Genomic DNA, 45,438 nt, shown 5'->3' with positions numbered 1-45,438 from the left:
AGCGCAGATGACAGGCACTACACCCCAAGCACAACGGCCGCTCCAAGTTGCTTCGGGACGAAGAGGTCGTGGGTTCAAATCCCGCCACCCCGACACAGGTCAAAGGGCCAATCGCATGATCGCGATTGGCCCTTTGTCGTGCTCGGGGGGCCGAACAGGGGGCCAAACGAAGTTGATCAGGCCACCGCGCCGCCCTCGTCCTGCTCCTCCCGAGTCTCCTCGGCCTGCTCCAGGAGACGAGGGGGCAAACCCTGGAGCGTGGTTACGCCATGGGTACCGTGATGCGCTGACGCTCCGCTCACGTCCTTGCCTGGCCAGCCGCAGGGTGGGGAGGATGCCGCATGAACGGGGTCTTCTGGTTGGGGCTCATCCTCGGAGCCCTCCTTGGCGTTGCAGTGGACCTTTGGAAGCGTCCGCTTGACAGGCTGCTTGATCGAAGGTTGGAACATCGAACAGCGGCTCGTACCGAGGCGTTGGTGCGTCAACTTGCGAACGACCGTCCAGCGCTTCGTGACCACATCACCGAGGTCATCCTCCAGACGACGCTAGTCGGCGCCCTTGTCGCACTCTTGAACGGCGTTCTAGCCGCTGTGCTGTTCATGTACACCAGGGCTACCGGCGGGAAGAACACAGTCATCACCACTGTGCTTGCCAGCGCCACCCTGGTCATCGGTGTGATGAGTGCCGGGTACATCGTCCGGCTGGCAGGGGACGCGCTGACAGTCGCTCGCCGTGTCTCCGGAGCGCACCAGGTAGATGCGCCCCCTTCTCCACACGATGGTGAAGTCTAAAGAATCGCCTGATCCGCGGCGTCCTCTACGACAGCCATGCACACGTCCACGATCGCCAGCATCGTAGGGGGTTAGCAGGCAACTCCTGAGAGTAATTTCAACAGCGTCGAGTGCGAACAAGGAGCCGCCCTGCGACTGGTCGAACCGCGGCAGAGACAGTGCCGCACCTCGGTGCAAGACACGGGGCCATTCACGTGACCGCGAATGGCGCCTGTGCCGTCGATCAAGTTACGACGTCGTCGTCCTTGTCCTTCCCTTGCTGATCACCCTCGAAGATCTCATCCATCGCTTCGGCACCCCTCGTGATCACGGGCCGGAGCTGTTTGCGGTAGACCGCCTCTGTCGTCGCCTGGCTGCTGTGGCCGACCAGCAGCGCGATCGTCTCCAGGGGTATGCCATGGTCCCGGCCTGAGTGGACAGGTGTCACTGGCATCGCAGGATCGACCGTTGGGGCTTTTTTCACTAGTCGCGCCGCCCGACTGCAGGCGAATACAGATATGGCGCATGTCAAGGAATCCGTGGAGAGGGACGCTGACGCCGCACGACGCCAGCGTTTCGCCGCGTGGCAGATGCACAAGCGCTCCGTGTACAGCGACCTCCTGGGGGCTGCGCATCTCCCGATGGTGCTAGCCAAGACGCTCGCAGAAACTGGACCGGGATGGTTGCACAAGGCCTCGTGGTCGCGACTCCACCACTACGTGCGAGGCTTACCGAACTTCGAGATGCCCAGTTGCCGCTACCCGCAGACCAGTTCAACGACCTAACAAAAATGATGCAAGTGGATTTGGATACCGAGTCCTGAAAGTGAGTCTGCGGCCAGGCTGAGCGCTCTCCTTGCGGCATGGTGCTGTCGCGCGGGAAGGTGGCGGCTTCGGGCCTGTCGCACGGTGCTGGGTTCGACGGATGGTCGGCGTGGCGTGGTCGGATCGACTTAGCGAGGAATTGCTAATGACCACTGCCCCTCTCACGGTGAGGGCGGACATCGGCGGTGAGTGTCTAACTGAGTCAGGATCCGACGGACAACCGCGGACGAGCGCGGGCCCGAGCGGACCATCCGCGCAGGTGACCGGAACATCACCCCAAAGGCGCAGCGCTAGCTCAGGTACTTGGGGACGAAGGTCACAGGCCACAGCCTTGCCACATCACGCTGCCAGCCACTGTGCAAATCAACTCGTTACAACCCTGATTATGAATGCCTCGTGTGGGTAGCGAACAGAATCCACTTGAGTCAGCCACGGCATTTTGGTTCCACTCCTGCGCGCAAGGGAGCTCCAAACGCTGGCCTGGGTACCCCGCCCCATCGCCGCTTCGTCGTGCACACCTACCGCAAGCCGCACTCGCAAGCGCGGTCCATGCAAAAAGTGAGTGGCTATCTGCCAGACCACCGCGATGACTGAAAACGTCAGCCCCAGAACCGCAATCACGAATGTCGCTGTCCCCGTCCCCATGACCAGAGGGTAGAGCAGCGGGCTCGAAAGCACAGCAGTCACTGAGCCTTGATGGCCCGCGAGGCTCAGTAGCGACCTCCACGCCTGGCATCAACAACGCCGGACGCCACCACGCATGCATGGTCCTACATGCCCGACGCCCCGGCACGATGTCACAGCTGGGTGGGGCACTGACCGAACTCCTAAAGCGGTGCTCACAGAAGCGGCCTACGGCAGTGACGACAGCGCTGACGGCAACAACGGCGGACGGTAACGGCACTCGACAGCCAGCGCGGCACTGGCAAGGTCCCGGCAGGCTGCCCGGAGCCTGGATCGAACTCCTGAAGCGGGTCGCAGGTGCGACTACCTGATCGGAGCGTCAGCGCAGTGGGGGCTCATCCACCAGAGGTGGCGGATGAGCCCCCTCTGACAGCCCCAGGCGTGGCTGTGCCGGGGTGGCTGCACTTTCTGTCGCGGCGATCGTTTCGCGCAGTAGGTCGCGCGCCGTGGCCAGGTCGGCCGCACGACGCTCCAAGGCGTCCAACTGCTCCCGCAGGTGGTCGAGGACGCCAGGACAGGGACGCAGAGTGACGCCGTCGACAGCGCACGGCAGGATCTGGCGGATGACCCGTGTGGGAAGGCCGGCGGCGAGCAGTCCGCGTATCTGCCGAACGGTCTCCACGGTCTCGTCGCCGTATTCGCGGTAGCCGTTGGCGCGTCGGTCCGACCGGATGAGCTCGACGCGCTCGTAGTAACGCAGGAGGCGTTCACCGACTCCGGTACGGCGTGACAGCTCCCCGATCAGCACGCACTCCTCCTTCAGCTTGACCTTCCAACGATGTCAGGGCGCAACGCTGGAGCCGCCGGCCGCATTCCTGGCCGTCCGCTTTCGCATGGAGAGAGAAGATGATCATCGACGCGCACAGCCATGTCCACGATCCGGTCGAGGACCACATCGAGCTGTTGGACGACGCCGGGGTGGACCAGGCGGTGCTCTTCGGCACCCGGCCACACCCGGAACGTGCGACCGACCTCGAATCGCTGCGCCACGAGATGGCCGCACTGGACGAGGCGATCGGCGGCCGGGCCACTGGGATCGAGGGCTACCGGACCGCGTGGCAGGAACTGGACATGGCGCTCGACGCCTACCCGGATCGCTTCATCGGATTCAGGAGCGTGCCGCTCGACCTGGCGCCCCAGCGGATCGCTGAAATGGTCGACCGGGACGTGGTCGGTCGTGGCATGCGGGGAATCGGGGAACTGACGCCGCCACCTGGCCGGGCAGACCTGCTCGAGCCGGTGATGCGGGCGGCGGCAGACCACAGCGGGCTGCCCGTAGTCGTCCACGGATTCGCGCCCACCACGGCGGAAGACCTGCGAACCCTGGCCCGACTGGCGACTGCGCATCCGTCCGTACCTCTGGTGATCAGCCAACTAGGCGGCCTGAACTGGATGGACGCCATCCAGTTGGTCCGAGACACGCCCAGCATGTTCCTGGAGCTGTCCACGGCCAATGTGATCTTCGCTGTTCGTCTGGCCATCCGGGAGATACCGGACCGCACCCTGTTCGGCTCGGACGCCCCGTACGGCGACCCGGTACTCGCCCGCGCCACTGTCGAGCGCGTCACCCGCTCCGGTGAGGTACGCGACCGGGTATTGGGAGGAACAGCAGCCCGGCTTCTCAGGCTCACCTGACACACGCCGGCGGTCGGGTGCCGTACAGCACGGAGTACGGCAATCACCGCAACCCCAGCCGACCGGCGAAGGCCTTCGATGACCCCACGACCAGCGCCCTGGACCGCAATGGCCGTCCAGCCGATAGTTCGGGAGGAAGAGGTCGTGGGTTCAAATCCCGCCACCCCGACGCCGTAGTACCAGGTCAGGGGCCTGATCCACTTAGCGGATCGGGCCCCTGAGTGGTTTGTGGGGTGCTTTTGGGAGCCATCCGGGAGCCGGCTTCGGGAACCGGCCCCCAGGCTCCGTCTGCCGACGAGCGCCCAGGAGCGTGTGCGGTCAGAGCCAGTCCCAGTGCTTGAAAGCGAAGTACAGCGTCAGAGGGACGACGACGATGACGGCGCTGGAAACGATGAAACCCGACTGGTGTCCGAAGCCGGGGTAGGGAAGGTTCTGTCCGTAGAAGCCGGTGATCGCCGTGGGCACCGCGATGATCGCGGCCCAGCTCGTCACCTTCTTCATGATCAAGTTCATCCGGTTCGCCTGCACCGACAAGTTGGTCTCCATCACCGAGGCCACCAGGTCACGCAGCGACTCCGTCCACTCGCCGGCACGCAGCACGTGGTCGTACACATCTCGGTAGTACGGCAGCAAGGGGCCGTCGACGACCTCGAGGTCGGGGCGCATGAGGGCGTTGACGACCTCCCGCATGGGCAGGACCACGCGACGGAGCCGGACCAGTGATTTCCGCAGGGCGTAGGACTGGCGCTGAACGGTCTGGATCTGCCGGCCGCCTTCGGCGAAGAGCATGGCGTCCAGTTCCTCGATACGTTCGTCGAGTTGCCGTACCGCGGCGAAGTGCCCGTCGACGACATGGTCGAGCAGGCCGTGGAGCAGGAACGCGACCCCGTGTGTTGCCAGAGCCGGGGTACGGTCCCAGCGGGCGACCAGCTCGTCGAGGGCGAACGCGGCGTCCTTGCGGACCGTGATCAGCGCCTGCGGCGTGAGGATGACCGCGAGCTCGCTCATCGTCAGTCCCGCGCCGTCCGGGTCGACGGCGACCGCGTAGACACTGAGGAAGTGATGGGTGCGGTAGGTGTCGAGTTTCGCCCGCTGCCCCTCGTGCAGGGCGTCCTCGAGAGCAAGCTCGTGGAGGCCGAGTTCCTCGCCGACCGCCGTGAACTCGGCGCGGTCCGGGCGGTACAGGTCCAACCACACGGTCGTGGACGGGTCCGCCAGATGCTGGGAGATGTCCCGGACCGGGAAGTCCTCCTCGACCAGGGAACCGTCACGGTACAGCCGGGTACGGGCCATGCCGCGCACCCTAACGGCACCAGCGGAACACCGCCGGACGCCACCTCCGGACATCCACTCCGACGGGCGGCACCTCCTCGACCGACGTGAAGTGGGCGCCGCCCGACGGAGACAGCCTCACGGGCGCCGGACCTCCAGATGTCATTCCTCGGGGGTCACTCCTCGGGCTCGTGACGCCCCTCGCCGGTCCGGGGGTCCTCCGCGGGGACCGGGTGTGCCTGATGGGTGCCGGTGTCGATGAGGATCTGTGCGGCATGGGTGACGTTGCCGGCCCGGACGGCCCTGGCCATCGCGGCACGGGCGGCGTCGGGTGTCGCGTGCGGCGGGATCACGAGAAGGGAGAAGTGGTCCCGGTCGCCCCGAGTGATCAGGACCGTGTCATCACCGACCGGGAAGGAGTCGATATGCACGACCTGGTCGTCGATGACCAGGCGCGTGGGAAGTTCATCCCACGCGGTGGCGTCCAGACCGACGCGCGTGATGGGGCCGAGGTGCCCGGTCAGCACGTGGATGAGCTCGGGCAGCTCCGCGCCGATGTCGCGGGAGCGCGGCCACCACGCACCGTCGAGGTTGCCTTCCCGGGATTGTGTCGTCTCCAGCCGCAGAAGGACTGTCCCGGGTTTCGCGGCCCGGTGGATCGCGTCCGGCAGGAGGCCGGGAGCACGAGGGGTGTCGGATTCGGTCATGGTGTGTCCGCCTGTCTGCGGGATCCGGTGTCGCCACCGAACGCGGGACCTCGTCCTCTCACCGTAAATCGTGCCCCGCCGCACCGGCTGCACCCGCCGGCGGTTCCGGACTCGTTTCCTGTCGTGAAATGCCTGCTCACGCGCACGTTCCGGGGCCTCGGAACGGCGTAGAGTGAAAAGACCGGGAGTATTTCGCACACCGGCCGCCATGTCGGTGTCGTTCCCGGCGAGCAACAAGACCGGCCTCCAAGAGGAGGCCCGGGGATAGGTCCGCGTCATGACCGCGACCGTCGTACCTACGATCATCAAAGAGCGCCTGGCTTCGGCGCCGGCCCGGCTGTCCCTGGCCCCGGCCGGCTCGGCTCCAGGTCTCCTGGACGGTGCCTGGTGGCCCCGCTCCCGTGATCTCCTCCGCGAGATCCCCACTCTGACAGACGCGCTGGACGCGTGCTGGGGCCGGATCACCCACGTCACCGTGAACCCGACCCACTGGCCCGTCATCCCGCGCAAGGTCCCCGTCACGGGGCACACGGTGCATGTCGGCTGGTTCGCCGCCGAGCAGGATGCGAACAAGGTGATCCTCCTCTCCTACACGGTGGGCCGCCTGGACCTGCTGGTGATCCCTCCGGAGACGGACCCGGCCGCGGCCGCCCGGCTGATGGCAGCGGCAACCGTTCCGAGAGGTGTCCGCACCGCCAGCGGTCTGATGGCCGACGAGGCCATCAGCCACGACGCGACAGATGCTCAGGGCCGGGAAGAGGAATGGGAGACCGACGGCGGAGCCGCTTCGACAGCCGGAGCCGCGATCGGGATCTTCAGTTCCGCCCTGAAGAGGTGAGGACATGGAGACAGCCGTCACCGTCGCCGTGATCCTCTTCGTGATCATCGCGGGCATCTTCCTGATCCACCGGCTCAACGCGCAGCATGACGAAAGGATCGGCGCGTTCCACTACAGCGACGCCCTACCGGGAATCGGTCGGCGGCCCCGTAGGAGCCCACGTGCCACCGTGCCGAAGCGCCCTGCTGCCGACGCCACACGCCGTGAGCACCGAGAGGGGAGCCGCTGATGACGCAGACCTGCTTCCAGCCAGGGGCGGGTGTGGGGCGACGGCCGTCACACCCACCGGCACGTCGCCCCTGATGTGCGTCGTCCTGAATGAGCAAGGGGTCACCATGAAGTCACCGGAACTGCCGTCGGCCGGGCGCGCGGAGATCCGTATCGTCGCCGCGGACCCGGAGGCGGCTCGCCATGTCGCGGAGGTCCTCCGCCGGTGTTTCGCCGCCACCGAAGCGCGCAGCTACCCCGCAGCTGCCGACGGCGGAACACGCCTCCACCTCACCGTGGACACCACACGCATGGCGGAGCCGGTGCGCTCCTGGCTGTTGACCAGCCAGTCCTCCCGGAACGATCACACACAGCCGGACGAAATCTGAGGAGATGGGCCTCAGTGGGAGGGGAGGAGGACACCGCCTCGGACGTACGGGTTTCCGTCGGTGCCGGCACGAGAGGCGGGCGACCATGGCGACACTGCACGAGCGGGAGCACTACCGCGAGGCGATCATGAAGTCCCTGTACGAGGCCGTCGAAGGCAATCGCCTCCTCGGCCTCACCGGGGCGCAGCTGCGCGAGGACCTCGCCATGCCCGACGAGGACCTGGCCGCCGCCTGCACGTACCTGGCGGCCGAGGGACTGATCCAGGTCGACTGGGCGCGAGGAAACACACCCGCGATGGTCACACTGACGCACCAGGGGATCCGGTTCATGGAGACCCAGGAGAAGGGCAGTGACTGACCCGCCCCAGGGCGCCCTCTGGGCTCCGGCTGGTCATGTCACGGCCATGTCCTCCATATGACCGAAATGGGCTTTCAGGCATATCCTGGTGAGTGGGCCGGTGCACTCTCACGTGCAACGACCCGGAAGGGCGACCCCGGTGTGTATACGCCGGGGTCGTTGCGTGCCGCGAACGCCGTATCCCCCGCCGAGGACGGCGGCCACGACGACACCCAGGTGGCCGCCGCCTACTCGCCCGGCACCGGCCACGACGGCAACGACGCCGCGCTGGTCTGCCGAATGCCGGGAGCCTCCTCGGGCACCACACGGGCCGGCTCGTTACGAAGAGCACGAAGGTGTCCTCGGCTGCCGCACTCCCCACGATCAGGGCGGACGGCTAGGGCTCGTCCGGCGGATCATGGGCCGAGCCAGGGCCGGACCGAGGCGAGGGCCGGCCAGTGCCCTAATCGTGTTGACCGCCCCGGCAGGCAGTGCTGGAGTCGGCACGTGGACAGCATCCCCGCCAACCGGCGGCTCTGGAACCAGATCAGCAGCGCCTACCAGCACAAGCACGACCCGCAAATCGGCGCCTCACCCCGGCTGTGGGGCATGTACTCCATCCCCGACGCGCACCTGCACGCCCTGGGCGACGTCACCGGCAAGCGCGTCCTCGAACTCGGCTGCGGCGCCGGCCAGTGGTCCAGGGCGCTCGCCGCCGAGGGCGCCACCGTGGTCGGGCTCGACCTGTCCGAAGCCCAACTCGCCGCAGCGGCCCGCGCGATGGGAGCGGCCCGCTACCCGCTGGTGCAAGGCGCCGCCGAACAACTCCCCTTCGCCGCCGACAGCTTCGACCTGGTGTTCTGCGACTTCGGTGGGCTCAGCTGGGCGCCCCCGCACCTGGCCGTCCCGCAGGCCGCACGCGTCTTGGGCCGAGGCGGGCGCCTGGTGTTCAACGTCGCCAGCCCATGGTTCGAGGCTTGCTACGACGAAGCCGCCGGCCGCGTGACCACGACGCTGCAGCAGGACTACTTCGGGCTGAACGCCATCGCCGAAGACGACGGCGCGACCAGCTATCAGCTCACCTACGGCGACTGGGTCAGGGTCCTGCGCGGCGCGGGTCTCATCATCGACGACCTCATCGAGCCGCGGCCCGCACTCGGAACACCCAACGGCTACAACGAAACCGACCCGCCCGACTGGGCACACCGCTGGCCGGCGGAACTGCTCTGGGTAGCCCACAAACCGTAAGTACCGCCGCGCCGAGACGTGAAGGCATCCCCTCGCCGGGCACTACTAGGGCCTGCCCGGCTGATCACGGGCGGAGCCAGAGCCGGATCGAGGCGAGGGTGACGGTCCGTGGAAGTGGTAGGCGCGTTTGTCGAAACGTGTGGCCACGGCCGGAAGTTCTTCAACGCGTTGCTCGTCCGCTCCACTTCTTTCCTGCGTTTGTAGATCGTCTTGTCGAAGCCGGCGGGCCGTCCGCCCCTGCTGCCGCGTCTTTTGCGGTGGGCCCGCTGATCTCGGGGCTCGGGAATGGTGTGCTTGATCTGGCGACGTCGCAGGTAGCGGCGGTTGCGCCGGGAGGAATACGCCTTATCGCCGCCCAGGTGGTCGGGCCGGCTGCGCGGATGTCCGCCACCCGGGCGGTGGACACGGATGCGTTCCACAAGATCCGTCGGACGGGCCCTGGCCGTGCAGTTCCTCCACCAGTGATCCACTGCCGCGACGCGACCGCCCACCGGCCACCGGGCGCAAGCGGACGGCGGCGTCCAGGCCGGTGCCCGGAGCCGGGTGCAGGGTGATGTCGCCGCCGGAGGCACGGACGAGGTGGCGGACGATGGGCAGGCCGAGGCCGGTGCCGTCGTGGTGGGAGTCGGAGGCGCGCCAGAAACGGTCGAAGGCACGGGCGCGGTCGGCCTCGGTCATACCGGGGCCCTGGTCGATGATGCGGAGTTCGGCACCGGGCGCGCGGTGGAGCGTGATGGCCGTGCCGGGCGGGGAGACGCGCAGGGCGTTGGCGACCAGGTTGTCGATGATCTGCTCCACCGCCCCGGGGATCGCCCACACCCGGCCGGCGGGGCGGCCGGTGACGGTGAGGGCGACGTACTGCTCGGCGGCCAGCGGCTCCCACATCGCGACCCGGTCGGCGATGACCGCGTCGAGGTCGACCGGCTCGGGTGTGGTGGCGGTGTTCTCCAGGCGGGCCAGGGCGAGGAGGCCCTGCACCATACGGCTGAGGCGCTCCACCTCGCCGACGGCCTCCTCCAGGCTGCCGTGGGCGTGTGGGTCGAGGTGGGGCTCGAAGTTCTCCAGGTGCAGCCGGAGCGCCGTCAGCGGGGTTTTCAGCTGGTGGGAGGCTTCGGACGCGAACGCCTGCTGAGCGTGCAGGAGTTGCTGCAGCCGGGTGGCCGTTCGGGTGAAGGAGGCGGCGAGACTGCGCAGTTCGGGTGGGCCGGTGGTGGCGTCCGGCGGATTGGTGAGCCGGCCCTCCGCCAGCTGGGCGGTGGCGGCCTCCAGCGTGCGCAGGGGGCGGGTGATCCAGCGGGCGAGGGTGAAGGCGACCAGGGCGACGGCCGCCAGGATGCAGGCTCCGGCCATGGCGAGGACGCCCCAGATGCGGTGCACGCGGGCGCTGACCCCGGCCGTCGGGTAGGTCAGGCGCAGGGTGCCCCGGACCTTGGTGCCGGAGGAGCCCGGCATGGTGGCCGACAGCGCGTCGTCCCCGGTGGCCACGGTCGGCTGGTTGCGCAGGGCACGGGCGATGTCCGGCTGCGCGGCGATGCTGATTCCGGTACGGCCGGACGGGTCGGAGTCGGCCAGGACGACGCCCTCCTTGTCGGTGACGACGACGCGGCCGCCGGTGCGGGCGGCGTAGTCGCCGACGACGTCGGGCAGTGCCGCGAGGTTGCCCTTCTCGATGTTCTCCTCGGTGACCTCGGCGAGCATCGAGGCGTCGCGTTCGACGCTCTGAGAGACGCGCGAGCTCTCTCCACGTGCGTAGATCCAGCCGAGCGGGAGCTCCAGCCCGGTCAGCACGAGCATCGCCAGGCCCAGGTAGCTGAGCAGCAGGCGCCGGGTCATCCGGACGCCCCGGACGGCGGGCCGGGAACGGTGAGGCGGAAGCCGACACCGCGAGCCGTGGTGATCCAGGCCGGGTCGCCGAGCTTGCGGCGCAGAGCGGCGACGTGGGCGTCGAGGGTCTTGGTGGGTCCGAAGAAGTGCGGGTCCCACACCGTGTCCATGATCTGCTGCCGTGAACAGACCGTGCCCGGGTCCTCGGCAAGGTGGGCGAGCAGATCGAACTCGCGTGGCGTGAGGGGTATTTCGGCGCCGGCGAGGTGGACCTGGCGGGTCCGGCGGTTGATCTCCAGGGGGCCGAGCCGCTGCGGCGCCGGGGCTCCGGACCCCACCGGGTGCCCCGGCACGGGGAAGGGCAGTGCACCGCTGGTGCGGCGGGTGACCGCGCGGATGCGCGCCACCAGTTCCCGTACGCCGAAGGGCTTGGCGAGGTAGTCGTCGGCGCCCAGCTCGAGTCCGACGATGCGGTCGGCCTCCTCGCCCCGAGCGGTGATCATGATGATCGGTACGGCGGAGCGTGCGCGCAGGCTGCGGCAGACGTCGAGGCCGTCCATGTCGGGCAGGCCGAGGTCGAGCAGCACCAGGTCCGGGGAGCCTTCGGTGCCGGCGAGTCCGGCGGCACCGGTGCGGACGTGGTCCACCGTGAAGCCGTACCGTCCGAGTCCTTCGGTGAGGGGGCCGGCGATTCGGTCGTCGTCTTCGATGAGCAGGAGCCGCATGGCGCAAGGCTCGCACAGCTGTGCCAGGGGAGTCGGGGTGTTCACGGGAAGCCGCCTGGGGCGTGGGAGACGTACGGGACGGTGAGCCGGCGCAGGGATCCGCCGCAGCGGCCTCCGGTTCCGGCGCGGCACCTGTATCTCTGCCCCGGCCGGCCGCCCGCGACGGTCAACCGGCGTTCTCCTTCTCCTCGGCGCCCTCCTGCTCCTCGGTGCCTTCCCGCTTGGTGCCGGTGACCTTGAAGGACTTGTCCAGGTACACCTCCACCGAGGTGCCGTCCGCCTTCTTCACCTCCACCGCGTACATGCCGGGCTTCTCCGTGTCCTCCTCGGACTTGACGACCGTGCCCGGGTACGCGGCGAGCGCAGCGGCCTCGGCCTTCTGCTTGATGTCGCCGGTCAGCGGTGGTTCCTTCTTGTCGTCGGTGTCACCGGCGGCGTCGTCCGCCGCATCGGCACCGCCCGCGCTCTGTGCGGCCTGCCGGCTGTCCGGCGTCGAACTGCCGGAGCCGGAGCCGGCGCCGGAGTCAGAGGAACCGCCACCGCAGGCGGCAAGGGCGAACATCAGCACGGCGGCGGGAGCGGCGAGAAGGGCACGACGGGGCAGGGCACGCATGAACTCGTCTCCGGATGTCGGGGGTTCGGCGATCCGGAAGCCGGACCGCCGGGGACGGCAACGACCCTAGGAAGACGATGCAGAGAGCCGGCCCAGCAGACGGAGAGCAGAAGCCCAGCAGATGTCCAAAGTTGTGCCACCGATGCCGGCGGACGGTGAACCGGCGCGGCCCGGTCGGTGGTTCACGGCGCGGCCGCCCCAGCCGCTGACGCTCCTACCGGTGCTCGGGGTTCTCGTAGTCGTGGCGGCAGCCGGCGTCCCAGGCGGTGCGCTGGTTGCCGTAGGCGGGGATGCCGCCGAGGTCCTTCAACGCCCGGGCCAGGTGGAGCAGGTTCCAGGTCATGAAGGTGGTGTTGCGGTTGGTGAAGTCGTTCTCCGGGCCGCCCGAGCCGGGGTCGAGGTACGAGGGCCCGGGACCCGCCTCGCCGATCCATCCGGCGTCCGCCTGGGGCGGGATGGTGTACCCCAGGTGCTGAAGGCTGTAGAGGACGTTCATGGCGCAGTGCTTGACGCCGTCCTCGTTGCCGGTGATCAGGCAGCCGCCGACGCGGCCGTAATAGGCGTACTGCCCGGCCTCGTTGAGCAGGCTGGAGCAGGCGTAGAGGCGCTCGATCACCTGCTTCGTCACCGAGCTGTTGTCGCCCAGCCAGATGGGGCCGGCCAGCACGAGGATGTCGGCCGCCATCACCTGCCGGTACAGGTCCGGCCACGCGTCCGTCTCCCAGCCGTGCTCCCTCATGTCGGGCCACACGCCGGTGGCGATGTCGTGGTCGACCGCTCGTACGACATCGACGTGCACACCCTGCGCGTCCATGATGGCGGTGCTCCGGTCGATCAGGCCCTGAGTGTTGCTCGTCTCCGGCGAGCGCTTGAGCGTGCAGTTGATCACCAGCGCACGCAGGTCGTCGTACTGGGCCGGCGGTGTGTCGGTGCCGGGAGACGGAGCGGGCACACGGTCCTCCAGAATCCTGCCGCCGCACGGTGCGGCGAGTCGTCCACGTCCGCGTCCAGCCTGTGTTCCGTCCGTGGAAGGCGCCACCACAGCACCTCCGAATGGCCCCTTCCAGGGTGCCGGTGACCGGCTGCGACGCCCCGGTTCAGCGCCTGGCGACCCCGGCGCGGCCTCGCCTCGCGAGCGCGATCACCCCGGAGACGGCGGCCGTCGCGGCCAGGCTGCCGACCATGACCAGGCCCACGCCGATCACGAACAGGCCGCTGGAGTCGTCCGACCAGTCGACGTAGGCCGCGGCCGTCAGGCCGACGGTGGTGCCGAGGACGGCGCTCGCGGCGTGCCCCTTGGAGGTGGCCCAGTACACCGGTACCAGCAGGGTGAGGACCAGCCCGATCACCTGCCACCCCTCGTACGGGCCCGTCGTCGTGCCGTCCGGCTGCACGTCCCGCTGCTGGTCCCAGCCCAGCCAGGCCGCCCAGGCCAGCGGCGCGACGACGACCGGCGCGAGCAGCGGCAGCATCCGGAGCACGGGGTTCATCAGTCCTTGGCGCATGGCCTCAGCTTTCCGCCTCGCGCCGGCTCCGGCCAGAGCGGAAATACTCAGCCGCGCCCGAGTATGCGCGGCCGGGTCCGGGGTGGCCCGGGGCCGGGATCTAGGCTTTCTCCTGGAGGAGATCTCGCTTCGTCTGTGCGGTCTGTTGAATCATGAAGGAAGCCACGTTGAACTTCTGGTCGATCTATCAGCACGGCTTCGCGCGCATCGCCGCGTGCACGGGCCACACCGTCATCGCCGACCCGCAGGCCAACGCCGAGGCGGTGCTGCGCCAGGCACGCCGGTGCGCGGACGAGGGTGTCGCCGTCGCCGTCTTCCCGGAACTGGGTCTCACCGGCTACTCGATCGAGGACCTGCTGCTCCAGGACGCGCTGCTCGACCAGGTCGAGGCGGCCGTCGGGACCATCGTGGCCGGGTCGGCGGAGCTGCTTCCGGTGCTGGTGGTCGGCGCCCCGCTGCGCCACCGCCACCGGATCTACAACTGCGCGCTGATCATCCACCGGGGCCGCGTCCTCGGTGTCGTACCGAAGTCGTACCCGCCCACCTACCGGGAGTTCTACGAGCGCCGGCAGATCGCCGACGGCCACGACGAGCGGGGCGGCACCATCCGGGTCGCCGGCGCCGAGGTGCCGTTCGGCGTGGACCTGCTGTTCGCGGCCGCGGACGTGCCCGGACTCGTGCTGCACACGGAGATCTGCGAGGACATGTGGGTGCCGGTGCCGCCGAGCGCGGAGGCCGCCCTCGCCGGCGCGACCGTGCTGGTCAACCTCTCCGGCAGCCCGATCACGGTCGGCCGGGCCGAGGACCGCAGGCTGCTGTGCCGCTCGGCGTCCTCCCGCTGCCTCGCCGCGTACGTCTACGCGGCCGCCGGACTGGGCGAGTCGACCACCGACCTGTCCTGGGACGGGCAGACCATGATCTACGAGAACGGGGTGCTGCTCGCCGAGACCGACCGCTTCCCGCTGGGCGACCAGTACGCGGTGGCCGACGTGGACCTCGACCTGCTGCGGCAGGAGCGGCAGCGGATGGGCACCTTCGACGACAACCGCCGGGCCCACGCGGCGCGGACCGGCGACTTCCGGACGGTGTCCTTCGAGCTGGACCCACCGGTCACCGACCTCGGGCTGCGCCGGCGCGTCGAGCGGTTCCCGTTCGTGCCCGCCGACCCCGACCGGCTCGCCCTGGACTGCTACGAGGCCTACAACATCCAGGTCGCCGGGCTCCAGCAGCGGCTGGCGGCGATCGGCGGACCCAAGGTCGTCATCGGCGTGTCCGGCGGCCTCGACTCCACGCACGCGCTGATCGTCGCCGCCCGCGCGATGGACCGCGCGGGCCGGCCGCGCAGCGACATCCTGGCCTTCACCCTGCCGGGCTTCGCCACCAGCGACCACACCAAGGACAACGCGCACAAACTGATGCGCTCGCTCGGTGTCACCGCCGCCGAGCTGGACATCACGCCGACCGCACGGCTGATGCTGCAGGAGATCGGCCACCCGTTCGCCTCCGGCGAGCCCGTGTACGACGTCACCTTCGAGAACGTCCAGGCCGGCCTGCGCACGGACTATCTGTTCCGGCTGGCCAACCAGCGCGGCGGCATCGTCCTCGGCACCGGCGACCTCTCCGAGCTGGCGCTCGGCTGGTCCACGTACGGCGTCGGCGACCAGATGAGCCACTACAACGTCAACTCCGGCGTGCCGAAGACCTTCATCCAGCACCTGATCCGCTGGGTCATCGGCAGCGGCCAGTTCGACGACGAGACCGGCAAGATCCTCGCCGCGATCCTGGACACCGAGATCAGCCCGGAGCTGGTGCCGGGCGAGGAGATGCAGTCGACCGAGTCGAAGATCGGCCCGTACGCACTGCACGACTTCACCCTCTTCCAGGTGCTGCGCTACGGCTTCCGGCCCTCGAAGATCGCCTTCCTGGCCTGGCACGCCTGGCACGACAAGGAGGCCGGCGCCTGGCCGCCCGGCTTCCCCGAGGCCAAGCGGGTCACCTACGACCTGGCCGAGATCCGGCACTGGCTGGAGGTGTTCTGCCGCCGCTTCTTCGCGTTCTCCCAGTTCAAGCGCTCGGCCATGCCGAACGGGCCGAAGGTCTCGGCGGGCGGCTCCCTCTCCCCGCGCGGCGACTGGCGCGCCCCGTCGGACGGCAACGCGGAGGCGTGGCTCAGGGACCTCAGCCGCTTCGACTGGCCGGAGGCGGAGGTGCAGGCGCAGGCGTAGTGCCCCGAAGGGGTGCGGCGGCTCCGCCGCCCGCCGTGTCCGGGCGCCCGCTCAGTTGTTCCAGGTCTCGTCGTACGGGTCGCGCGGCACCGGGACCGGGCGGGCGGAGGTGACGTTCAGATACGGGACCGGGCCGCCGTTGACCGGGTCGCGGGCCAGCCGGGGGGTGTAGGTGCCCGTCACCTCCAGCCAGGCGTCCGGGCGGAGGACCGGCGGCAGCGTCCCGGTCAGCGCGATCTTCACCGGCTGGGCGTCCGCCGCGCAGCAGTTGAGGGCCATGCGGACCAGGTAGGCGCGGCCCGCGTGATCCAGCGCGAGAAAGCCGGTGACCCGGACGGGACGGCCGTGCAGCGAGCGGCCGTGGCCGTAGGCCGCGCGGGAGGCGTAGTCGACGACGGAGAGCGGGACCGGATCGCCGGTGGGCAACGGACCGTAGGCGTACGGCTTCTGGAGGGCCGTACCGGTGCGCAGGGCGCTGTACGAGCCGAGGGCCGGCGGGGCGACCAGGATCAGGGCGAGCAGCGGGAGCAGCAGCAGCCAGGCGACTCGGGGTTCGGGGTGCGCGTGCCCCGGCCGGCCCCGGCGGCGCTCGTACCAGACCGTCGCCAGGGCCGCCGCGAGCAGGACCGCGCCCGAGGCCAGCAGCAGCGGGCGCAGGCCCGCCTTGACGTACCGCAGATACAGGTCGGTGGTGCCCGCGTGCAGCAGCGCCCCGCCGAGCAGGAACAGGACGGCCGCCTGGGCCTGGCGGTTCACAGCAGCACCGCCCCGGTCAGCACGGCGCCCGCGACGGCCAGCGCGAAGGTCGCGGGCGCGAAACGGAACGCGAAGCCACGGCCGAAGGTGCCGGCCTGCATCGCGAACAGCTTGAGGTCGATCATCGGGCCCACCACCAGGAACACCAGCTTGGCCGTCGGGGAGAACTGGGTGAGGGAGGCCGCGACGAACGCGTCCGCCTCCGAGCAGATGGACAGCAGAACGGCCAGCACGGCGAGGGCGAGCACCGAGAACACCGGCTCGCCGGCCGCCACCCGCAGCCAGTCCGCCGGAACCGCCGCCTTCAGCGTGGCCGCGGCCATCGCACCGAGCACCAGGAAACCGCCGGCGTGCAGGACGTCGTGCCGGACCGAACCCCAGAACGCCTCGCCCTTGGACGCGCCCTCGTGCCCGCCGTGGACCGGCGGGCGCAGCCAGTCCGTACGGCCCAGCCGCTGCCACAGCCAGCCCATCGCACAGGCCACCAGCAGGCTCGCCAGGAACCGGGCCAGGACCATCTCCGGGTGCCCGGGGAAGGCGACCGCGGTGGCGGTCAGCACCACCGGGTTGATCGCGGGTGCGGAGAGGAGGAAGGCGAGCGCGGCGGCCGGGGCCACCCCCCGGCGGACCAGGGCGCCTGCCACCGGCACCGACGCGCACTCGCAGCCCGGCAGCACCGCGCCCGCGACCCCTGCCACGGGCACGGCGAGGGCGGCCCGGCGCGGCAGGGCGCGCGCGAAGAACGACGCCGGGACGTACACCGCGATCGCCGCCGACAGCAGCACGCCGAGCACCAGGAAGGGCAGCGCCTGGACGGTCACCGCCACGAACACCGTCATCCAGCTCTGCATCGGCGCGGTGCCGAGCAGGCCGCGGATCGGGGACTGGGCGAGCACGGCCAGGACCAGCGTCAGCGTCAGCACCAGCGGGGAACTGAGCCGCCGGCCCGGACCGCCCGGCGGGGGCTCGGAATGCCCTACGTCCGCGCCGGGCGGGGCGTCTTCGGTGATGGCCACGGGTGGTTACCTCCGGCTGCTGCTCTCCCTCCCCATCAGTACGCGAGCCGTCGCACGGGCGTTCAGGCCGTTGCTGGAACCACGCATCTCCTTGGGGCACTCTTTCCCCTTGTGGCGAGCGTTCCGTACCAAGGGGGGCCGGGGGCCCCGCCGGCGCACATGGTGGTGTGCGGCGACGACGGGCTCGCGCACCGGCTGGCGGCCGAGTTGCGCGGGGTCTACGGCGAGCAGGTGACGCTCGTCGTGCCGCCGAACGGGCGCACCGCCCGGCCGCCGGTGGTCGGCCGGGCCCGGGCCGCGTCGGCGGCACTGTTCGACCGCATGGTCAGCGCCGCGGTGGGCGGCCGGGCCGGCGGCGCCGGGCAGCCCTCCGGCACCTCCCCCGGCCAACGCCCCGACCTGGAGGGCGTGTTGGAGGCGGCCGAGCCGACCGAGGCGGTGCTCGCCGAGGCCGGGGTGGCCCGGGCCGCCGCGCTGGCCCTCGTGTACGACGACGACGAGACCAACATCCGCGCCGCCCTGACCGCCCGCCGGCTCAACCCCCGGCTCCGGCTCGTCCTCCGCCTCTACAACCGGCGATTGGGCCAGCACATCGAGGAACTCCTCGACCAGGCGGCCGCGTTGGCCGCCGGGGACGACGAGGGCGGCGCGGCCGCCGGTGCCGAGACCTCCACGACCGTGCTGTCCGACGCCGACACCGCCGCGCCCGCGCTGGCCGCGACCGCCGTGACCGGCACCAACAGGGTCGTCCAGACCGAGAGCCTGCTGCTGCGGGCCGTGGAACGGCCGCTGCCCGCGGACGGGCCCGGCGCCGGACTGTGCACCCTCGCCCTGCTGTCGGGCGGCGACCCGGCCGGCACCGACGGCCCGGACGGCGGCGGGGAGCAGCAGCCGCACCTGCTGCCCGACGACGAGCAGGTACGGCGTGCCGCCGGGCGGCAGGCCGTGGTGCTGGAACAGGTCTCCGCCGCGGCCGGCGCGGAGTCCGCCGCGCCCGGCGGCCGCGGGCTGACCGGCGTACTGCCCCTCGCCTCCCTGTTCTCCCGGCGGCTGCGCTGGTCCCTGGCCGTCCTGGTCGGCTGTGTGGTCGGGCTCGCCGTCGCCCTGTGGCTGGTGACCGGCATCCATCCGCTGCGGGCGTTCTACGTCACGCTCCTCGACCTGTTCGCGATCGACGACCCCGCCCTCGGCGCGCCCCTGGGCCGCCAGCTCCTCCAGCTCCTCTCCGCGCTCGTCGGACTGCTGCTCCTGCCGGTGCTGCTGGCCGCCGCGCTGGAGGCGCTCGGCACCTTCCGCACCGCCTCCACCCTGCGCAAGCCGCCCCGCGGGCTGAACGGGCATGTCGTGCTGCTCGGGCTCGGCAAGATCGGCACCCGGGTGCTGACCCGGCTGCGGGAGCTGAACATCCCCGTGGTGTGCGTCGAGTCCGACCCGGAGGCACGGGGGCTCGCCACCGCGCGGCGGCTACGGGTGCCGGTGGTGCTCGGGGACGTCACCCAGGAAGGCGTCCTGGAGTCCGCCCAGATCCACCGGGCCCAGACCCTGCTCGCGGTGACCAGCGCCGACACCACGAATCTGGAGGCCGTGCTGTACGCGCGTACCCTGCGGCCCGATCTGCGCGTGGTGCTGCGGCTGTACGACGACGACTTCGCCACCGCCGTGTACCGCACCCTCCGGGCCGCGTACCCGCACGCGCTGACCCGCAGCCGGAGCGTCACCCACCTGGCCGCGCCCGCCTTCGCCGGGGCGATGCTCGGACGGCAGGTGCTGGGAGCCGTCGCCGTGGAGCGGCGGGTGCTGCTGTTCGCCGCGGTGGACGTGGACGGGCATCCCCAGCTGGAGGGCCGCACCGTGGCGGAGGCGTTCCGGTCCGGCGCCTGGCGGGTACTGGCGCTGGAGGGCCGGACCGGCACGCCTTCCGATCACGTCCTGGAGAAGGGGGACCGGGTGGTGGTCGCCGCCACTCGTCGGGGGCTCGCGGAGCTGCGCTGACCGGAGAGCTAGACGGACAGGTGCCTGGCCGCGAACTCCATTTCCAGTCTCACCTGCTTGATCCGCTCGTCCACCACCAGTGAGCCGTGACCGGCGTCGTAGCGGTAGACCTCGTGGATCGCGCCGCGGGACTCCAGTCTCTTGACGTAGTTGTCGATCTGGCGGATCGGGCAGCGGGGGTCGTTGACGCCCGCCGAGATGTAGACCGGGGCCTTGACCTGGTCGACGTAGGTCAGCGGGGAGGACGCCTCGAAGCGCTCGGGGACCTCCTCCGGGGTGCCGCCCAGCAGGGTGCGGTCCATGGCCTTCAGGGCCTCCATCTCGTCGTGGTACGCCGTGACGTAGTCCGCGACCGGCACCACGGCGATGCCCACCGCCCAGGACTCCGGCTGGGTGCCGACGCCGAGCAGGGTGAGGTAGCCGCCCCAGGAGGCGCCGGTGAGGATCAGGCGGGCGGGGTCGGCGAGGCCGGAGGCGACCGCCCAGTCGCGGACCGCGGCCACGTCCTCCAGCTCGATCAGACCGACCCGGTGCTTGAGGGCGTCCGTCCAGGCGCGGCCGTAGCCGGTGGAGCCGCGGTAGTTGATGCGGATCACCGCGTATCCCTGGTCGACCCAGGCGGCCGGACCCGCCGCGAAGGAGTCGCTGTCGTGCCAGGTCGGGCCGCCGTGCAGGTCGAAGACGGTGGGGAGGGGGCCCGTGGCGCCCGCCGGCTTCTGGATCAGGGCGTGGATGCGGCCGCCGGGGCCCTCCACCCAGACGTCCTGCACCGGCACCGAGGGCGGGCAGGCCATGCCGGGAGGGTCCAGCACCACTCCGCCGGCCGTGGAGCGCACCGCCGGGGGCTCGGCGGCCGACGACCACAGGTACTCCACGCTGCCGTCGGGGCGGGCCGTCGCGCCGGAGACCGTGCCGGGCGGGGTGGGGATGGGGGTCAGCTCGCGGGTCGCCACGTCGTACCGGAACAGCTCGCTGCGGGCCTCGAAGCCGTGCACGATGAGCAGGGCCGAGCCGTCCGGATACCACTCGGCGCTGACGTCACCGGCCAGGTCCAGCGCCAGGTCCGTCTCCTCGCCCGTCGCCACGTCCCACACCAGCGGCTCCCAGCGGCCGCGGCGCTGGTGGCCGATGAGCAGCCGGGTGTCACCGTCCACCGGGGCGAAGCCCAGCACCTCCAGGCCCAGCTCCTCGGTGCCGCCCTCGGTGTCGTCCAGCTCGGCGACCGTGGTGCCGTCCGGGCGCAGGACGCGCAGCGCCGCGTGCATGGCGTCACCGTGCTCGGTGTGCTCGACGGCGATCAGGGTGCCGTCGTGCGAGAGGTCGCCGACGCCCGCCGACTCGCGGTGCCGGTAGATCTCCACCGGGTCCGCGCCCTGGCGCGCGAGGTGGATGGTCGTGCCGTCCTCGTCCGTGGAGCGGCCGACGACCGCCGTGCGGCCGTCGCGGGAGAGGGCGAGGCCGGCCGGGTACGAGGGGGCGAGACCGGGCACCGCCGGCTCGTCCGGCCCGCCCGTGAAGGGCTGGCGGCGCCAGATCCCGAACTCGTCGCCGTCCTTGTCGTCGAACCACCAGATCCACGCGCCGTCCGGGGAGAGCACGCCGTCCGTCGTGCCGTTCGGCCGGTGCGTCGCCTGCCGCTGCTCGCCGGTCGCCCGGTCCCAGGCATACAGCTCGTACGTCCCCGTCGCGTTCGACACGAACAGGGAGCGGTCCGGTGCGTCCTCCGCCCAATCGGGCAGCGACACCCGCGGCGCCCGGAAGCGCTTCTCCCAGTCCGGCATGTCCGGTGTGTGCTGCGTGCTCGACGTACTGCTCTCACTCATGGCCCCAGTCATGCGCCCATATTGCCTGGCCGGGCCGATAATTGGGTGGCGGGTGTGCGCAGCCTGTGGATAACTTCCGGACCATGAGCGTTTCCGTCACCTCCACCTCCGTTCCCGAAGGCTGGCGCGAGGACAATCGGGCCATGTGGGACGAGCGGGTTCCCGTCCATGTCGCCGGTTCGTTCTACGACCTCGACGGCTTCCGCACCCGCCGGGACGACCTGCGCGACTTCGAGAGGGCGGAGGTCGGGGACGTCACCGGGAAGTCGCTGCTTCACCTCCAGTGCCACATCGGCACCGACACCCTCTCCTGGGCGCACCGCGGCGCCGCCCGCGTCGTCGGCCTGGACTTCTCCGTCCCCGCCGTGGAGGCGGCCCGCACCCTCGCGGCCGAGCTCGGCTACGGCCCCGAGCGGGCGGCCTTCGTCACCGGCGACGTGTACGACGCGGCCGAGGCCGTGCCCGAGCCGTCGTACGACATCGTCTACACCGGGCTCGGTGCCCTGTGCTGGCTGCCGGACATCCGGCGCTGGGCGGAGACGGCCGCGTCCCTGGTCGCCCCCGGCGGCTTCCTCTACCTCGCCGAGTTCCATCCGCTCACCGAGGCCCTGGACGACGAGACCGGCACCCGGATCGTGCGCGACTACTTCTCCCGGGACGCACAGGTGTGGAACGAGCCGGGCACCTACGCCGACCAGGACGCCGTCACCGTCCACAACCGCAGTGTGGAGTGGCAGCACACGCTCGGGGACGTCGTCTCCGCGCTCGCCGCGACGGGGCTGCGCATCGAGTTCCTGCACGAGCACGACGTGTCGGTCTTCCCGCGGTTCGGGAACTTCGAGGTGCGGGACGGCTACCACCGCTTCCCGGCCGGCCATCCGCGCATCCCGCTGATCTACTCGCTGAAGGCGAGCAAGGACTGACCCGCGGCCGGGCCACCGGGGCGGGCGCCGTACCGTGGAGGGCGTGTACCGCTTCCTGCTGACACCCCGCTGGTGGGGCATCAACGTCTTCGTGCTGCTCGCCATCCCGTTCTGCATCTTCATGGGGTCGTGGCAGCTGAGCCGGTTCGAGGGCCGGGTGCAGGACCATCGCGCCGCCACCGACCAGGCCGCGTCCGGCCGGAGCGAGGCCGCGCGTCCGCTGGAGACGATGCTGCCCGTCGACAAGAGCACCTCGGGGCGGCGGGTCAGCGCGAGCGGGCGGTACGGCAAGCAGCTGCTGGTGCCGGGGCGGGAGCTGGACGGCAAGCGCGGCTTCTACGTCCTCACCCTGCTGCGCACCGATTCCGGCAGGTCGCTGCCCGTGGTGCGGGGGTGGCTGCCGGGCACGGCAAACCCCGCGAAGGCTCCCGCCGCGCCTGCCGGTGAGGTCACCGTCACCGGGGCGCTGCAGGCGTCCGAGACGCCGGGGAACAACGGCGTGAGCGCGCAGAGCGGGCTGCCGGCGGGGCAGACGGCGGCGATCAGTTCGGCGTCGCTGGTGAATCTGGTGCCGGATCGGCTGTACGACGCGTGGGTCACGCTCGACAAGGGTGACTCGGGGATGAAGGCGGTGCCCGCGAGTGCGCCGACCGGGACGGGGCTGGATCTGAAGGCGTTCCAGAACCTCGGCTATACCGGGGAGTGGTTCGTGTTCGCCGGGTTCGTGGTGTTCATGTGGTTCCGGTTGCTGCGGCGGGAGGTGGAGTTCCAGCGGGACGCTGCGCTGGGCTTGATGCCGGAGGACCAGACGCCGGTGACAACCGGCTGACCTGCGCTGGTGCCGGTGCGGGGGTGGGGACGCTTACCGGCGCCGGCAGCGTGCCGCCTACGCCCACCCGTGCCGCCGTGCCGCCTGGGGGGTACCCCCTGCTCGAAGAGCTCGGGGGAGGCACGACGGCCCGCAGGCTACGGCAGGGGGCGCGCCCCGAAGGGGCGTGAGGAACTGCGCGACCAGCCACGACGGCCCCTCAGCGGCCCATGCACCCACAGCCCTACGGCGACGACGCAACACCCCGCACCACAGCCCAACGGCGATGACGCAACACCTCCGCACCCGCAGCCGCCCGCGCATCTCCTGCCCAACGGCGATCGGACGACCGCCCGCGGACCCGCAACGGCGATCACACCGCCGAGCCCGTGGAGCGTCACGCCCCTGCCAGTACCCCGGTGTAGTAGACGGTCCCCGCGCACGCCCCGGATACCACCGCCGTCGTCGCCGGGGCGCCGCCCTCGGCGGTGTGGGTGACCGCGATGCTGCCGTCGGCCGTGCCTTCCTCGGTGACCAGCTGGGTCGTGGTGCCCGCCGAGCCGCCGGTGTCGGTCGTGGCGCCGGAGGCACCCGCGTCCTCGGTCGGCGTCGGGTCCGGCGTGGGCCCGCCGGTGTCGCCGCCCGGGTCGCCGCCGGTGACGGGGCAGGTCTCCGAGGGCACGAAGGCGAACTTCTCCTCGTACGCCGCGCCGGGCTGGAGGACCAGCGAGGACGACTCCAGCGACGGGTCGGGCAGGGAGGGGGCCGCATCCCCGGCCACATGCCGGGCCGTGACGATCTTGGACGGGTCGGCGGCGCCCTGGGCCGCCGCGTAGACGCTGCCCGGACCGCCGACGGTACAGGCGGTGCCGGAGATGTTGGTGACCCGGAAGACGCCGTAGACGGCGCCCGCGGCGTCGGGGGCGTTCACCGAGCCGGTGGCGGAGCCCAGCTGGGCCGCCGTGCACAGGGGGATGCCCACGGGCGTCGTGGCGGCGGGGTCGGCGCCGCTGGTGGAGCCGCCGCCGTTGCCGCCCTTGCTGTTCTTCGAGCCGCTCTTGCCGGGCTCCTTGCCGGGCTTGGCCGGCGTGTCGGGGGAGTCCTTCTTGGCGCCCTTGTCGCCGCCCTTGTCCTTGCCCTGGCCGGTGCCGCCCTGCGCCTGGGAGGTCTGGCCGGCCATGGCGGTGTTGGGGTCGGAGCCGCCGGAGTGGGAGACGTGCACGAGGGCGGGGACCGCGGTGCCGATGAACAGGGCGGCCGCGGCCATGCCCACCGCCGCCTGCCGCTTGCGGGCGCGGCGCGCGGGGACGGCCCGGCGCAGATGGTCGAGCGTGCCGGAGCGCGGTTCGATGCCGTCGACCGCCGAGTGCAGCAAGTGGCGCAGGGTCAGCTCGTCCGAGTCGAGCCCGTCGGCTCCGCCGAGCCCGTCGGTGGCCTGGCCGAGCCCCTCGAGGTCCTTGTCGTCGGGGCCGTGGTTCACAGTTCCGTTCCCAGCATGCGATTGCGTGTGCTCTTGCCCCTCGCACCGTGTCGGCTCGTGCCAGGCGTAGGGCTCGTGACGTTCATGGGAGTGGCGCTCATGGGAGTGACTGTCATGGGAATCGCCCCCTTCGGCGTGGTCGCTCATGCCGGTGCCTCCATGGCCACCCGCAGCGCGGCGACCCCGCGCGAGCCGTACGCCTTCACCGAGCCCAGGGATATGCCGAGCGTCTCGGCGACCTGGGCCTCGGTCATGTCCGCGAAGTAGCGCAGCACGAGGACCTCGCGCTGGCGGCGCTGGAGGCCTTTCATGGCCTTGATCAGGTCGCGGCGCTCCAGCTGGTCGAAGGCGCCCTCCTCCGCGCTCGCCATGTCGGGCATCGGCTTGGAGAGCAGCTTCAGTCCGAGGATGCGCCGGCGCAGTGTGGAGCGGGAGAGGTTGACGACCGTCTGCCGCAAATAGGCGAGGGTCTTCTCGGGGTCGCGGACGCGCTTGCGGGCCGAGTGGACGCGGATGAACGCCTCCTGGACGACGTCCTCGCAGGAGGCGGTGTCGTCGAGGAGGAGTGCCGCGAGGCCGAGCAGCGAGCGGTAGTGCGCCCGGTAGGTCTCGGTGAGGTGGTCGACGGTCGTGCCGACGGCCTCGGTGGCCACGGCACCCGCGGTCTCCTCGGCGCCGTCACGCTGACTGGGTATGCGGGCGGGCCGCGCTGCGGGCATGGGCGCGATCACCGGCATGCCGCCGGGCGTGCGGGGCCGGAGCGCCGCGCGGGGCCGCAGGGCCGTACCGCCGCGGGTCGCCGGGGGTACCCCCGGCTCGAAGAGCTTGGGGGATAGTTCGAGTACCTCTGCCACGCCAGTTGGACACGTTTCCCCCCTTGAGGGTTGTACGTGCCGGACGTCACATGTGCGACAACCGGCGGTGCCTCAAGTGCCGTCATGCGCCCCGCTCTTCCCTTATGTCCCATTTGAACGGGCGTCCCCACGCCCTGATCACGGCGTCCCCACGCCAGGATCATCACGTCCCCAGGTCCCGCAAGGGTGACCGCAAAGACGCTCCCCGCTCTCCGTACGGTTGCGGAAAGCGGGGAGAGAAAATCCTCTGTCGCCAAGCGGAGCGGTTCAAGTGGATTGGACCATGCTCCCGGCCACACTGCTTACACAGATCTTACGCAGCCCTCAGGTACGACCGGCCGGCTCCGCCGGCTCCGCGGCGATCAGCTCCGCGATCTGCGCGCAGTTCAGCGCGGCGCCCTTGCGCAAGTTGTCGCCGCACACGAAGAGTTCGAGCGCGGTCGGATCGTCGAGCGCCCGCCGCACCCGGCCGACCCAGGTCGGATCGGTGCCCACCACGTCGGCGGGGGTGGGGAACTCCCCGGCGGCCGGATCGTCGCACAGCACCACGCCCGGCGCGGTGGCGAGGATCTCCCGGGCGCCGTCGACACCCACCTCTCGCTGGAAGCGGGCGTGGACGGTCAGCGAGTGGGTGGTGACCACCGGCACCCGCACGCAGGTCACGGCGACCGGCAGCCTCGGCAGGCCGAGGATCTTCCGGGACTCGTCGCGGACCTTCATCTCCTCCGAGGACCAGCCGTCCTCGCGGAGCGATCCGGCCCACGGGACGACGTTGAGCGCGACCGGCTCCGGGAACGGCCCGGTGGCGTCCGCTACGGCCCGCCGTACGTCCCCGGGCTTGGTGCCCAGCTCGGTGCCGGCCACCAGGGACAGCTGGGCCCGCAGCGTCTCCACGCCGGCCCGCCCGGCCCCGCTGACCGCCTGGTACGACGACACCACCAGCTCGCGCAGCCCGAACTCGGCGTGCAGCGCACCCAGGGCGACGATCATCGTCAGGGTGGTGCAGTTCGGGTTGGCGACGATCCCGCGCGGCCGGTTCCGCAGCGCGTGCGGATTGACCTCGGGCACCACCAGCGGCACGTCCGGGTCCATCCGGAAGGCGGCCGAGTTGTCGACGACGACCGCACCGCGCGCGGCGGCGACGGGCGCCCACTCGGCGGCGACCTCGTCCGGGACGTCGAACAGCGCGATGTCGACCCCGGCGAAGGCGTCCTCCGTCAGGGCCATCACCTCGACCTCCTCCCCGCGCACGGCCAGCTTGCGGCCGGCCGAGCGGGGGGAGGCGAGCAGCCGGATCTCGCCCCAGATGTCCGCGCGCTGGGACAGGATCTGGAGCATGACCGTGCCGACGGCTCCGGTCGCTCCCACGACCGCGAGCGTCGGCTTGCCGGTCATCGGCCCGTACCCCGGCTCATCGGCCGGTGCCTCCGTAGACGACGGCCTCGTCGGTGTCGGAGTCGAGCCCGAAGGCGGTGTGCACGGCGCGCACGGCCTCCGCCACGTCGTCGGCGCGGGTGACGACCGAGATGCGGATCTCGGAGGTCGAGATCAGCTCGATGTTCACGCCGGCGTTGCTGAGCGCCTCGAAGAAGGAGGCGGTGACCCCCGGGTTGGTCTTCATGCCTGCGCCGACCAGGGAGATCTTGCCGATCTGGTCGTCGTAGCGCAGCGAATCGAAGCCGATGCCCGGCTTGTTCTTCTCCAGCGCGTCGATGGCCTTGCGGCCCTCGGTCTTCGGCAGCGTGAAGGAGATGTCCGTCAGGCCGGTGGAGGCGGCGGACACGTTCTGCACGACCATGTCGATGTTGATCTCGGCATCGGCGATGGCCCGGAAGATCGCGGCGGCCTCACCCGGCTTGTCCGGCACACCGACGACCGTGATCTTGGCCTCGGAGGTGTCGTGCGCGACACCGGAGATGATGGCCTGCTCCACCTTCTTGTCCCCAATCGGCTCACTGCTGACCCACGTGCCCTGCAGTCCGCTGAAGGACGACCGGACGTGGATCGGGATGTTGTAGCGGCGGGCGTACTCCACACAGCGGTGGAGCAGCACCTTGGAGCCGGAGGCCGCGAGCTCCAGCATGTCCTCGAAGGAGATCCAGTCGATCTTCTTCGCCTTCTTCACCACACGCGGGTCGGCGGTGAACACGCCGTCGACGTCGGTGTAGATCTCGCAGACCTCGGCGTCGAGCGCGGCGGCGAGCGCCACGGCCGTCGTGTCGGATCCACCGCGCCCCAGCGTGGTGATGTCCTTCTTGTCCTGGCTGACACCCTGGAACCCGGCGACGATCGCGATGTTGCCCTTGTCCAGGGACTCACGGATCCGGCCCGGCGTGACGTCGATGATCCGGGCTTTGTTGTGGACCGAGTCGGTGATGACGCCTGCCTGGCTGCCGGTGAAGGACTGGGCCTCGTGGCCCAGGTTTTTGATCGCCATCGCCAGCAGGGCCATGGAGATCCGCTCTCCGGCGGTCAGCAGCATGTCGAATTCCCGCCCGGCAGGCATCGGAGAAACCTGCTCGGCGAGATCGATCAGCTCGTCCGTCGTGTCGCCCATCGCGGAAACGACGACGACAACCTGGTTGCCGTTCTTCTTCGCTTCCACGATCCGCTTGGCGACGCGCTTGATGCCTTCGGCATCGGCTACGGAGGAGCCTCCGTACTTCTGCACGACAAGGCCCACGTGCGCTCCTCGCTCGGTTCGTTTGTGTCGGCTCAGTTTAACGAGCGTCCGAATTCCACCACCCTGCTCCCGCATGGTGAGACATGGGGGCGGGGGGACGGCGGACGTCCGCAACCGGCACCTGCCCAGCGTGCCGCCATGCACTCGGAAAGTGCCCTGGCTCACAGCCGGCCGGGCGGCTACTGACCGGGCCTGATCCCCAGCTGGCCGCCGATCTCCTGGGCCATGACCCGGCCGGCCTCGAACTCCAGGGTCTCGTCGCCCATGGTGTCCTGGTCCGTGTCCAGGCCGTCCAGCTCCTCCAGGGGCTGGTTCAGACGGACGTGGATGAGGACGGACTGGAGAGCGCGCAGCACGGCGGAAGCCGTCGGACCCCAGTTGGAGAAGTAGGAGAACTGCCACCACCACAGGGCCTCGGTGGAGCGGCCCGCCCGGTAATGGGCCATGCCGTGCCGCAGGTCGCTGATGATGTCGGCGAGGTCGTCGGAGATCCGCGCCGGCACCGGGGCCTTGCGCGGCTCGTACGGGTCGAAGACCTCGGAGTAGACGTCGACGGGGTCCAGGAGACGCGCGAAGTTCTCGCGGAGGGCGTCCATGTCCGGCTCGGGCCCGGGGTCGGGCTCGTAGCGCTCGTCGGGGACGATGTCCTCGTGAGCGCCGAGCCGGCCGCCGGCCAGCAGCAGCTGGGAGACCTCAAGGAGGAGGAAGGGGACGGCCGATTCGGGTTCGTCGCCCTTCGCCACCTCCATGACGGCCACCAGGAAGCTTTCGACCTGGTCCGCGATCTGGACCACGAAGTCGTCCGGGTTCTGCGTCGAGGCGTGCAGCGTGGCGTCAGACATCTAGGAGTCGTCTCCCCTCGAAGGCGCGGCCGAGGGTCACCTCGTCCGCGTATTCCAGGTCGCCACCCACCGGGAGGCCGCTGGCCAGGCGGGTGACCTTCAGGCCCATGGGCTTGATCATGCGAGCGAGGTACGTCGCCGTCGCCTCGCCTTCCAGATTCGGATCCGTGGCCAGGATCAGTTCCGTGACCGTCCCGTCGGCCAACCGCGCGAGAAGTTCTCGTATACGCAGGTCGTCGGGTCCCACACCCTCGATCGGGCTGATCGCGCCCCCGAGCACGTGATAGCGGCCCCGGAACTCGCGGGTGCGCTCGATCGCGACGACGTCCTTCGGTTCCTCCACCACACAGATGACGGCGGGGTCGCGGCGCGGGTCACGGCAGATGCCGCACAGCTCCTCCTGCGCCACGTTGCCGCAGGTCGCGCAGAAGCGGACCTTCGCCTTCACCTCAAGCAGCGCCTGAGCGAGCCGCTTCACGTCCGTCGGCTCGGCCTGGAGGATGTGGAAGGCGATCCGCTGCGCGCTCTTGGGACCGACGCCGGGCAGCCGTCCCAGCTCGTCGATCAGGTCCTGGACCACGCCTTCGTACAACGGACTGCCTTTCCTGGAGACCTTTCGGTACGTACGGTAGTTGGCTCCCGCCTCCGCTTGGAAGGCGGTGGCGTCAGAACGGCAGTCCCGGAATGCCGGTGCCGCCACCGAGACCTTGGGCCAGCGGGCCGAGCTTCTGCTGCTGCAGCGCCTGCGCGTTCTCGTTCGCCGCCTGCACGGCGGCCACGATCAGGTCGGCGAGGGTGTCGGTGTCCTCCGGGTCCACCGCCTGCGGGTCGATCTTCAGCGCGCGCAGCTCACCCGCACCGGTGACGGTGGCCCTCACCAGTCCGCCGCCCGCCTGCCCGTCGACCTCGGTGTTCGCCAGTTCCTCCTGCGCCTGCTGGAGGTCCTGCTGCATCTTCTGGGCCTGCTGGAGCAACTGCTGCATGTTGGGCTGGCCACCGGGGATCACGATCAGCTCCTCGCCGTTTTCCGTCGTTGTCTCCGACGTTTCTTCTCCGTCGTCAACGAGCCTACGTGGTCCACGCGGCCACTGCCCCGCCACTCTTTCGAGTGAGAACAACGACAGCCCTATACCTGATCAAGGCCCTCTTACGGGCGGAAAAGTCGGGAAAGCCCCCTCTCCGCCACCCATTGGGCGGTAGGAAGGTGGCCGCGCGTCGGCATGGAATGTCACGCAACGTGACCGGTCGTGATCAGTAGGGAGTGCCGGGTGGGTCAGCCGGAGATGCAGCCCGAGGGTCCGCCTCAGGACGGGCGGGGCGAGGGTGCGGCCGGGCTGCGGCCGGGCGATCTGACCGGGCGCGCCTTTCCGCTCGGGGACTGGGGGGAGCCTGCCGAGCGGCTGGACGAGCTGTATCGATGGGTGGAGCGCCGGGCGCTGGAGACGGCGGCCTGGTATCTGCGGGACCGGGTCTGGAAGCGGCGCGGGGCCCGGGGCTTGCGGATCGGCGCGGCGGCGGGGGCGGTGGCCGGGGCGGCGCTGCCCCTGCTGGACCTCACCGGGGTGGCCGGCGGGGTGGCGCCCTGGGGCTGTCTGGCGCTGCTCCTCACGGCCGCCTGTGTCGGCATCGACCGGTACTTCGGGGTCACGTCCGGCTGGATAAGGGACGTGGCCACCGCGCAGGCGGTGCAGCGGCGGCTCCAGGCGTTCCAGTTCGACTGGGCGTCGGAGAGCGTGCGGGAGGTGCTGGGGCCGGCGGAGGGCACGGCGAGCGAGGCGGCCGAGCGGTGCCTGTCGGTGTTGCGGCGGTTCTCGGAGGACATCGCGGAGCTGGTGCGCACGGAGACGACCGACTGGATGGTGGAGTTCCGCACCGGCTCGGCCCCCCTGGGGATCCAGACGGCGGTGGCGGCGGTGCCGCGGCAGGAGGGCGGGGGCGGCGCAGGCCGTTTCTCCTTGCCCCCGGCGAACGGGAGCCGGCCCAACATGCCCCGGCAGCGGCCGCCCGAGCCTCGGTAGCGGGGCTGCCCGCGACCGATCGGCGGCGGGGCGCGGCTAGGGGGTTTCGTTTGGATCAGGTCGGATCAGGCCGCGGCGCATGGTGCGGTGCATCGCAAGGCGGAGGATCACCCGCGTACTGGGCGTACTCGGGTGGTCCGACAACGCGGCGAGGTGCCGTGCCGGGCGTCGCGGACCCGGGCTGATCCAAACGAAGCCCCCTAGTCCGCCGACAGGACGAAGGACGTCTGCGACGTGCGGAAGCCCGGACTCTGCGCCTCCACCAAGTACGTTCCCGGTGCGGCCGGCCCAGGAGAGGTTCCGGCGCACTGGGGAGCGCTCCGCACACGGTCCCACTCGACGGTGTGGGTCACGCTGCCGCCTGCCGGCACCCGCTCGACCGACGCGGAGCCGCTTTGGGGACAGTCCGCCGACGACCACGTGTGCCGGTCGTCGCGCGCCCCTGTGATGGTCAGCACCATGGCGGTGGGCCCGAAGTCGAACCCGCAGGCTTCCGTGGCGGTGTTGCGGGCGGTGACCTGGAGGGTGGGCACGTCGGCGGGGGAATAGAAGTTGCGCACACTGCGCACGGCGAGATCCACGGCGGTCGCTGAGCAGGTGGGCAACCCGGCGGAGTGCTTCGTGCCGGCCGACGACGGGGGCGTCCGCCTTGTGCCCGCTCCGGATCCGCCGCCGGTCTTGTGGATGGACGACTGCGCGGAAGGGCTCTCCGAATGGCTGCCGAATCGGGGTCGTGACGCCGACACCGACGCGGACGCCGCAACGTCCGACGCCCCCTTGCGGTCACCTTGTCGGTCAGGGGACAGGAGCGGCATCACCGTCCACGCGATCGCGACGGAGAGACCCGCCACCGCCAGGCCGGACAGCGCCGGCTTGCGCAGAACGCGCAGGCGTCGGCGCCGGGCGGGAAGAGGCGCAAGCAGTCGGGGTTCGCGGGTGGCCGGCGTTTCTGCCGAACCCGTGTCCGGCAGGAAGAAGATGCTCTCCTGCGGCAGGTCGGTGACGACCCGCACCGTCTGCGGCTGTCCTCGTTTGCGATAGCCGCGGTGGAGTCGATCGACGCGGGTCTGGACCTCCTCCCGGAATCCGCCCAGGCTCAGGGCCGCGGTGCCGGTCCGGTCGCCCAGGACCTCCGACACCGCGCGGCAGAAAATGCTGAACGACTCCCCCGGGGAGGCACCGGAGTCCAGCCCCCCGGCGGGCGTTTCTGCGGGCCGGACGAAGAGGGCGAGCTGGGCAGGGGAGCACGCGTACACGTAGGCCACCTTGCGCCGCACCGCCGCACTGATCTTCTGCCGGCTCCACTGCTTCGTGCTCGCCACACCCATCGAGTCGGTGTCGATGCCTTCCCGGCACGCGTCGATCAGGAAAACGACGTGTCCGGCAGGGCTCTCGTCGAGATCACGACGCCAGTCGATGGGTACGCAGCCGGACTCGAAGGGGTGGGTGTCCTCGTCGATGTCCTCGGGGACGAGGTAGTCACGACCCGCGGCATGGATCCCGTGCCCACTCAGGAGAATCAGCAAGGTGTCTCCGGGGCGGGCACGCCTGAGGAATCCGGCGACCCGGGCGTTCACGTAGTTCGCCGAGATCTGCTTGCCGTCCTCCCTGCCCGACAGCACCTGCACCTCCTGGAAGCCGCGCTCCCTCAGCACCCGTCCCAGACGGGCGAGGTCGGCAGGGATGAAGGGCAGGGACGCCACGCCGCGCGCCTCGTAGGTGCTGGCCCCGATCAGCAGGGCCCGGTAACCGCCCACCGCCATCGCATCACTGCTTGAAGACGAGAGTGATGCCGCGGCTTCCCTGCATCTGAGCGGTTCCGATGAACTGCACACCGCCGCTCGCGGTGACCTGGAGGGACAGGTGCGCTTCCCGCAAGGGCAGAGGTCCGCCTTGCGCGGCGGCTTCCGCGAACACTTCCTGCAAGGTCTGCACAGCCTCCGAGAGATTCCGGCGCAGCGGCCCCAAGGGGATGTTCCGCAGCCTGGGCTCGTCTCCTGGCGAACCGCCGAACAGCCCCATCGAGTCGTCGTGGTTGCCGTCGTCTTCGTCGTACGACACCCAGAACGGAAGTGCTGTGTTTTCCGGCCCTGTTGAAACGGATTCCACGGTCCCCCCCGACGGTCCGGCAACGGGTCCCACTGTACGCAGCCGGAACCCTGGGCGCAGAGCTTCTTCCCCTTGGGTGTCCAGCACGGCACGTGGCCGTGTGCGGATGATGCCCTGCCCGTTCCACCGGGAGTCGCCGGTCACTCCTTGCTGTACGTCAGACTCTCCCCGCCGCTCGCCTTCGCCCGCTTCAGCCGCCCGTCCGGCAGCAGGGTGACCTCGGTGGCCTCACCCGGGGTGCAGGAGGAGGCGGGTTCGCCGGTGGTGACGGTGGACGGTCCGATCTCCAACGGCCCGTCGCCGCTCGGCTCTTCGGCGAGCGTCGCCTCGAAGACGCAGTGGTACGACCCGCCGCCGTCGGCCGGCCCGTCCGCGACCAGCGTCAGCACGGGGTCCCCCACCTCGCCCTGCCGGATGGTGAGCTCGCGGGTGTTGGTGCCGTTGGCGTTGTCGATGGTCGTCTGCCAGGTGCCCAGGTATCCCTCCGGGATCGCCCCGGCGGCGGAGGCGGACGCGGACGGGTCCGAGGTGGCCGGAGTGGGTGCCCCCGAGGTGGCCGGCGGCCCGGAGGTGCCGGTGGGCGCGGGGCTGACGGTGCCGGTGGCCTTGTCGTCGGTGCCGTTGCCCTTCTTCATCAGCGCGTACACCGAACCGCCCGCGCCCAGCGCCACGACCAGCGCGATCACGACGAGCAGCGCGGTGGACCGCCCGTTGCGCCGCTCCCGCTCCGCCGGCACACCGACGGTCGGCGGCCCGTACGGCGGGGTGGAACCGAGCCCGCCGCCATAGGGGTGGTACGGCTGCTGTCCCCCGCCCCAGCCTCCGGCGCCGGACTGCTGCGGATATCCGTGGACACCGGGCTGCGCATACTGCTGGGGAGGCTGCGGGTGCTGCTGGGGATGCGGTGCCCCGTACGCCCCGGGCACGGCCCCGAACCCCTGCGGAGCCGGCGCCGGCGGCACGCTGGGCGGCGGCACGCTGGGCGGCGGCACGCTGGGCGGCGGAGGCTGCGCGGCGACGACGGTGGGCAGATGGTTCACCTGACCGCCGGCCCCGGGCACACCGGACGGCGCCGGCCCCCCGTCGGCCACGGCGGCATGCTCGGCCGACCCGTGAACACCCCCGGAAGGCGCCCCCGCCCCGGCACCACCCGCACCCGCCGACGGCGCTTGCTCCCCACCGGGGCCGCCCGCGGCCGGCACCGAGGGCGGCACGGCCGGTGCCGGGGGAATGCCGTTGCCCGCCGCACCCGCACCCGCACCCGCACCCGGCGCACCCCCTGCCGCAGTCCGCTCCGGGTTCTCCACCTCCAGCAGCTGCACGGCATGCCGCCCCAGCTGGGCGACCAGCGAGCCGGGCAGCCAGGGGTCCCGGGACCGGCCGCCGACCACGGTGTCCTCCACCCCGGTCCGCTCCAGGATCACGTCCAGCGAAGGCCGTGCCCCCGGCTCCTTGCGCAGGCAGTCGCGCACCAGGTCGGCGATCCCCTCGGGCACCCCCGTGAGGTCCGGCTCCTCCTGGGCGATCCGGAACATCAGCGCGTGGACCCCGCTGTTGGCGGTGCCGAAGGGCAGCGCCCCGGTCGCCGCGTACGCCAGCACGGACCCGAGGCAGAACACGTCGCACGCCGACGTGATCCGGTCCCCGCGGACCTGCTCGGGCGCCATGAACCCCGGCGACCCGACCAGGGACCCGGTCCGGGTCAGCCCCTCCCCGCCGGCCGTGGCCGTCTCCAGCGCCCGCGCGATCCCGAAGTCGATCACGCGGGGCCCGTCGATGGTCACCAGCACGTTCGACGGCTTGAGATCGCGGTGCACGATCCCGGCCGCGTGGATGTCCTTCAGCGCCTGCGCGAGCCCCGCCGCCAGGATCCGTACCGACCGCTCGGGCAGCGCCCCGTGGTCGTGCCCCACCACCTGCTGGAGGCTCGGTCCGGCCACATACCCGGTCGCCACCCACGGCACGGCCGCCTCGGTGTCCGCGTCCAGCACGGGCGCGGTCCAGTACCCGCCGACCCGCCGCGCGGCCTGCACCTCCTGCCGGAACCGCGCGCGGAACTCCTCCTGCTCGGCCAGTTCCTCGCGGACGAGCTTCACCGCGACGGTGCGCCCCCGGTCGGAGCGGGCCAGATACACGTGGCCCATGCCGCCCGCGCCGAGCCGTGCCAGGAGCCGATAGGCCCCGATCTGCTGCGGATCCCCCGACCCCAGCTTCTCCATCCCCGCGCCGCCTTCCCCCCGATAGGTCTGCAACGACCGAGGATAGTGCCGTGGTACGGCAGCGGCCCCGGGCCGGTGTCTACGGTTGGGTAACAGGCCCGATCCGCGGTCCCGTGACAAAGCCCGATCCGCGGTCCCACAACAGGCCCGATCCGCGCCCCGGCCGCCCACCCGTCGACAACCTGTCGCGGATTGCCCCCGCCCACGGAACAAGACGCCGATGTCGCTTCCGCATCGCGGACATTTACCCTCACCGGCATGACCCCTCAGCCCAGCCCCGAAGCCGGCGCCGCGGTGAAGGCCGCGGACCGTGCGCACGTCTTCCACTCCTGGTCCGCCCAGGACCTCATCGACCCACTCGCCGTCGCCGGCGCCGAGGGGTCCTACTTCTGGGACTACGACGGCACCCGGTACCTGGACTTCACCAGCGGACTCGTCTTCACCAACATCGGCTACCAGCACCCCAGGGTCGTCGCGGCGATCCAGGAGCAGGCCGCGAGGATGACGACCTTCGCGCCGGCGTTCGCCGTCGAGGCGCGCTCGGAGGCGGCCCGGCTGATCGCCGAGCGGACCCCAGGCGACCTGGACAAGATCTTCTTCACCAACGGCGGCGCGGACGCCGTCGAGCACGCGGTGCGCATGGCCCGGCTGCACACGGGCCGCCCGAAGGTGCTCTCCGCCTACCGCTCGTACCACGGCGGCACCCAGCAGGCCGTCAACATCACCGGTGACCCGCGCCGCTGGGCCTCCGACACCGCCGGCGCCGGTGTCGTCCACTTCTGGGCGCCGTTCCTCTACCGCTCCCGCTTCTACGCCGAGACCGAGGAGCAGGAGTGCGCCCGGGCGCTGGAGCACCTGGAGACGACGATCGCCTTCGAGGGACCGGGGACGATCGCCGCGATCATCCTGGAGACCGTCCCCGGCACCGCCGGGATCATGGTCCCGCCGCCCGGCTACCTGGCCGGCGTCCGGGAGATCTGCGACAAGTACGGCATCGTCTTCATCCTGGACGAGGTCATGGCCGGCTTCGGCCGGACCGGTGAGTGGTTCGCGGCCGACCTGTTCGGCGTGGTCCCCGACCTGATGACCTTCGCCAAGGGTGTGAACTCGGGTTACGTGCCCCTCGGTGGTGTGGCCATCTCGCAGCGGATCGCCGAGACCTTCGGCAAGCGGCCGTACCCGGGCGGCCTCACCTACTCCGGCCACCCGCTGGCCTGCGCCGCCGCCGTCGCCACGATCAACGTGATGGCGGAGGAGGGCGTGGTCGAGAACGCCGGACGGCTCGGCGAGACGGTCGTCGGCCCCGGCCTCGCCGCGCTGGCCGAGCGGCACCCGAGCGTCGGCGAGGTGCGCGGGGTCGGCATGTTCTGGGCGCTGGAACTGGTGAAGAACCGGGAGACCCGCGAGCCGCTGGTGCCGTACAACGCGGCTGGGGAGGCCAACGCCCCCATGGCCGCGTTCGCCGCCGCCGCCAAGAAGAACGGTCTGTGGCCCTTCGTGAACATGAACCGCACCCACATCGTGCCGCCGTGCAACGCGACCGAGGCCGAGCTGAAGGAGGGTCTGGCCGCGCTCGACGCCGCGCTGAGCGCCGCCGACGAACACACCGTGTGACCGTACGGTGGCTGCCGCCGGGCCGATCCGAACGCGTAAGGTGGCGTGCTCGAAAGACGTCGTGGCACCCAGGACGTCGTAGGACGACAGCGAGCACGTAGGAGAGGCCCGGACATGCCCGGCAACGGCGCCGTGACGCGCAGCACTCTGCGCCAGCAGATCGCGGACGCGCTCCGCGACGAGGTGCTGGCGGGCAGGCTGCGCCCGGGCCGGGCGTTCACCGTCAAGGAGATCGCCGACCAGTACGGCGTCTCCGCCACCCCCGTCCGCGAGGCGCTGGTCGACCTGTCCGCGCAGGGCCTGCTGGAGGCCGACCAGCACCGCGGTTTCCGCGTGCCGGAGTACTCGGTGACCGACTACCGGAACATGATCGAGGCCCGCAGCCTGGTCACCGACGGCATGTTCCAGGCCCTCACCGCGGGCCACCCCGCCTTCCGCACCCCGCCCGAGGACCCCCGCACGGCCGCGGCCCTGACCACCGTGCGGCGCCGCGGCGAGGAGGCCCAGCGGGCCGCGACCGCGGGCGACCTCACCATCCTCATCGGCTACGACCTGCGGTTCTGGCGCGAGTTGAGCGCCCTGTTCGGCAACCCCTACCTCGCCGACTTCCTGCACCGCCTGCGCGTCCAGTCCTGGGTCTGCGCGGTGCAGCACCTGCTCCGGCTGCCCGATCTGCGCGGCCGGCTCTGGGCCCGGCACACCGAGCTGGTCGACGCGCTGGCCCGCCGCGAGGCCGGGACCGCCCGGGCGATCGTCGCCGACTCCAACGCCCACTCACTGGCACTGCTGGAACACCTGACCAACGGGTAAGTGACCGGTACGGCCCGTACGGGGGGCGCCTCCCGGGGCCGTACGGACTACCCTTCCCTGACCACCTGCTGCCGTGCGTGACCACGCGCCTGCCGATGCGAGGAGCCCTCTTTTGGCCTGTGACCTGTGGCTGGTACCGCTCGTGGATGTGTTGTGCCACACCCCGGAAAATCCCTTCGCCGAGGAACTCGCGCAGTACAACAAGGCGCTGGCCGAGGCCGGTCTGCCACCGGTGCCCGTGTACCAGTACATGCCGGGCCTGTCCGGTGACGTCGCCCCGGTCGCCGGTTTCGACTACGACGCCCTGCACTTCCTGCGCCGGGCGTACCTGCTCCAGGTCTGCGGCCTGCCGGTGACGCCGGTGGACGAACTGGGCGGTGACTACGAGCAACTGCTGGAGATGTTCGAATCGACCGCCCAGCAGTCGCATCTGGTCTGGCACTACGACCACGCGGGCGCGTACGTCCCGGTCGACTTCCCGCACCCGCTGTCGAACGAGGAACTGCTGGCGGGCGGCGGCCCGTTGGGCTCCTCGCAGACCCTGCTGCGCGAACTCCAGTACGTGGCCCCGTCGATCGGTATCGACCCGGCCAACCCTCCGGCGGCCCCGGCCCCGCCGACGGCCCCGACGGAACTGGAGGAGCCGGCCGTCGCCGCCCCGTACGACCCCAGCCCCTTCGCCCGCGAACGCCATGTCTGGCTCGGCCTGCACGCGGCCGCCACGCGCTCGCTGGCGCAGGGGTCGATGATCGTGTTCAGCTGAGAGCCGCGCGGGCACGCCCTCTGCCGTGAACCGGCCTCGGCTCAGTCCGCCTGCGGCCAGGCCCAGCCGAGTTGCATGAACAGCCCCAGCCGGTCGCTCACCGCGCGGATCTCCTTGATCTTGCCGTCGGTCAGGGTGAAGATCCAGATCGCCTCGACCTCGAAGGAGCGGCCGGTCGGCTCGGGCATCCGCGGGTGGGCCGCGCTGTGGATGCCCCGCTGGGTCACCCGGGCCACCACCCGGTCGCCCTCGCCGATCAGTTCGTCCACCCGGACCGTGAGCGGAGCAAGCGCCTCCGCCTGCTGCCGCAGCCCGTCGAAGGCCGCCCCCGGCTCGTCCGCCTCGCCATGGATGATCTTGTTGTGGTCCACGACGTCGGCCGCCATGAACCGGGGCAGATCCGCCAGCCGGTTCGCACTGACCGCCTCGAAGAACCCCTGGACGACCTTCTTGTTGTCGTCCACGCCGCCCGCTCCGCTCATTTCTCCCCCTGTGCCACGGTCGCTGACCGATCTTGTGCATGGAACTGTAGGCGATCGGCGTGAGCCGCTACGGCCGCAGGCCGGAGACACGGCCGATGAGCCTGATCTGCGGTGGCCACAGCACCCCGCTCGCCAGCAGCAGCGACGGGCCGAGGTGGACCGGGCACACCAGCAGGGGAGGTCTGCCGTAGCGCGCCACCTCGAAGACGGCAGGGTCGGAGCAGTCCGTGCCGTCGGCCTGGTGGCCCTCACCGCCGTACGGTCCCCGGCATCGTGCATCCCGGTGGACGCCCATATGTCGATGTGCCGCGTCCGCAACGCGGAAGCGCCCGCCGATCACGCCCGGAGGCGGAACGGCGGGCGCTCCCGCGAGGTGCTTACAGGAACGAGTTGATCTCGATCGTCTCGTCCCGGCCCGGGCCCACGCCGATCGCGGAGATCGGGGCGCCGGACATCTCCTCCAGCGCCTTGACGTAGTTCTGGGCGTTCTTCGGCAGGTCGGAGAAGGACTTCGCCTTGGTGATGTCCTCGGACCAGCCGGGCAGGTTCTCGTAGATCGGCTTCGCGTGGTGGAAGTCGGTCTGCGAGTAGGGCAGTTCCTCGACGCGCTTGCCGTCGATCTCGTACGCCACGCAGACCGGGATCTGCTCCCAGCCGGTGAGGACGTCGAGCTTGGTGAGGAAGAAGTCGGTCAGGCCGTTGACGCGGGTCGCGTACCGGGCGATGACCGCGTCGAACCAGCCGCAGCGGCGGTCACGGCCGGTGGTCACGCCCCGCTCGCCGCCGATGCGGCGCAGCGCCTCGCCGTCCTCGTCGAACAGCTCGGTCGGGAAGGGACCGGCGCCGACACGGGTGGTGTACGCCTTCAGGATGCCGATGACCCGGCTGATCTTCGTCGGGCCCACCCCGGCGCCGGTGCAGGCGCCGCCCGCGGTCGGGTTCGAGGAGGTGACGAAGGGGTACGTGCCGTGGTCGATGTCCAGGAGGGTGCCCTGGCCGCCCTCGAACAGGACGACCTTGTCGTCCTCCAGGGCCTGGTTGAGGACCAGGACCGTGTCGGCGACGTACGGCTTGATCTGCTCGGCGTAGCCCAGCAGCTCCTCGACCACCTGGCCGGCGGCGATGGCGCGCCGGTTGTAGAGCTTGGTGAGGATCTGGTTCTTGGCGTCGAGGGCCGCCTCGACCTTCTGGGTCAGGATCGACTCGTCGTACAGGTCCTGGACCCGGATGCCCACGCGGTTGATCTTGTCGGCGTAGGTCGGGCCGATGCCGCGGCCGGTGGTGCCGATCTTGCGCTTGCCGAGGAAGCGTTCCGTCACCTTGTCGACGGTCACGTTGTACGGCGTGATGATGTGCGCGTTACCGCTGATCAGGAGCTTGGACGTGTCGACGCCACGCTCGTTCAGACCGCTCAGCTCGGAGAGCAGGACCGACGGGTCGACGACGACACCGTTGCCGATGACCGGAACACAAGAAGGCGAGAGGATTCCGGAAGGGAGGAGGTGGAGGGCGTACTTCTGGTCGCCGACGACCACCGTGTGGCCGGCGTTGTTGCCACCCTGGTAACGCACCACATAGTCAACGGATCCACCGAGTAGGTCCGTCGCCTTTCCCTTGCCTTCGTCACCCCACTGAGCACCGAGCAGCACAAGTGCGGGCACGCGCGTACACCCCTTCCGGGCGGGGCATGTCCAAGGTCGGGGGCGTGGGCGTAAGGTTCACCGCCGCGTACCACCGCGACCGCCGTTGGTCGCACAACCGTCGGACCGGATGCCCCGGAATAGACGAAGCCCCTGGCGCAATAGCGCAAGGGGCTCTTGCACAAAGATGCTACCCGAGGAAGCGAGGCAGGACCGAGGTGGCGACCTTCGCGACGTCCGATCAGCTGCTGGTGATCATCGATCCGGCGGCACGGCATACGGACGGAGAGTCCGTACGGATCGCGAAAGACGTGCTCAGCGCGGGTGCGGCGGCCAAGGTGTGCCTGCCCGAGGGGCCGGAGGAATTCGCCCGCGCGCTGGACCGAAGGGGGTCCCGGCGGCCGGTGGTGATCGGCGACAGCCGGGCCCTGGTGCGGGCCGTCAGCCTGTTGCACCGGCAGCGGGAGCTGGCCGGATGTGCACTGTCGGTGGTGCCCGTGGGCGACACCGCGCTCGCCGAGTCGCTGGGGGTGCCGGGTGGTGCGGTGGCGGCGGCGCGGGCCGTGCTGGACGGGGTCGAGCGGCGGCTGGATCTGCTGGTCGACGACAGCGACGGGGTGGTGCTGAGCGCGGTGGGTATTCCGCCGTCGCCGGTCCGGGAGCCCGCGGCCCCGGCGCCGGCCGACTCCGGCCACCCCTGGCTGCGTACGACGTACCGCTCCCTGGTCCGCACCCTGGCCGCCCGGCCCGCCCGGCTGACCGCCGTGCCCTCCCCCGGCGCGGCCCGGCTCAGGGTGGAGGTCGACGGCGACACCGTGGTGGACCTGGACCAGCCGGTGGAGGCGGTGTCGGTGGCCCCGGGCACGGGCGGGCTGGCCTCGGTGGAGGTGCGGCCGCTCTCGGTGGGTGCGGCGGCCACCCCGCTGCCGGCCTCCGGGCGGACGGTGACGGTCACGGGGGCGGACTTCCGCTACCGGGCGGACGCGATGGTGTCGGGGCCGGTACGGAGACGGACGTGGCGGGTGGCGGAGGGGGCCTGGGGGCTCGTCCTGCCCGCCGACCGGTGAATCCCACGCCCTCACCTAAAGGTCTGGTGACAAATATTTAACAACGCAGACCCCTTCCCGAGCGGGTCCCTCGTCCACCATCCTGCTCCATCAGGACCCACGGGCCGGACACGGAAGGGGCCACCCGATGGCAGTGGACGAGGGCGTCGCCCCGGCGACGGACAACGGTGACGGCGGCACGATTCATCGGCTGAAGCCCAACGCCGTGGGCTTGCTCGGGGTGGTGTTCATGGCCGTGGCCACCGCCGCGCCGATCACCGCGATGACCGGCAACGTGCCCTTCATGGTGTCGTCCGGAAACGGCGTCGGGGCGCCCGCGAGCTATCTCGTCGCAATGGTCGTCCTGGCAATCTTTTCCGTGGGTTTCACGTCGATGGCGAAGCACATCACGTCCACCGGCGCCTTCTACGGCTTCATCTCCTACGGGCTGGGACGCACCGTGGGACTCGCCTCCGGACTGCTGGCGACCTTCGCGTACGCCGTCTTCGAACCGGCGCTGATCGGGATCTTCTCCACCTTCGCCACGACCACCCTGAAGGATCAGACGGGGCTGGACGTGCCCTGGTGGGCCTTCGCGGTCCTGATGCTCGCGATCAACGCGAGCGGCACCTGGTTCGGCGTCAGCGTCGCCGAGAAACTGCTGGTGGTGCTGCTGGCGACCGAGGTCACCGTCCTGGCGGCCATGGCGGTCTCCGTGGCCTTCCACGGGGGCGGCCCGCACGGCTTCACCTTCGCGCCGGTCAACCCGGTCAACGCCTTCCAGGGCACGTCCGCCGGCCTCGGGCTCTTCTTCGCCTTCTGGTCCTGGGTCGGCTTCGAGTCGACGGCGATGTACGGCGAGGAGTCCCGCGACCCGAAGAAGATCATCCCCAAGGCGACGATGATCAGCGTGCTCGGCGTCGGCGTCTTCTACGTCTTCGTCTCCTGGATGGCCATCACCGGCAACGGCGAGGCGGAGGCCGTGCGGGCGGCCTCGTCCGCCAACCCGCTCGCGATGTTCTTCGCCCCGACCGAGCGCTACGTCGGCCACTGGGCGGTCGACGTCATGCAGTGGCTGATGATCACCGGCTCGCTGGCCTGCGGCATGGCCTTCCACAACTGCGCCGCCCGCTATCTGTACGCCCTCGGACGGGAGGGCGTCCTGCCCTCGCTCCGGCGCACCATCGGCCGCACCCACACCCGGCACGGCTCCCCGCACATCGCGGGCCTGGTGCAGACGGCGGTGAGCGGGGTGCTGATCGCCGCGTTCTGGATCGCGGGCAAGGACCCGTACACCGGTACCTACGTCCTGCTCGCCATCCTCGGCACCATGGCGATCCTGGTCGTCCAGGCCGTGTGCTCCTTCGCGGTCCTGGTGTACTTCCGCTCCCACCACCCCGAGAGCCGGCACTGGTTCCGCACGTTCACCGCGCCGTTGCTGGGCGGCATCGCGATGCTCGCGGTCGTCGTGCTGCTGGTGTCCAACATGAGCGTGGCCGCCGGCCCGGAGTCCGGCTCACTCGTCCTGAAGGCGGCCCCGTGGCTGGTCACCCTGGTCGCGGCCACCGGCCTCGGCTACGCCCACCACCTCAAGCGCCGCGCCCCCGAGCGGTACGCGCTGCTGGGGCGGACGGTGCTGGAGGAAACCAAGGAGCGGTGAGGTTCCGCCGGGATCCGACCGGCTGGCGGGTGATCAGCGCACCTCGACGTTCAGCCCCTCCAAGCCCCGGATCACAAAGTTCGGCTTGCGTTGTGGCTCCGTCGCGAGGGTCAGGGTCGGGGCCCGGCGGAGGAGGGCCGTCATGGAGGCCGCCAACTCCAGGCGGGCCAGCGGGGCGCCGATGCAGTAGTGGATCCCCGCGCTGAAGGAGATGTGCGGGTTGTCGGCGCGGGTGAGGTCCAGGCGGGCGGGGTCGGTGAAGACCGCCGGGTCGTGGTTGGCCGAGCCGAAGAGCATGGCGATCTCCGCGCCCCTCGGGATCGTCGTGCCGTCGATCTCGATGTCGTCCAGGACCCAGCGTTCGAAGAGCTGGAGCGGGGTGTCGTAGCGCATCAGCTCCTCGATCGCGGACGGGATCAGGGAGTGGTCGGCGCGCAGGGCGGCGAGCTGGCCGGGGTTGCGGAACAGGGCGTACCAGCCGTTGACCGTGGCGTTGACGGTCGCCTCGTGCCCCGCGTTCAGCAGCAGGACGGCCGTGGAGATCATCTCCTGCTCGGTCAGCCGGTCGCCCTCGTCGTGCGCGGCGATGAGCCCGGAGATCAGGTCGTCGCCCGGCTCCTTGCGGCGCTCGGCGATCAGCTCGCGCAGGTAGTCCGAGAACTCGACCGAGGCGCGCACCGCCTTACCTGCCGTCTCCTCCGACGGGTTCAGCTCGTACATCCCGCAGATCTGTGCCGACCACGGGCGCAGCGGTGACCGGTCCGACTCCGGGATGCCGAGCATCTCGGCGATGACGGCCACGGGCAGCGGCTCGGCGACGTCCGTGAGCAGATCCCCGCCGCCCGCCGCGACCAGCCGGTCCACCAGCTCGCCGGCGAGGCTCGCCACGTACGGCGTGAGCCGCTCCACCGTGCGCGGCGTGAACGCCTTCGACACCAGACGCCGGATCCGGGTGTGGTCCGGCGGCTCCAGGTCGAGCATCCCGTGGTCGTTGAGGGTGTGGAACGGCTCGTGCTCCGGCGGGGGCGGCGTCCGCCCGAACTCCTCGTCCGAGAACCGGTGCCGGTAGGAACGGCCCAGCCGGCGGTCGCGCAGCAGCGCCGAGACGTCCGCGTGATGCGGCACCAGCCACTGGTCGGTCGGCTCGTACCGGATCACCCGGCCGCGCGCCCGCAGCTCGGCGTAGGCCGGGTACGGGTCCGCGACGAACGCCGGGTCCCAGGGGTCGAAAGCGAGGTCCGCAGCAGCTGCCATGGACGGACGGTAGCCCCGAGTGTCCGTCCCCGGCCAGGGTGGGGGCCGCGACTCAGCCCGGTGTGACCAGCCTCGCCTCGTAGGCGAACACCGCCGCCTGGGTGCGGTCCCGCAGGCCCAGTTTCACCAGGATGCGGCTGACGTGTGTCTTGATCGTCGACTCCGCCACCACCAGCCGCGCCGCGATCTCCGCGTTCGACAGGCCCTGCGCGATCAGTACCAGCACCTCCGTCTCCCGTTCCGTCAGCTCCCCGTACGCGGCCTGGGCCGACGGCATCAGGCGGGGCGCGTCCGCCAGCCGGGAGAACTCCGTGATCAGCCGCCTGGTGACCGAGGGGGCCAGCAGAGCCTCGCCCGCCGCCACCACCCTGACGCCGTCGGCCAGCTGACGGGCCGAGGCGTCCTTGAGCAGGAAGCCGGAGGCACCTGCGCGGAGCGCCTGGTACACGTACTCGTCCAGGTCGAACGTGGTCAGCACCAGCACCTTCGCCGTCTCGTCCGCGGCGACGATCTCCCGGGTCGCCTCGATGCCGTTCAGCTCCGGCATCCGGATGTCCATCAGCACCACGTCCGGGGCGAGTTCGCGCACCCGCTCGACCGCCTCCCGGCCGTTGACGGCCTCGCCGACGACCTCGATGCCCGGCATCGCGTTCAACAGGACCGAGAAGCCTTCGCGGACCATCATCTGGTCGTCCGCGATCAGTACGCGGATCGTCATGCCCCGCCCTCGATCGCCGTGGCCGCCGGCACCGGCAGGAACACCGTCACCTCATACCCCTCGTCGGCCGTCGGGCCCGCCGTCATCTCGCCGTTGAGCATCGAGACGCGCTCCCGCATGCCCGT

The 45,438-nt window shown here is 70.9% G+C and carries 45 protein-coding genes and 1 pseudogene (1 of these 46 running past the window's edge); 17 read left to right on the top strand and 29 right to left on the bottom strand.

The window, feature by feature from the left end:
* Positions 1 to 341: 341 nt before the first annotated feature.
* Entirely contained in the window at positions 342 to 791 is a 450-nt protein-coding gene (locus ACZ7DL_RS20785) for a hypothetical protein (protein ID WP_470775768.1), read from the top strand.
* Between the two features lie 223 nt (positions 792 to 1,014).
* Here the strand turns inward: ACZ7DL_RS20785 and ACZ7DL_RS20780 are convergent, their stop codons facing one another.
* Positions 1,015 to 1,224 carry a hypothetical protein gene (locus tag ACZ7DL_RS20780; RefSeq protein ID WP_470775766.1) on the bottom strand — a complete coding sequence of 70 codons (210 nt, stop codon included), beginning with the start codon at positions 1,222 to 1,224 and terminating at the stop codon, positions 1,015 to 1,017.
* Positions 1,225 to 2,597: 1,373 nt separating this feature from the next.
* Complete coding sequence (locus ACZ7DL_RS20775; protein WP_470775764.1) at positions 2,598 to 3,026, bottom strand: MerR family transcriptional regulator; 429 nt, start codon at positions 3,024 to 3,026, stop codon at positions 2,598 to 2,600.
* Positions 3,027 to 3,124: 98 nt separating this feature from the next.
* Here ACZ7DL_RS20775 and ACZ7DL_RS20770 point away from each other — a divergent pair, with 98 nt between their 5' ends.
* Positions 3,125 to 3,913 (top strand): amidohydrolase family protein, encoded by a 789-nt coding sequence (locus ACZ7DL_RS20770; RefSeq protein WP_470775763.1) that lies wholly within the window; start codon positions 3,125 to 3,127, stop codon positions 3,911 to 3,913.
* Positions 3,914 to 4,231: 318 nt separating this feature from the next.
* On the opposite strand, the gene ACZ7DL_RS20765 is transcribed toward ACZ7DL_RS20770, so the two are convergent.
* Both ACZ7DL_RS20765 and ACZ7DL_RS20760 read right to left on the bottom strand, forming a co-directional pair.
* Positions 4,232 to 5,206 (bottom strand): magnesium transporter CorA family protein, encoded by a 975-nt coding sequence (locus tag ACZ7DL_RS20765; protein WP_470775761.1) that lies wholly within the window; start codon positions 5,204 to 5,206, stop codon positions 4,232 to 4,234.
* A 155-nt stretch (positions 5,207 to 5,361) separates the two neighbouring features.
* Complete coding sequence (locus ACZ7DL_RS20760) at positions 5,362 to 5,892, bottom strand: DUF5994 family protein (protein ID WP_470775760.1); 531 nt, start codon at positions 5,890 to 5,892, stop codon at positions 5,362 to 5,364.
* Between the two features lie 277 nt (positions 5,893 to 6,169).
* On the opposite strand from ACZ7DL_RS20760, the gene ACZ7DL_RS20755 reads away from it, so the two are divergent.
* The 5 genes from ACZ7DL_RS20755 to ACZ7DL_RS20735 all read left to right on the top strand — a co-directional run bounded on the left by ACZ7DL_RS20755 (position 6,170) and on the right by ACZ7DL_RS20735 (position 8,911).
* Positions 6,170 to 6,730, top strand: a complete 561-nt coding sequence (locus tag ACZ7DL_RS20755) for a DUF5994 family protein (RefSeq protein ID WP_470775759.1) — start codon at positions 6,170 to 6,172, stop codon at positions 6,728 to 6,730.
* A 4-nt stretch (positions 6,731 to 6,734) separates the two neighbouring features.
* Positions 6,735 to 6,959 (top strand): hypothetical protein, encoded by a 225-nt coding sequence (locus ACZ7DL_RS20750; protein ID WP_470775757.1) that lies wholly within the window; start codon positions 6,735 to 6,737, stop codon positions 6,957 to 6,959.
* Between the two features lie 106 nt (positions 6,960 to 7,065).
* On the top strand, positions 7,066 to 7,326 hold the full coding sequence (locus ACZ7DL_RS20745) for a hypothetical protein (RefSeq protein ID WP_470775756.1): 261 nt from the start codon (positions 7,066 to 7,068) through the stop codon (positions 7,324 to 7,326).
* 85 nt (positions 7,327 to 7,411) lie between these two features.
* Positions 7,412 to 7,684, top strand: coding sequence for a hypothetical protein (locus ACZ7DL_RS20740; RefSeq protein ID WP_470775754.1), 273 nt, complete (start codon positions 7,412 to 7,414; stop codon positions 7,682 to 7,684).
* A 486-nt stretch (positions 7,685 to 8,170) separates the two neighbouring features.
* Positions 8,171 to 8,911, top strand: coding sequence for a class I SAM-dependent methyltransferase (locus ACZ7DL_RS20735; protein WP_470775752.1), 741 nt, complete (start codon positions 8,171 to 8,173; stop codon positions 8,909 to 8,911).
* 64 nt (positions 8,912 to 8,975) lie between these two features.
* On the opposite strand, the pseudogene ACZ7DL_RS20730 reads toward ACZ7DL_RS20735, so the two are convergent.
* From ACZ7DL_RS20730 to ACZ7DL_RS20705, 6 genes and pseudogenes are all read right to left on the bottom strand, one after another.
* Positions 8,976 to 9,333 (bottom strand): annotated as a pseudogene (locus tag ACZ7DL_RS20730) (transposase); the annotation flags it as partial.
* The gene (locus ACZ7DL_RS20725) at positions 9,257 to 10,744 is read right to left on the bottom strand and encodes a sensor histidine kinase (protein ID WP_470775751.1); all 1,488 of its coding nucleotides are present in this window, start codon (positions 10,742 to 10,744) and stop codon (positions 9,257 to 9,259) included. The gene ACZ7DL_RS20725 and the pseudogene ACZ7DL_RS20730, both read right to left, overlap by 77 nt.
* Positions 10,741 to 11,460 carry a response regulator transcription factor gene (locus ACZ7DL_RS20720; RefSeq protein ID WP_470775750.1) on the bottom strand — a complete coding sequence of 240 codons (720 nt, stop codon included), beginning with the start codon at positions 11,458 to 11,460 and terminating at the stop codon, positions 10,741 to 10,743. The genes ACZ7DL_RS20725 and ACZ7DL_RS20720 overlap by 4 nt, the downstream gene beginning before the upstream one ends.
* A gap of 166 nt (positions 11,461 to 11,626) precedes the next feature.
* Positions 11,627 to 12,073 carry a PepSY domain-containing protein gene (locus ACZ7DL_RS20715; protein WP_470775749.1) on the bottom strand — a complete coding sequence of 149 codons (447 nt, stop codon included), beginning with the start codon at positions 12,071 to 12,073 and terminating at the stop codon, positions 11,627 to 11,629.
* Between the two features lie 214 nt (positions 12,074 to 12,287).
* Positions 12,288 to 13,025, bottom strand: a complete 738-nt coding sequence (locus tag ACZ7DL_RS20710; RefSeq protein WP_470775747.1) for a flavodoxin family protein — start codon at positions 13,023 to 13,025, stop codon at positions 12,288 to 12,290.
* Between the two features lie 145 nt (positions 13,026 to 13,170).
* A complete protein-coding gene (locus tag ACZ7DL_RS20705; RefSeq protein ID WP_470775745.1) occupies positions 13,171 to 13,578 on the bottom strand; it encodes a hypothetical protein in 408 nt (135 codons plus the stop codon).
* 152 nt (positions 13,579 to 13,730) lie between these two features.
* On the opposite strand from ACZ7DL_RS20705, the gene ACZ7DL_RS20700 reads away from it, so the two are divergent.
* Positions 13,731 to 15,803: an NAD(+) synthase gene (locus ACZ7DL_RS20700; RefSeq protein WP_470775744.1), complete on the top strand. Its 2,073-nt coding sequence runs from the start codon at positions 13,731 to 13,733 to the stop codon at positions 15,801 to 15,803.
* Between the two features lie 51 nt (positions 15,804 to 15,854).
* On the opposite strand, the gene ACZ7DL_RS20695 is transcribed toward ACZ7DL_RS20700, so the two are convergent.
* Complete coding sequence (locus ACZ7DL_RS20695; RefSeq protein ID WP_470775743.1) at positions 15,855 to 16,559, bottom strand: TIGR03943 family putative permease subunit; 705 nt, start codon at positions 16,557 to 16,559, stop codon at positions 15,855 to 15,857.
* Positions 16,556 to 17,575, bottom strand: a complete 1,020-nt coding sequence (locus ACZ7DL_RS20690) for a permease (RefSeq protein WP_470775741.1) — start codon at positions 17,573 to 17,575, stop codon at positions 16,556 to 16,558. Before ACZ7DL_RS20690 ends, ACZ7DL_RS20695 begins: the two co-directional genes overlap by 4 nt.
* A 159-nt stretch (positions 17,576 to 17,734) precedes the next feature.
* On the opposite strand from ACZ7DL_RS20690, the gene ACZ7DL_RS20685 reads away from it, so the two are divergent.
* A complete protein-coding gene (locus tag ACZ7DL_RS20685) occupies positions 17,735 to 19,567 on the top strand; it encodes a potassium channel family protein (protein WP_470775785.1) in 1,833 nt (610 codons plus the stop codon).
* 8 nt (positions 19,568 to 19,575) lie between these two features.
* Here ACZ7DL_RS20685 and ACZ7DL_RS20680 read toward each other — a convergent pair whose 3' ends face one another.
* The gene (locus tag ACZ7DL_RS20680; RefSeq protein ID WP_470775739.1) at positions 19,576 to 21,390 is read right to left on the bottom strand and encodes a S9 family peptidase; all 1,815 of its coding nucleotides are present in this window, start codon (positions 21,388 to 21,390) and stop codon (positions 19,576 to 19,578) included.
* Positions 21,391 to 21,473: 83 nt separating this feature from the next.
* Here ACZ7DL_RS20680 and ACZ7DL_RS20675 point away from each other — a divergent pair, with 83 nt between their 5' ends.
* Both ACZ7DL_RS20675 and ACZ7DL_RS20670 read left to right on the top strand, forming a co-directional pair.
* Positions 21,474 to 22,313, top strand: coding sequence for a class I SAM-dependent methyltransferase (locus ACZ7DL_RS20675; RefSeq protein WP_470775737.1), 840 nt, complete (start codon positions 21,474 to 21,476; stop codon positions 22,311 to 22,313).
* Between the two features lie 43 nt (positions 22,314 to 22,356).
* The gene (locus ACZ7DL_RS20670; protein ID WP_470775735.1) at positions 22,357 to 23,142 is read left to right on the top strand and encodes an SURF1 family protein; all 786 of its coding nucleotides are present in this window, start codon (positions 22,357 to 22,359) and stop codon (positions 23,140 to 23,142) included.
* Positions 23,143 to 23,518: 376 nt separating this feature from the next.
* Here ACZ7DL_RS20670 and ACZ7DL_RS20665 read toward each other — a convergent pair whose 3' ends face one another.
* The 7 genes from ACZ7DL_RS20665 to ACZ7DL_RS20635 all read right to left on the bottom strand — a co-directional run bounded on the left by ACZ7DL_RS20665 (position 23,519) and on the right by ACZ7DL_RS20635 (position 29,987).
* Positions 23,519 to 24,601 carry a hypothetical protein gene (locus ACZ7DL_RS20665; protein ID WP_470775734.1) on the bottom strand — a complete coding sequence of 361 codons (1,083 nt, stop codon included), beginning with the start codon at positions 24,599 to 24,601 and terminating at the stop codon, positions 23,519 to 23,521.
* Positions 24,602 to 24,744: 143 nt separating this feature from the next.
* Positions 24,745 to 25,455, bottom strand: coding sequence for a SigE family RNA polymerase sigma factor (locus tag ACZ7DL_RS20660; protein WP_470775731.1), 711 nt, complete (start codon positions 25,453 to 25,455; stop codon positions 24,745 to 24,747).
* Between the two features lie 324 nt (positions 25,456 to 25,779).
* Positions 25,780 to 26,850: an aspartate-semialdehyde dehydrogenase gene (locus ACZ7DL_RS20655; RefSeq protein ID WP_470775729.1), complete on the bottom strand. Its 1,071-nt coding sequence runs from the start codon at positions 26,848 to 26,850 to the stop codon at positions 25,780 to 25,782.
* 16 nt (positions 26,851 to 26,866) lie between these two features.
* Complete coding sequence (locus ACZ7DL_RS20650; RefSeq protein ID WP_470775727.1) at positions 26,867 to 28,138, bottom strand: aspartate kinase; 1,272 nt, start codon at positions 28,136 to 28,138, stop codon at positions 26,867 to 26,869.
* 179 nt (positions 28,139 to 28,317) lie between these two features.
* Positions 28,318 to 28,980 carry a DUF5063 domain-containing protein gene (locus tag ACZ7DL_RS20645; protein ID WP_470775725.1) on the bottom strand — a complete coding sequence of 221 codons (663 nt, stop codon included), beginning with the start codon at positions 28,978 to 28,980 and terminating at the stop codon, positions 28,318 to 28,320.
* Entirely contained in the window at positions 28,973 to 29,572 is a 600-nt protein-coding gene (recR, locus tag ACZ7DL_RS20640; protein ID WP_356151572.1) for a recombination mediator RecR, read from the bottom strand. Before recR ends, ACZ7DL_RS20645 begins: the two co-directional genes overlap by 8 nt.
* A 73-nt stretch (positions 29,573 to 29,645) precedes the next feature.
* Positions 29,646 to 29,987, bottom strand: a complete 342-nt coding sequence (locus ACZ7DL_RS20635; protein ID WP_470775723.1) for a YbaB/EbfC family nucleoid-associated protein — start codon at positions 29,985 to 29,987, stop codon at positions 29,646 to 29,648.
* Between the two features lie 261 nt (positions 29,988 to 30,248).
* Between ACZ7DL_RS20635 and ACZ7DL_RS20630 the strand changes: the two genes are divergently transcribed.
* Positions 30,249 to 30,998 carry an SLATT domain-containing protein gene (locus ACZ7DL_RS20630; protein WP_470775721.1) on the top strand — a complete coding sequence of 250 codons (750 nt, stop codon included), beginning with the start codon at positions 30,249 to 30,251 and terminating at the stop codon, positions 30,996 to 30,998.
* A gap of 200 nt (positions 30,999 to 31,198) precedes the next feature.
* On the opposite strand, the gene ACZ7DL_RS20625 is transcribed toward ACZ7DL_RS20630, so the two are convergent.
* The 3 genes from ACZ7DL_RS20625 to ACZ7DL_RS20615 all read right to left on the bottom strand — a co-directional run bounded on the left by ACZ7DL_RS20625 (position 31,199) and on the right by ACZ7DL_RS20615 (position 35,326).
* Entirely contained in the window at positions 31,199 to 32,761 is a 1,563-nt protein-coding gene (locus ACZ7DL_RS20625; protein ID WP_470775719.1) for a caspase family protein, read from the bottom strand.
* A gap of 4 nt (positions 32,762 to 32,765) precedes the next feature.
* A complete protein-coding gene (locus ACZ7DL_RS20620; RefSeq protein WP_470775717.1) occupies positions 32,766 to 33,107 on the bottom strand; it encodes a Pepco domain-containing protein in 342 nt (113 codons plus the stop codon).
* A gap of 140 nt (positions 33,108 to 33,247) precedes the next feature.
* A complete protein-coding gene (locus ACZ7DL_RS20615) occupies positions 33,248 to 35,326 on the bottom strand; it encodes a serine/threonine-protein kinase (protein ID WP_470775783.1) in 2,079 nt (692 codons plus the stop codon).
* Positions 35,327 to 35,584: 258 nt separating this feature from the next.
* On the opposite strand from ACZ7DL_RS20615, the gene ACZ7DL_RS20610 reads away from it, so the two are divergent.
* The 3 genes from ACZ7DL_RS20610 to ACZ7DL_RS20600 all read left to right on the top strand — a co-directional run bounded on the left by ACZ7DL_RS20610 (position 35,585) and on the right by ACZ7DL_RS20600 (position 38,513).
* Entirely contained in the window at positions 35,585 to 36,940 is a 1,356-nt protein-coding gene (locus ACZ7DL_RS20610) for an aminotransferase class III-fold pyridoxal phosphate-dependent enzyme (protein WP_470775716.1), read from the top strand.
* Positions 36,941 to 37,054: 114 nt separating this feature from the next.
* A complete protein-coding gene (locus ACZ7DL_RS20605) occupies positions 37,055 to 37,750 on the top strand; it encodes a GntR family transcriptional regulator (protein WP_470775714.1) in 696 nt (231 codons plus the stop codon).
* Between the two features lie 112 nt (positions 37,751 to 37,862).
* Positions 37,863 to 38,513 (top strand): hypothetical protein, encoded by a 651-nt coding sequence (locus ACZ7DL_RS20600; RefSeq protein ID WP_470775712.1) that lies wholly within the window; start codon positions 37,863 to 37,865, stop codon positions 38,511 to 38,513.
* 41 nt (positions 38,514 to 38,554) lie between these two features.
* Here the strand turns inward: ACZ7DL_RS20600 and ACZ7DL_RS20595 are convergent, their stop codons facing one another.
* From ACZ7DL_RS20595 to ACZ7DL_RS20585, 3 genes are all read right to left on the bottom strand, one after another.
* Positions 38,555 to 38,995, bottom strand: coding sequence for an ester cyclase (locus tag ACZ7DL_RS20595; protein WP_470775710.1), 441 nt, complete (start codon positions 38,993 to 38,995; stop codon positions 38,555 to 38,557).
* Positions 38,996 to 39,062: 67 nt separating this feature from the next.
* Positions 39,063 to 39,290: a hypothetical protein gene (locus ACZ7DL_RS20590; RefSeq protein WP_470775708.1), complete on the bottom strand. Its 228-nt coding sequence runs from the start codon at positions 39,288 to 39,290 to the stop codon at positions 39,063 to 39,065.
* 82 nt (positions 39,291 to 39,372) lie between these two features.
* Positions 39,373 to 40,656: an adenylosuccinate synthase gene (locus ACZ7DL_RS20585; protein WP_470775707.1), complete on the bottom strand. Its 1,284-nt coding sequence runs from the start codon at positions 40,654 to 40,656 to the stop codon at positions 39,373 to 39,375.
* Between the two features lie 197 nt (positions 40,657 to 40,853).
* Here ACZ7DL_RS20585 and ACZ7DL_RS20580 point away from each other — a divergent pair, with 197 nt between their 5' ends.
* Together ACZ7DL_RS20580 and ACZ7DL_RS20575 are read left to right on the top strand one after the other, a co-directional pair.
* Entirely contained in the window at positions 40,854 to 41,702 is an 849-nt protein-coding gene (locus ACZ7DL_RS20580; protein WP_470775706.1) for a diacylglycerol kinase, read from the top strand.
* Between the two features lie 127 nt (positions 41,703 to 41,829).
* Positions 41,830 to 43,341 carry an APC family permease gene (locus ACZ7DL_RS20575; protein WP_470775704.1) on the top strand — a complete coding sequence of 504 codons (1,512 nt, stop codon included), beginning with the start codon at positions 41,830 to 41,832 and terminating at the stop codon, positions 43,339 to 43,341.
* A gap of 33 nt (positions 43,342 to 43,374) precedes the next feature.
* On the opposite strand, the gene ACZ7DL_RS20570 is transcribed toward ACZ7DL_RS20575, so the two are convergent.
* The 3 genes in view from ACZ7DL_RS20570 to ACZ7DL_RS20560 are tightly spaced (at most 52 nt apart) and all read right to left on the bottom strand, a layout consistent with a single transcriptional unit that may run on beyond the window.
* Positions 43,375 to 44,595, bottom strand: coding sequence for a cytochrome P450 (locus tag ACZ7DL_RS20570; RefSeq protein ID WP_470775703.1), 1,221 nt, complete (start codon positions 44,593 to 44,595; stop codon positions 43,375 to 43,377).
* Between the two features lie 52 nt (positions 44,596 to 44,647).
* Positions 44,648 to 45,313, bottom strand: coding sequence for a response regulator (locus tag ACZ7DL_RS20565; RefSeq protein WP_470775701.1), 666 nt, complete (start codon positions 45,311 to 45,313; stop codon positions 44,648 to 44,650).
* Positions 45,310 to 45,438, bottom strand: partial view of a sensor histidine kinase gene (locus ACZ7DL_RS20560; protein WP_470775699.1) — the 3' end only. Its footprint extends 1,218 nt past the window's final position; the window shows 129 of its 1,347 coding nt (coding positions 1,219-1,347); its start codon lies off the right edge, out of view; the stop codon is at positions 45,310 to 45,312. The genes ACZ7DL_RS20565 and ACZ7DL_RS20560 overlap by 4 nt, the downstream gene beginning before the upstream one ends.

The organism is Streptomyces sp. NPDC036984 (assembly GCF_055607665.1).
This window is presented reverse-complemented; position numbering and strand designations above follow the sequence as displayed.

Coding starts and splice junctions, on each gene's coding strand:
- ACZ7DL_RS20780 (WP_470775766.1), bottom strand. CDS start 1,224: ATGCCAGTGACACCTGTCCACTCAGGCCGGGACCATGGCATACCCCTG.
- ACZ7DL_RS20770 (WP_470775763.1), top strand. CDS start 3,125: ATGATCATCGACGCGCACAGCCATGTCCACGATCCGGTCGAGGACCAC.
- ACZ7DL_RS20615 (WP_470775783.1), bottom strand. CDS start 35,326: ATGGAGAAGCTGGGGTCGGGGGATCCGCAGCAGATCGGGGCCTATCGG.
- ACZ7DL_RS20720 (WP_470775750.1), bottom strand. CDS start 11,460: ATGCGGCTCCTGCTCATCGAAGACGACGACCGAATCGCCGGCCCCCTC.
- ACZ7DL_RS20715 (WP_470775749.1), bottom strand. CDS start 12,073: ATGCGTGCCCTGCCCCGTCGTGCCCTTCTCGCCGCTCCCGCCGCCGTG.
- ACZ7DL_RS20590 (WP_470775708.1), bottom strand. CDS start 39,290: ATGGGCGTCCACCGGGATGCACGATGCCGGGGACCGTACGGCGGTGAG.
- ACZ7DL_RS20785 (WP_470775768.1), top strand. CDS start 342: ATGAACGGGGTCTTCTGGTTGGGGCTCATCCTCGGAGCCCTCCTTGGC.
- ACZ7DL_RS20675 (WP_470775737.1), top strand. CDS start 21,474: ATGAGCGTTTCCGTCACCTCCACCTCCGTTCCCGAAGGCTGGCGCGAG.
- ACZ7DL_RS20680 (WP_470775739.1), bottom strand. CDS start 21,390: ATGAGTGAGAGCAGTACGTCGAGCACGCAGCACACACCGGACATGCCG.
- ACZ7DL_RS20605 (WP_470775714.1), top strand. CDS start 37,055: ATGCCCGGCAACGGCGCCGTGACGCGCAGCACTCTGCGCCAGCAGATC.
- ACZ7DL_RS20755 (WP_470775759.1), top strand. CDS start 6,170: ATGACCGCGACCGTCGTACCTACGATCATCAAAGAGCGCCTGGCTTCG.
- ACZ7DL_RS20705 (WP_470775745.1), bottom strand. CDS start 13,578: ATGCGCCAAGGACTGATGAACCCCGTGCTCCGGATGCTGCCGCTGCTC.
- ACZ7DL_RS20595 (WP_470775710.1), bottom strand. CDS start 38,995: ATGAGCGGAGCGGGCGGCGTGGACGACAACAAGAAGGTCGTCCAGGGG.
- ACZ7DL_RS20700 (WP_470775744.1), top strand. CDS start 13,731: ATGAAGGAAGCCACGTTGAACTTCTGGTCGATCTATCAGCACGGCTTC.
- ACZ7DL_RS20645 (WP_470775725.1), bottom strand. CDS start 28,980: ATGTCTGACGCCACGCTGCACGCCTCGACGCAGAACCCGGACGACTTC.
- ACZ7DL_RS20685 (WP_470775785.1), top strand. CDS start 17,735: ATGGTGGTGTGCGGCGACGACGGGCTCGCGCACCGGCTGGCGGCCGAG.
- ACZ7DL_RS20725 (WP_470775751.1), bottom strand. CDS start 10,744: ATGACCCGGCGCCTGCTGCTCAGCTACCTGGGCCTGGCGATGCTCGTG.
- ACZ7DL_RS20655 (WP_470775729.1), bottom strand. CDS start 26,850: ATGACCGGCAAGCCGACGCTCGCGGTCGTGGGAGCGACCGGAGCCGTC.
- ACZ7DL_RS20745 (WP_470775756.1), top strand. CDS start 7,066: ATGAAGTCACCGGAACTGCCGTCGGCCGGGCGCGCGGAGATCCGTATC.
- ACZ7DL_RS20750 (WP_470775757.1), top strand. CDS start 6,735: ATGGAGACAGCCGTCACCGTCGCCGTGATCCTCTTCGTGATCATCGCG.
- ACZ7DL_RS20565 (WP_470775701.1), bottom strand. CDS start 45,313: ATGACGATCCGCGTACTGATCGCGGACGACCAGATGATGGTCCGCGAA.
- ACZ7DL_RS20765 (WP_470775761.1), bottom strand. CDS start 5,206: ATGGCCCGTACCCGGCTGTACCGTGACGGTTCCCTGGTCGAGGAGGAC.
- ACZ7DL_RS20740 (WP_470775754.1), top strand. CDS start 7,412: ATGGCGACACTGCACGAGCGGGAGCACTACCGCGAGGCGATCATGAAG.
- ACZ7DL_RS20570 (WP_470775703.1), bottom strand. CDS start 44,595: ATGGCAGCTGCTGCGGACCTCGCTTTCGACCCCTGGGACCCGGCGTTC.
- ACZ7DL_RS20610 (WP_470775716.1), top strand. CDS start 35,585: ATGACCCCTCAGCCCAGCCCCGAAGCCGGCGCCGCGGTGAAGGCCGCG.
- ACZ7DL_RS20625 (WP_470775719.1), bottom strand. CDS start 32,761: ATGGCGGTGGGCGGTTACCGGGCCCTGCTGATCGGGGCCAGCACCTAC.
- ACZ7DL_RS20575 (WP_470775704.1), top strand. CDS start 41,830: ATGGCAGTGGACGAGGGCGTCGCCCCGGCGACGGACAACGGTGACGGC.
- ACZ7DL_RS20760 (WP_470775760.1), bottom strand. CDS start 5,892: ATGACCGAATCCGACACCCCTCGTGCTCCCGGCCTCCTGCCGGACGCG.